General features: G+C 74.1%; 44 protein-coding genes and 2 pseudogenes (1 of these 46 cut by a window edge). 17 read left to right on the top strand and 29 right to left on the bottom strand.

Features of this window, described 5'->3' with window-relative positions; genetic code table 11:
- Positions 1-57, top strand: the 3' portion of a protein-coding gene (locus ACZ518_RS26050; RefSeq protein ID WP_469115396.1) for a hemerythrin domain-containing protein. The gene continues 444 nt to the left of window position 1, outside the view; the window shows 57 of its 501 coding nt (coding positions 445-501); the start codon falls outside the window, past its left edge; it ends in the stop codon at positions 55-57.
- A 4-nt stretch (positions 58-61) separates the two neighbouring features.
- Here the strand turns inward: ACZ518_RS26050 and ACZ518_RS26055 are convergent, their stop codons facing one another.
- The 8 genes from ACZ518_RS26055 to ACZ518_RS26090 are packed head-to-tail and all read right to left on the bottom strand — an operon-like array spanning position 62 to position 5,279.
- The gene (locus ACZ518_RS26055; protein ID WP_469115397.1) at positions 62-1,078 is read right to left on the bottom strand and encodes a glutathione S-transferase family protein; all 1,017 of its coding nucleotides are present in this window, start codon (positions 1,076-1,078) and stop codon (positions 62-64) included.
- Complete coding sequence (locus ACZ518_RS26060; RefSeq protein ID WP_469115398.1) at positions 1,075-1,644, bottom strand: hypothetical protein; 570 nt, start codon at positions 1,642-1,644, stop codon at positions 1,075-1,077. Before ACZ518_RS26060 ends, ACZ518_RS26055 begins: the two co-directional genes overlap by 4 nt.
- Positions 1,641-2,654 (bottom strand): iron-containing redox enzyme family protein, encoded by a 1,014-nt coding sequence (locus tag ACZ518_RS26065; protein WP_469115399.1) that lies wholly within the window; start codon positions 2,652-2,654, stop codon positions 1,641-1,643. Before ACZ518_RS26065 ends, ACZ518_RS26060 begins: the two co-directional genes overlap by 4 nt.
- Positions 2,651-2,902: a CDGSH iron-sulfur domain-containing protein gene (locus ACZ518_RS26070; protein WP_469115400.1), complete on the bottom strand. Its 252-nt coding sequence runs from the start codon at positions 2,900-2,902 to the stop codon at positions 2,651-2,653. The genes ACZ518_RS26065 and ACZ518_RS26070 overlap by 4 nt, the downstream gene beginning before the upstream one ends.
- The gene (locus ACZ518_RS26075) at positions 2,886-3,575 is read right to left on the bottom strand and encodes a HemK2/MTQ2 family protein methyltransferase (protein ID WP_469115401.1); all 690 of its coding nucleotides are present in this window, start codon (positions 3,573-3,575) and stop codon (positions 2,886-2,888) included. The genes ACZ518_RS26070 and ACZ518_RS26075 overlap by 17 nt, the downstream gene beginning before the upstream one ends.
- Complete coding sequence (locus tag ACZ518_RS26080; protein ID WP_469115402.1) at positions 3,572-4,354, bottom strand: metallophosphoesterase family protein; 783 nt, start codon at positions 4,352-4,354, stop codon at positions 3,572-3,574. Before ACZ518_RS26080 ends, ACZ518_RS26075 begins: the two co-directional genes overlap by 4 nt.
- Positions 4,351-4,605, bottom strand: a complete 255-nt coding sequence (locus ACZ518_RS26085) for a hypothetical protein (protein ID WP_469115403.1) — start codon at positions 4,603-4,605, stop codon at positions 4,351-4,353. Before ACZ518_RS26085 ends, ACZ518_RS26080 begins: the two co-directional genes overlap by 4 nt.
- A complete protein-coding gene (locus ACZ518_RS26090; RefSeq protein ID WP_469115404.1) occupies positions 4,602-5,279 on the bottom strand; it encodes a nucleotidyltransferase family protein in 678 nt (225 codons plus the stop codon). The genes ACZ518_RS26085 and ACZ518_RS26090 overlap by 4 nt, the downstream gene beginning before the upstream one ends.
- Positions 5,280-5,406: 127 nt before the next feature.
- Between ACZ518_RS26090 and ACZ518_RS26095 the strand changes: the two genes are divergently transcribed.
- The 5 genes from ACZ518_RS26095 (at position 5,407) to ACZ518_RS26115 (ending at position 9,438) form a co-directional block, all read left to right on the top strand.
- Positions 5,407-6,696, top strand: a complete 1,290-nt coding sequence (locus ACZ518_RS26095; RefSeq protein ID WP_469115405.1) for a cytochrome P450 — start codon at positions 5,407-5,409, stop codon at positions 6,694-6,696.
- Positions 6,668-6,991, top strand: coding sequence for a plasmid stabilization protein (locus ACZ518_RS26100; RefSeq protein WP_469115406.1), 324 nt, complete (start codon positions 6,668-6,670; stop codon positions 6,989-6,991). Before ACZ518_RS26095 ends, ACZ518_RS26100 begins: the two co-directional genes overlap by 29 nt.
- A 22-nt stretch (positions 6,992-7,013) precedes the next feature.
- Positions 7,014-7,721, top strand: coding sequence for an HAD family hydrolase (locus tag ACZ518_RS26105; RefSeq protein ID WP_469115407.1), 708 nt, complete (start codon positions 7,014-7,016; stop codon positions 7,719-7,721).
- Between the two features lie 5 nt (positions 7,722-7,726).
- The gene (locus ACZ518_RS26110; RefSeq protein WP_469115461.1) at positions 7,727-8,263 is read left to right on the top strand and encodes a cysteine hydrolase family protein; all 537 of its coding nucleotides are present in this window, start codon (positions 7,727-7,729) and stop codon (positions 8,261-8,263) included.
- A 62-nt stretch (positions 8,264-8,325) separates the two neighbouring features.
- A complete protein-coding gene (locus ACZ518_RS26115; protein ID WP_469115408.1) occupies positions 8,326-9,438 on the top strand; it encodes a carboxylate-amine ligase in 1,113 nt (370 codons plus the stop codon).
- Positions 9,439-9,520: 82 nt separating this feature from the next.
- Here ACZ518_RS26115 and ACZ518_RS26120 read toward each other — a convergent pair whose 3' ends face one another.
- The 5 genes from ACZ518_RS26120 to ACZ518_RS26140 all read right to left on the bottom strand — a co-directional run bounded on the left by ACZ518_RS26120 (position 9,521) and on the right by ACZ518_RS26140 (position 14,730).
- The gene (locus ACZ518_RS26120; RefSeq protein WP_469115409.1) at positions 9,521-10,990 is read right to left on the bottom strand and encodes an amino acid permease; all 1,470 of its coding nucleotides are present in this window, start codon (positions 10,988-10,990) and stop codon (positions 9,521-9,523) included.
- A 407-nt stretch (positions 10,991-11,397) separates the two neighbouring features.
- Positions 11,398-12,189, bottom strand: coding sequence for an ABC transporter permease (locus tag ACZ518_RS26125; protein WP_469115410.1), 792 nt, complete (start codon positions 12,187-12,189; stop codon positions 11,398-11,400).
- Entirely contained in the window at positions 12,186-13,196 is a 1,011-nt protein-coding gene (locus ACZ518_RS26130) for an ATP-binding cassette domain-containing protein (protein ID WP_469115411.1), read from the bottom strand. The genes ACZ518_RS26125 and ACZ518_RS26130 overlap by 4 nt, the downstream gene beginning before the upstream one ends.
- A gap of 91 nt (positions 13,197-13,287) precedes the next feature.
- A complete protein-coding gene (locus tag ACZ518_RS26135; protein ID WP_469115412.1) occupies positions 13,288-14,133 on the bottom strand; it encodes a DUF4097 family beta strand repeat-containing protein in 846 nt (281 codons plus the stop codon).
- Between the two features lie 78 nt (positions 14,134-14,211).
- Entirely contained in the window at positions 14,212-14,730 is a 519-nt protein-coding gene (locus tag ACZ518_RS26140; RefSeq protein WP_469115413.1) for a hypothetical protein, read from the bottom strand.
- 411 nt (positions 14,731-15,141) lie between these two features.
- Here ACZ518_RS26140 and ACZ518_RS26145 point away from each other — a divergent pair, with 411 nt between their 5' ends.
- Together ACZ518_RS26145 and ACZ518_RS26150 are read left to right on the top strand one after the other, a co-directional pair.
- Positions 15,142-15,507: an STAS domain-containing protein gene (locus ACZ518_RS26145; protein ID WP_469115414.1), complete on the top strand. Its 366-nt coding sequence runs from the start codon at positions 15,142-15,144 to the stop codon at positions 15,505-15,507.
- A gap of 14 nt (positions 15,508-15,521) precedes the next feature.
- Positions 15,522-15,977, top strand: a complete 456-nt coding sequence (locus tag ACZ518_RS26150; protein WP_469115415.1) for an ATP-binding protein — start codon at positions 15,522-15,524, stop codon at positions 15,975-15,977.
- On the opposite strand, the gene ACZ518_RS26155 is transcribed toward ACZ518_RS26150, so the two are convergent.
- Positions 15,949-16,536, bottom strand: a complete 588-nt coding sequence (locus ACZ518_RS26155; RefSeq protein ID WP_469115416.1) for a hydrolase — start codon at positions 16,534-16,536, stop codon at positions 15,949-15,951. The genes ACZ518_RS26150 and ACZ518_RS26155 overlap by 29 nt on opposite strands.
- An 84-nt stretch (positions 16,537-16,620) precedes the next feature.
- On the opposite strand from ACZ518_RS26155, the gene ACZ518_RS26160 reads away from it, so the two are divergent.
- The gene (locus ACZ518_RS26160) at positions 16,621-17,178 is read left to right on the top strand and encodes a DUF6434 domain-containing protein (RefSeq protein WP_469115417.1); all 558 of its coding nucleotides are present in this window, start codon (positions 16,621-16,623) and stop codon (positions 17,176-17,178) included.
- 154 nt (positions 17,179-17,332) lie between these two features.
- On the top strand, positions 17,333-18,397 hold the full coding sequence (locus ACZ518_RS26165) for an enoyl-CoA hydratase/isomerase family protein (protein WP_469115418.1): 1,065 nt from the start codon (positions 17,333-17,335) through the stop codon (positions 18,395-18,397).
- A gap of 66 nt (positions 18,398-18,463) precedes the next feature.
- Here ACZ518_RS26165 and ACZ518_RS26170 read toward each other — a convergent pair whose 3' ends face one another.
- The gene (locus tag ACZ518_RS26170; RefSeq protein WP_469115419.1) at positions 18,464-19,207 is read right to left on the bottom strand and encodes a TetR/AcrR family transcriptional regulator; all 744 of its coding nucleotides are present in this window, start codon (positions 19,205-19,207) and stop codon (positions 18,464-18,466) included.
- A gap of 273 nt (positions 19,208-19,480) precedes the next feature.
- On the opposite strand from ACZ518_RS26170, the gene ACZ518_RS26175 reads away from it, so the two are divergent.
- Positions 19,481-20,227 (top strand): class I SAM-dependent methyltransferase, encoded by a 747-nt coding sequence (locus ACZ518_RS26175; protein WP_469115420.1) that lies wholly within the window; start codon positions 19,481-19,483, stop codon positions 20,225-20,227.
- On the opposite strand, the gene ACZ518_RS26180 is transcribed toward ACZ518_RS26175, so the two are convergent.
- The gene (locus ACZ518_RS26180; protein WP_469115421.1) at positions 20,218-21,141 is read right to left on the bottom strand and encodes an SDR family oxidoreductase; all 924 of its coding nucleotides are present in this window, start codon (positions 21,139-21,141) and stop codon (positions 20,218-20,220) included. The genes ACZ518_RS26175 and ACZ518_RS26180 overlap by 10 nt on opposite strands.
- Before the next feature lie 136 nt (positions 21,142-21,277).
- On the opposite strand from ACZ518_RS26180, the gene ACZ518_RS26185 reads away from it, so the two are divergent.
- Positions 21,278-22,534, top strand: coding sequence for a cytochrome P450 family protein (locus tag ACZ518_RS26185; protein ID WP_469115422.1), 1,257 nt, complete (start codon positions 21,278-21,280; stop codon positions 22,532-22,534).
- A gap of 81 nt (positions 22,535-22,615) precedes the next feature.
- On the opposite strand, the gene ACZ518_RS26190 is transcribed toward ACZ518_RS26185, so the two are convergent.
- The 3 genes from ACZ518_RS26190 to ACZ518_RS26200 all read right to left on the bottom strand — a co-directional run bounded on the left by ACZ518_RS26190 (position 22,616) and on the right by ACZ518_RS26200 (position 26,289).
- Positions 22,616-24,193, bottom strand: a complete 1,578-nt coding sequence (locus ACZ518_RS26190) for a molybdopterin-dependent oxidoreductase (RefSeq protein WP_469115423.1) — start codon at positions 24,191-24,193, stop codon at positions 22,616-22,618.
- A gap of 40 nt (positions 24,194-24,233) precedes the next feature.
- A complete protein-coding gene (locus ACZ518_RS26195; RefSeq protein ID WP_469115424.1) occupies positions 24,234-24,407 on the bottom strand; it encodes a hypothetical protein in 174 nt (57 codons plus the stop codon).
- A 190-nt stretch (positions 24,408-24,597) separates the two neighbouring features.
- Positions 24,598-26,289 (bottom strand): ricin-type beta-trefoil lectin domain protein, encoded by a 1,692-nt coding sequence (locus tag ACZ518_RS26200; protein ID WP_469115425.1) that lies wholly within the window; start codon positions 26,287-26,289, stop codon positions 24,598-24,600.
- Between the two features lie 191 nt (positions 26,290-26,480).
- Here ACZ518_RS26200 and ACZ518_RS26205 point away from each other — a divergent pair, with 191 nt between their 5' ends.
- The 3 genes from ACZ518_RS26205 to ACZ518_RS26215 all read left to right on the top strand — a co-directional run bounded on the left by ACZ518_RS26205 (position 26,481) and on the right by ACZ518_RS26215 (position 28,561).
- On the top strand, positions 26,481-27,137 hold the full coding sequence (locus ACZ518_RS26205) for a TetR/AcrR family transcriptional regulator (protein ID WP_469115426.1): 657 nt from the start codon (positions 26,481-26,483) through the stop codon (positions 27,135-27,137).
- Between the two features lie 22 nt (positions 27,138-27,159).
- On the top strand, positions 27,160-28,080 hold the full coding sequence (locus tag ACZ518_RS26210) for a serine/threonine dehydratase (protein WP_469115427.1): 921 nt from the start codon (positions 27,160-27,162) through the stop codon (positions 28,078-28,080).
- 121 nt (positions 28,081-28,201) lie between these two features.
- The gene (locus tag ACZ518_RS26215; RefSeq protein ID WP_469115428.1) at positions 28,202-28,561 is read left to right on the top strand and encodes a hypothetical protein; all 360 of its coding nucleotides are present in this window, start codon (positions 28,202-28,204) and stop codon (positions 28,559-28,561) included.
- 31 nt (positions 28,562-28,592) lie between these two features.
- Here ACZ518_RS26215 and ACZ518_RS26220 read toward each other — a convergent pair whose 3' ends face one another.
- The 8 genes and pseudogenes from ACZ518_RS26220 to ACZ518_RS26255 form a co-directional block, all read right to left on the bottom strand.
- A complete protein-coding gene (locus ACZ518_RS26220) occupies positions 28,593-28,802 on the bottom strand; it encodes a hypothetical protein (RefSeq protein WP_125818322.1) in 210 nt (69 codons plus the stop codon).
- Positions 28,799-30,715, bottom strand: a complete 1,917-nt coding sequence (locus tag ACZ518_RS26225) for a peroxidase family protein (RefSeq protein WP_469115429.1) — start codon at positions 30,713-30,715, stop codon at positions 28,799-28,801. Before ACZ518_RS26225 ends, ACZ518_RS26220 begins: the two co-directional genes overlap by 4 nt.
- Before the next feature lie 9 nt (positions 30,716-30,724).
- Positions 30,725-32,089 (bottom strand): alpha/beta fold hydrolase, encoded by a 1,365-nt coding sequence (locus ACZ518_RS26230; protein WP_469115430.1) that lies wholly within the window; start codon positions 32,087-32,089, stop codon positions 30,725-30,727.
- Between the two features lie 13 nt (positions 32,090-32,102).
- Positions 32,103-33,455, bottom strand: a complete 1,353-nt coding sequence (locus ACZ518_RS26235; RefSeq protein ID WP_469115431.1) for a cytochrome P450 — start codon at positions 33,453-33,455, stop codon at positions 32,103-32,105.
- Positions 33,452-34,867 (bottom strand): FAD-binding oxidoreductase, encoded by a 1,416-nt coding sequence (locus ACZ518_RS26240; protein WP_469115432.1) that lies wholly within the window; start codon positions 34,865-34,867, stop codon positions 33,452-33,454. Before ACZ518_RS26240 ends, ACZ518_RS26235 begins: the two co-directional genes overlap by 4 nt.
- Positions 34,868-34,908: 41 nt before the next feature.
- Positions 34,909-36,519, bottom strand: a complete 1,611-nt coding sequence (gene mdlC / locus ACZ518_RS26245; protein ID WP_469115433.1) for a benzoylformate decarboxylase — start codon at positions 36,517-36,519, stop codon at positions 34,909-34,911.
- Between the two features lie 381 nt (positions 36,520-36,900).
- Positions 36,901-37,400: pseudogene (locus ACZ518_RS26250) on the bottom strand (transposase); the annotation flags it as partial.
- Positions 37,401-37,628: 228 nt separating this feature from the next.
- Positions 37,629-38,825 carry a Kelch repeat-containing protein gene (locus ACZ518_RS26255; RefSeq protein ID WP_469115434.1) on the bottom strand — a complete coding sequence of 399 codons (1,197 nt, stop codon included), beginning with the start codon at positions 38,823-38,825 and terminating at the stop codon, positions 37,629-37,631.
- A 434-nt stretch (positions 38,826-39,259) separates the two neighbouring features.
- Here ACZ518_RS26255 and ACZ518_RS26260 point away from each other — a divergent pair.
- Positions 39,260-39,463, top strand: a pseudogene (locus tag ACZ518_RS26260) (hypothetical protein); the annotation flags it as partial.
- Here the strand turns inward: ACZ518_RS26260 and ACZ518_RS26265 are convergent.
- Together ACZ518_RS26265 and ACZ518_RS26270 are read right to left on the bottom strand one after the other, a co-directional pair.
- Entirely contained in the window at positions 39,464-39,697 is a 234-nt protein-coding gene (locus ACZ518_RS26265; protein ID WP_469115435.1) for a hypothetical protein, read from the bottom strand.
- Positions 39,698-39,742: 45 nt separating this feature from the next.
- On the bottom strand, positions 39,743-40,231 hold the full coding sequence (locus ACZ518_RS26270; protein ID WP_469115436.1) for a MarR family winged helix-turn-helix transcriptional regulator: 489 nt from the start codon (positions 40,229-40,231) through the stop codon (positions 39,743-39,745).
- Positions 40,232-40,332: 101 nt separating this feature from the next.
- Between ACZ518_RS26270 and ACZ518_RS26275 the strand changes: the two genes are divergently transcribed.
- A partial coding sequence (locus ACZ518_RS26275) for an NAD(P)H-binding protein (protein ID WP_469115437.1) occupies positions 40,333-40,741 on the top strand: 409 nt, incomplete at its 3' end.

Below are 40,741 nucleotides of genomic sequence, written 5' to 3' on the forward strand. Positions count from 1 at the left end.
CAGCTGGAGTCGGACTGCGGCAGCATCGAGAACGTCCGGGCCGTCGCGAACCGGTGAGCCGCTATGCCGGGCCCTGGAGCGGGTTGTGGCCCGCCGGCACCCGTTCCGTGCTCGGCGGCGGTCCCGGCGGGGTGCCGTCGCCGAAGGGCCTGCCGCCCAGGCCGGCCCGGTCGTGCGGGGCGAGCCAGGTGTCCGCCTCGGGCCCGGCCGGCACGATGCCGGTGGGATTGATGTCGGAGTGCACCAGGTGGTAGTGCCGTTTGATGTGGTCGAAGTCGACGGTGTCGCCGAAACCGGGGGTCTGGAAGAGGTCCCGCGCGTACCCCCACAGCACCGGCATCTCCGTGAGCTTGTTCCGGTTGCACTTGAAGTGCCCGTGGTACACGGCGTCGAAGCGGACGAGCGTGGTGAACAGCCGTACGTCGGCCTCGGTGATGGTGTCGCCCACGAGGTAGCGGGAGCGCCCGAGCCGGTCGCAGAGCCAGTCGAGCCGGGCGAACAGCCGCTCGTACGCCTCGTCGTACGTCTCCTGGGAGCCGGCGAACCCGGCCCGGTAGACGCCGTTGTTCACGTCCCGGTAGACCACCTCGTTCACGGCGTCGATGTCCGGCCGCAGCTCGGGCGGGTACAGCTCGGGGGCGCCCGGGCGGTGGTGGGCCGTCCACTCCAGTGACATGTCCAGCGTGATCTGCGGGAAGTCGTTGGTCACCACCGCGCCGGTCGGGACGTCGACGATCGCGGGGACCGTGATGCCGCGGTCGTAGCCGGGCTCCCGCGCCAGGTAGGCCTCCTTGAGGCGCTCGATGCCCAGCACCGGGTCCCGGCCGCCCGGATCCAGGTCGAAGGTCCAGCTGTCGTCGTCGTGCACAGGGCCGGCGACAGCCATCGGCAGGGCGCGCTCCAGACCGAGCAGCCGCCGTACGACCACCGCCCGGCTCGCCCACGGACAGGCCCGGCTGACGACGAGGCGGTAGCGCCCCGGCTGCACGGGGAATCCCTCGCGCCCGTCGGCGGTGATCCGCGTCGCGATGTAGCGGCTGTCGCGCTCGTACCCCTTGCCGGGGTTCACGTAGCTCACACGGTGCGCCTACCCGCGGGATGCCGCGCCGAACGGCCCGCCGGGCTCCTCGCCGCCTCGGAGGCGAACACCTGCGCGGAGCGTTCCGCGCGCAGGGTCTCCAGGATCCGGATCTGCCGCTCGGCGCGCCGCAGCAGCTCGTGCAGGCGCGCGCCGTCGACCCGGGCGCCGGTGCCCTCCAGCGCCTGGAGCGCCCGCCACATGCACGCCTTGCCCTCCACGCCCAGGCGCATCGCCTCCAGCTCCAGGACGTCGCTGAGCGGCGAGCGGCTGAACAGGCGCCCGTTGAGCTTGAGCCGGCCGGCCTTCTCGGCGAGCCGGCCGAGAGCCGCGCGGCCCCGCGCCTCGGGGACGCCGAGGCCGGCCATGACGGTGCGCAGGCTGTCCCGGTCCTGGGCGATCTCCTCGGCCAGTGCCGCCAGCGGCGGCCCGAGGGCCGTGCCGCGCTGGACCCGGGCGGCACGGCGCACCAGCTCCGTGCCGGCGTTCGCCCCGGTGAGGTGGTCGTTGAGGTAGACGCCCAGCAGGTCGGGGGCCGCGCGGGTGGCGGCGGAGCGGCTGTTCATGACGGTTCCTCTCGGTCGGCGGGGGCCGAAGGGGCGCGCAGGGCGGAGCCGCCCCGGTCCCAGGCCGCCGTGATGTGCGCGCCGAGCCGCTCCTCCAGGAGCAGCGTGGCGGCGCAGCCGAAGGCGACGTCCGCCTCCAGCCCGGGTTCGTCGGCGAGCAGCCCGCCGATCACCTCGTGGCGCACGACCTGCTCGTGGACGGCGTCGGCCTCGACGTGTTCGGCGTAGAAGTGCTCGGCGGCCGGCCCGGCGCCGCACCGCCGCATGGCGTTGACGAGGCGGCGGGAGCCCGGGGACGAGGTCACCTCCACGCAGGCGAAGTGCCCGACGAGCGCCCCGCGCAGGGCCCGGTGCAGCCCGAACAGGGACATCAGGCTGACCGTGGCGAGCAGCGGCGCGGGGGCGCGGTCCAGGTAGGCGCCGTACGCGGTGTCCAGCCCGAGGTCGTCCATCAGGTCGGCGAAGAGCCGGGCGTGGACGCGGTCGGCGCGGCCGGCGCCGAACTCGTCGTACTCGACCGCCACCATGGCGGCCTTGGCGCGTCCGCGCAGCCGGGGCACCACCCACAGGTGCGGGTCGGCCTCCTTGAGGTGGTAGAGGGAGCGCAGCGCCGCGTACTCGCGCAACTGCCACAGCTCGCCGTGGAGTTCGAGGCGGCGGCTGACGCTCCCGGCCGGGTCGACGGGCTCGGTGAGCAGCGGGGCGAAGGCCTCCTCGGCCCCGCGGGGCGCGTCGCGCAGACCGGCCCGCAGACCGTCCAGGAAACGCGCCTCCAGGGACCGGCGCAGCCGCAGCAGGTCCGGGTCCCACTCCCGCTCGGCGTCGACCCCTTCGAAGCCGCGGTAGTGGAGCTCGTAGAGCAGGTACAGGGCGAGCTGGAGGTCCTCGCCGAAGGGATCGGCCCGCCGCGCGGCCCCGCCGGAAGCGGCGGGCGGCCCGCCGGTGCGCAGGGCGTCGACGACGGCCGCGGACAGTTCGCCGCGCTCCGGGACCAGGCGGGGACCGGTCACGGCGCACCGCCGTCCCCGGACCCCGCCTCCCCGCGACGGCGGGGCCGGTGACTGGTGTCGCACCAGGGGTAGGCGCGGCTGCGGCGGCAGGTGCAGACGGCGACGGTGAACCGGTCGGACCGGGCGACGGTGCCGTCGTCGAGGACGATCTCCACCGGGCCCTCGACGAGCACCGGGCCGCCCGGGACCACCGACACCCGGCGGGCGGCGGCGGGTCCGCGGCCGGCGCGGTCAGGGGAGTTCGGCACGGATGACCACCAGCTCTTCCCACACCTCGCCGCGGTCCGCGAGGCCCCGTTCCTCCAGCCAGGCCCGCCGCCCGCGCAGTACGGGCCCCCAGGGCACGCAGGCGCGTACCAGGACCCGCGCGCGCAGTCCCGCCCCGCGCAAGCGCTCCACGGTGGTCCGCGGGCCGCACAGCCCGGAGTGCACCATCAGCAGCACCCCGCCGGGGCGCAGCATCGCCCCGGCGCTCGCGCAGATCCGGTCGATGACCAGCCGCCCGCCCGGCCCGGCCTCCCAGGCCCGCCCGGGGCCCCGCGCGGGCGGCCGGGGGCGGGGCGAGGGCACGTAGGGCGGGTTGGCGAGGACCAGGTCGAAACGCCGTCCGCGGGAGCGGCGGGCGAAGTCCCCGTGGCGCACCCGCAGCGGCAGCCCCCGGCGCAGCGCGTTGACCCGGGCGGCGAGCACGGCCGGCCAGGCCACGTCGACCGCCGTGACGCGGGCCCCGCGCTCCGCCGCGCACAGCGCGAGCAGACCGCTGCCGGTGCCGATCTCCATCACCTCGGCGGCGGGCGCCAGCTCCTCCCGGGCGAGCGCCCGGGCCAGCAGCCGGGTGTCGGCCTGGGGCCGGTAGACGCCGGGCGGCACGAAGAGCCGGGACGGCGGCGTCCGCCCGGCGGCAGGTGCGGTGCGGGTCATGTGCTCGCCTCCTGGCGGGTGGCCGGGGCCCCGCGCGGCACGGCGCCGGGGGATCCGTTCGGGGAGAGGTGGTACACCGAGAACGCCTGCCCGATGACGGGCATGGCCACGTTGCGGACCTGGACCCCGCCCGCCGTCATGCCGTGTTCGGTGCCGAGGTGGGCGTGGCCGTGGACGGCGAGGTCGGCGCCCTCCTCGTCCACCGCCTCCGCGAGGAGGTAGCTGCCCAGGAAGGGGTAGATCTCCCGGGGCTCGCCCGCCAGGGTGTCCGGCACGGGCGAGTAGTGGGTGAGCGCGATGCGCAGCGCGCTGCCCGCCTCCCGCAGTTCGCGCAGGGCCTGCCCGAGCGCCTCCGCGCTGGCGCGCGTGCAGCGGATGAAGGACTTCATCTCCGGCTCGCCGAACTCGCTGCCGCTGCGCCCGGCGAAACCGCCGCAGAAGCCCTTGGTCCCGGCGATCCCGACGGGGGTGCCGCCGAGGTCGAGGAGGACGCCGTCGCCCTCCAGCACGTAGAGGCCCGCCGCGCGGAGCTCGTCCGCGACGGCCTCCTGCCGGTCGCTCTGGTAGTCGTGGTTGCCGAGCACCGCGACCACGGGCACCGGCAGCCCGGCTGCCTCGGCGGCCACCACCCGGGCCTCGTCCGGGGTGCCGTGCCGGGTCAGGTCGCCGGCGAGGAGCAGCAGGTCGGCGCAGCCGCCCAGGGTGTCGAAGGCGGGCCTCAGCAGCCCGGCGCTGCCCGGGCCGAGGTGGATGTCCCCGACGGCGGCGACGCGGATCACGACAGCTCCTCGGCATGGTCGGGCGGCCGGGCACGGCTCAGGGTGATGTCCTCGTACCAGTCGTGGCCGGCCAGTTCCTCGCCGGCGATCCGCAGTACGGCGGCCTTGCGCTCCTCGTCGCCGACGCAGCCGCGCACCACGGCGCGGGCGCCGCGCAGCTCGACGCGTACGCCCAGTTCGGCGAGCTCCTCACGGGCCAGCCGCTCGCGCAGGTGCTCGATGCGGTATTCGATGATGCCGCTGGAGTTCATGGTCCTTCTCCCGTCGCTCCTTCTCCCGTCCCTTCCGCGCGGTCGATGACGCGGAGCCGTTCGAGCAGGTGGAAGAACGCGTCGGGCAGCGGCCCCGCCCGGTGGTCGCGCTCCAGCCGGGCCCAGTCGATCTGCTCGCGCAGCATCCGGGCCATGGGCAGCAGGTCGCCGAAGTCGCAGTAGTGCTCGCACAGCGCCGCGAGGCGGCTGTCCATCAGGTCGGTCGGTGCGAGGACCGGCATCCACACCGAGTCCACCGCCTTGACGGTCGCCCGCTCCAGCAGCTGCGTGCTGACCGGACGCCGGGCCAGTTCGAAGATCAGGTCGATCTCCTCCCCGCCCGAGCGGCCCTTGACCAGCCAGTCCTCCGGCGCCCGGCGCATGGCGATGCCGCCGTCCTCCAGCGCCTTGACGGCCTGGTCGGCGTCCTCGGGCCGTACGCAGAAGTCCGTGTCGTGCTGGAAGCGGGCCGGCAGTCCGTGGGCGAAGGCGGCCACGCTGCCCGCGAGGGCGAAGGGCGGCCCCGACCGCTTGAGGAGGGCCGCCACGCGTTTGGTGGTCTCCAGGATCGCCTGGGTGTGGTCCTCGGGCAGCACACCCTCGGCCTGGGCGGCGGGGCTCAGGCCCTCCGTCGGGGCGACGCCCCCGGGGGCGGAAGAGGTCCGGGCGGACATGGGACGCCTCCCTGGATCCACCTGCACGGTGTCACTGTCGGGCATGGCCCCCGCCTTACCCGATCCGCCCCGTCGAAACCCCCGCGACGCGAGGAGTGCCCCGGGGCGCGGCGGGTAGGCGCGCGACATGCCCCCACTGATCGACAGCACGGTCCCCCTGCTGGTCCAGGGGTACGCCTGGGCCCCCGACCTGCGGCGCCGCCACGGCGACCCGCCCGCCGTCCGTACCCGGCTGATGGGCCGGCCCGCGCTGCTGCTGCACGGACCGGCCGCCGTGGAGTTCTTCTACGACGAGCGGCACGTGCTCCGGGACGGCGCGCTCCCCGGACCCGTACTCGACACCCTCTTCGGGCGGGGCGCGGTCCACACCCTGGACGGCGAGCGGCACCGGGTCCGCAAGGCCCTGTTCGTGTCCCTGCTGATGCGGGACGGCTCGGTGGACGCGCTCACCGCGCTCGTACGCCGCCACTGGGCGGCCGCCGTCGACGGGTGGCGGGGCCGCGGAGCCGTCCTGTTCGACGAGGCGGCGACGGTCCTCGCCCGGGCCGTCTGCGACTGGACGGGCCTGGCGGTACCCGAGGACGCCGCCCGCGAGATCTCCGAGGACTGCGTGGCCATGGTCGACGGCTTCGCGACCCCCGGCCCGCGCCACTGGCGGGCCCGCCGGGCCCGGGCCCGCCAGGAGGACTCCCTCGCGCGCACCGTCGAGGAGCTGCGCGGCGGAGTGACCCGGCTCCACCAGGCACTCCCGTCGGGCGGCGGGGACACCGCGCTGGAGGCGGTCGCCCGGCACCGCGACGCCGACGGCCGGCTCCTCGACCCCCGCACGGCGGCCGTGGAACTGCTCAACATCATCCGCCCCTGCGTCGCCGTCGCCTGGCCGGTGGCCTTCGCCGCGCACGCCCTGCACCGCAGGCCCCGGCTCGCCGACGCGCTGCGGGCGGACGACGGCGCGTACGCCAGGGCCTTCGCCCACGAGGTGCGCCGCTTCTACCCCTTCGTCCCCTTCGTCGGCGGTCTCGCCGCCCGCGACCTGCGCTTCGGTGGCGAGGCCGTCCCCGAGGGCACCCTCGTCCTCCTCGACGTGTACGGCCACCACCACGACCCCGCCCTGTGGCCCGACCCCTACCGCTTCGACCCGCTCCGCTTCCTCGGCCGGGAGCCCGGCCCCGGCGCACTCGTCCCCCAGGGCGGCGGTGACGCCCGCACCGGCCACCGCTGCCCCGGCGAGGACATCACCGTCGGCCTGCTCGCGGAGTTCGCCTCCGCCCTGGCCGGCCTGGACACCGACGTCCCCGAGCAGGACCTGCGGATCCCGCTCCACCGCATCCCGACACGGCCGCGCAGCGGGTTCACCGTGTCGGTCCCGTCCCGGCAGAGGAGTCACCATGCCCCGAGGTTCCAGTCCCAAGCGTGAACGGCAGTACGAACACATCAAGGAGAGCGCGGAAGAACGCGGCGAGAGCACCGAGCGGGCCAAGGAGATCGCGGCGCGCACCGTGAACAAGGAACGCGCCCGCGCGGGCGAGTCCAAGACCGCGAGCAAGAGCTCGCTCGACGACATCTCCTCCGCCCGGCGCGGCGGGCTGCACTCCCACAGCGGGTCGCGGGGCCCCACGTACGACCAGCTCTACGCCGAAGCCAAGCGCCGCAACCTGCACGGCCGTTCCTCCATGGACAAGGCCGAACTCGAACGCGAGCTGGGCTACTGAATCCGGACCCCGGGAGGCCGGCATGAACCGGGCCGCGCTGTTCGACGTCGACGGCACCCTCGCCGACACCAACCACCTGCACGTCACCTGCTGGTGGGAGGCGCTGCGGCAGGCGGGCCACGAGGTCGCGATGCACGACATCCACCGCGCGATCGGGCTCCCCGGCGAGGACCTCCTCGCGCACCTGCTCGGCGAGGACCGCGACACCGACGCGGACGGGCAGCTGTCCGCCGCGCACGCGACCCTCTACGCCACCTACTTCGACCGCCTGCCCGCGTTCGGCTCGGCGGCCCGCCTGCTGCGCGAACTGGACCGGCGGGGCTGGCGGGTGGTGCTCGTCTCCTCCGCCGAGGACGCCGAGCTGGAGGCCCTGCGGAGGGCCGTCGACGCCGACGACGCCATCACCGCCACGGCCGGCTCCGAGGACGTCGACGAGGGCAAGCCCGCACCCGACCCGGTGCACCACGCGCTCGGCCTCGCCGACGCCCCCGCACGCGGCTCCGTCCTCGTCGGCGACACCGTGTGGGACATGCGGGCCGGCACCCGGGCCGGCGTCGCCTGCGTCGGTCTGCTGTGCGGCGGCATCCCGCGCGCCGACCTGGAGGAGGCCGGGGCCCGCGCCGTGTACCGGCACCCGGCCGACCTGCTCGCCCGCCTCGACCGGAGTCCCTTCGCGGCGGCGGAGGAGGAGACCGGTGACCGGGAGGAGAGCCCGCCCCGAGGGAGGTGAGCGGAGTGCCGGGGACCGCGCTGACCGTCATCGACATGATCAACACCTATGAGCACGCCGACGCGGAACTGCTGCTGCCCTCGGTGCGCGAGGCTCTGCCCGGCATCGGGACCCTGCTCGCCGCCGCCCGCGAGCGGGAGGTCCCGGTCGTCTACGTCAACGACAATTTCGGATTGTGGCGCTCGCACCACGGCGAGATCCTGGAGGTGGCCCTCGCCGGTCCGCACGCCGACCTCGTCAGGCCGGTCCGGCCCGACGAGGAGTCCCTCTTCGTCGTCAAGGCGCGCCACTCCGTCTTCTACGAGACCCCGCTGGCCTACCTCCTCGGCCGGCTCGGCGTCGGCCGGCTGGTCCTGTGCGGCCAGGTGACCGAGCAGTGCGTCCTGTACTCCGCCCTCGACGCGCACGTCCGCCACCTGGACGTCACCGTCGCCCGCGACGCCGTGGCCCACATCCACCCGGACCTGGCGGCCGCGGCACTGCGCATGATGGAGGTGAACATGGCCGCGGAGGTCCGCGACGCCGCGGACGTGTCCTTCTGACCGTGCCCCGCATGGCGGCACGGCCGACGGGTAGGTGCCGGGCACTCGGCAAGGAGGACCCGATGGACGTTCTGACCATGGGGGTGGAGGAGGAGTTCCACCTCGTCGACCGCGACAGCAGGGCCCCGGTGAACCGGGCTCCGCAGGTGATCCGCGAGCTCGCGGCGGAGCTGGGCGGTCAGGTCCAGGCCGAGTTCTACAACACCCAGGTGGAGGTCTGCACCCTGCCCGCCGCCGAGCGCGAGGACCTGCGCCGGCAGCTGCTGCGGCTGCGGTGCTCCGTCGCGGAGGCCGCCGAGCGGGCCCGCTGCCTCGCGGTGGCCTCCGGGAGCCCCGTCGTCCCGCCGCGGGAGCCGCTCACCATCACCGACAACGCCCGCTACCGCCTGATGGCCAGCCGGTTCGCCGGTCTCCTGGGGCCCTACCGGCTCGTCTGCGGCTGCCACGTGCACGTGGGCTGCCTCGACCGGGGGCGGGCCCTGGCGCTGGCGAGCCAGATGAGGCCCTGGCTGCCGGTGCTCCAGTCGATCACCGTGAACTCCCCCTTCGTCTGCGGCCGCGACAGCGGCCTCGACAGCTGGCGCTCGGTCGCCTACTCCGGCTGGCCGACCGTGGGACCGCCGCCGGTGGTCGACGAGCGCCAGTACCTCGAATACGTGGACGGCCTGGTCAGCGCCGGGGTGCTGCTCGACCGCCGCATGGTCTACTGGCACGCCCGCCCCTCCGAGCACGTACCGACGCTGGAGATCCGCATCGCCGACGTCAACGCCGACCTCGACACCGTCGTCCTCATGGCCGTCCTCGTACGCGGCCTCGCCTCGGCCCTGCTCGAAGAGGTGGACGCGGGCGTACCGCCGCCCGAACCGCCCGACCGGGTGCTGCGCACCGCGCACCGGCTGGCCGCCCGGCACGGGATCGACGGACCCGGCCTGGACGTGTGGACCGGCGGGCGGGCGCCCGCCCGGCTGCTCGTCGACCGGCTGGTGGAGCGGGCGGCCCCGGGGCTGGAGCGGGCCGGCGACCTGGGCGCCGTGGAAGCCCTGTGGGCCGGGATGCGCCGACGGGGCACCGGTGCCCGCCGCCAGCGGGCGGTCTACGCGGCGACCGGGAGCCTGGCGGCGGTCGTCGACAGCCTGGACGCGGCCTCCGGCAGCCTGGCCGTCGAGGCCGCCTGACACCCGGGCCCGGGCACGCCGACGGGGGCGTACCGGCCGGGGGAGGGCCGGCACGCCCCCGTCGGGGGAGTGCGGTCAGCGGTCAGGACCGGGCCGCGGGCTCCAGTGCCTCGTCGGCGCCGCCCGCCGCACGCGCCGCCACCTCGGGGTTGCGCGACTTCAGCACGGCCCAGCCGACGGCCAGGCAGACCGCCCAGCCGGCGCCCACGTACAGGGAGACGCGGCTGTCGGGGTCGATGGCGATCATCACGGTGACCAGCAGCAGGAAGGCCACGGCGATCCAGCTGCAGATGGTGCCGCCCGGCGCCGGGAAGGAGGAGGCGGGCAGCTTGCCCGCGTCCACCGCGCGGCGGTAGCGGATGTGGCTGACCAGGATCATCAGCCAGGTCCAGATGCCGGCCGCCGTCGCGACCGAGGTGACGTACCCGAACGCCTTCTCCGGGACGACGTAGTTCAGGACCACGCCGATGCCCATGAGGGCGGTGGAGATCGTGATGGCCACGGCCGGGGTCTTGGTGGAGCTCAGCTTGCCCAGCAGCTTGGGGGCTTCGGAGTTCGCGGCCAGGTCGCGCAGCATGCGGCCGGTGGAGTACATGCCGGAGTTGCAGGACGACAGGGCCGCGGTCAGCACCACGAAGTTGACGATCGCCGCACCGGCCGGGATGCCGATCTTGGCGAAGGCCGCCACGAACGGGCTGACGCCGGGCTGGAACTCGGTCCACTTGACGACCATCAGGATCACGCTGAGCGCACCGACGTAGAAGACGATGATGCGCCAGGGCAGGGTGTTGATGGCCTTGGGGAGGGTCTTCTCCGGGTTCTCGGACTCGCCCGCCGTGACGCCGACGAGCTCGACGGCCAGGTAGGCGAACATGACGCCCTGGAGGGTCATCAGGCTGGAGCCGACGCCCTTGGGGAAGATGCCGTCGAAGGCCCAGAGGTTGGACACGGCGGCGGTGTCACCGGCCTGGCTGAAGCCGAAGGTGACCACGCCGATGCCGATCACGATCATGCCGATCAGGGCCGTGACCTTGACCATCGAGAACCAGAACTCGATCTCGCCGAAGATCTTCACCGAGATGAGGTTGGCGACGTACAGGACCACCAGGAAGACCAGGGCGGTCACCCACTGGGGGACGTCCGGGAACCAGAAGTGCACGTAGATGGCCGCGGCGGTCAGCTCGGCCATGCCGGTGACCACCCACATGAGCCAGTACGTCCAGCCCGTCACGAACCCGAAGAACGGGCTCAGGAACTCGCGGGCGTACTCCGCGAAGGAACCCGAGACGGGGCGGTACAGGAGCAGCTCGCCGAGTGCTCGCATGATGAAGAAGACGATGACGCCGGCGAGGGCGTACATGAGGATGAGGCTGGGTCCGGCCTTGGCGATGTTCGCCCCGGCTCCCAGGAAGAGGCCGACGCCGATGGCGCCGCCGATGGCGATCATCTGGACCTGGCGGCTGCCGAGGCCGCGCTCGTAGCCTTCCTCGGGCGTGGTGCCCGTGGTGGCGTTGTCGTCGCCGTGGTGCTGTTCGACCTGCGTCGAGGTCATGCTCTGGTGCGCCTTTCCGCTCCATGCCGATCCGCCGCCGTGCTCGGCCGCGGATCGGGTTCCGATCCCCCGGATGCTGATGGAGTTGCATGCCGGCGGTCGGCCGACTTCAGCGCCCCTGTCCGGACGTGGGTGGTCCGGCAGGCGGTCGAGAAGATGTACCACGGTGTCCGGCTCGCGGCCGTGGCGAACATCACCGGCAAATCGGCCATTCGCCCGTGACCAGGCCCAAAGACCCTTGCGCGGTGACGTCATCGTTATCCGGATCTGAGCCTCCGCTGAGCGAACGCACAATGACATCGAGGCAACGCGTGCCACCGCCGTCCCGCACGCAGGATCCGGTGCTCACGCAGCGTGAACGGCGAAGCCCCTCCGCGGGGCGGAGGGGCCGGAGGCGGTCGGGAGGGTCACCCGGCGTCGCGGTCGTACGCCGCCTTCGACCAGAGGTAGCCGAGGACGGTCAGGCCGAGGCACCAGAGCAGGGCGATCCACCAGTTGTTCCCGATCTCCGTGCCGAGCAGCAGCCCGCGCAGGGTCTCGATGGCCGGCGTGAAGGGCTGGTACTCGGCGACCGGCCGGAACCAGCCGGGCATCGCCTGGACCGGGACGAAGGCGCTGGAGATCAGCGGCAGGAAGATCAGAGGCAGGGCGTTGTTGCTCGCCGCCTCGGCGTTCGGGCTCACCATGCCCATCCCGACCGCGATCCAGGTCAGCGCCACGGCGAAGAGCGTGAGCAGCCCGAACGCCGCGAGCCACTCCAGGACCGTGGCGTCCGTCGAGCGGAACCCGATGGCCACGCCGACGGCGCCGACGAGCACCACGCTGACGACCGCCTGGAGCACGCTGCCGACGACGTGCCCGACGAGGACGGAACCCCGGTGGATCGCCATCGTGCGGAAGCGGGCGATGATGCCCTCGCTCATGTCGTTGGAGACGGACACCGCGGTGCCGATCGTGGTGCTGCCGATGGTCATCAGCAGCAGGCCCGGGACCAGGTACGCGATGTAGTCGGCGCGGTCGGCGCCGCCGCCCCCGATGCCCGCGCTCATGACGTCGCCGAACACGTAGACGAAGAGCAGCAGCAGGACGACCGGGGTCAGCAGCAGGTTCAGGGTCAGGGACGGGTAGCGGCGGGCGTGCAGCAGGTTGCGCCGCAGCATCGTGGACGAGTCGCGCAGGGCGGGGGAGAGGGAGCTCATCGGACGTCCTCCTCGGCATGAGTGGGCTGGGTCCCGGTGACGCGGCCGCCGGTCAGGGCGAAGAACACGTCGTCCAGGTCGGGCGTGTGCACGGTCAGCTCGTCGGCCTCGACGCCCGCGGCGTCCAGCCCGTCGAGCAGGGAGCGCAGCTCGCGCTGGCTGGCGTCGCTGGGGATCCGCAGCGACAGCGCCTCGTCGTCCCGCGCGGCCCCGCCCAGGACGGCGGCGGCCGCGCGGTGGGCCGCCGGGTCGGAGAACCGGAGCCGGACGTGCCCGCCGGGGACCAGCCGCTTCAGCTCCTCGGGGGTGCCCTCGGCGACGATCCTGCCGCCGTCGAGCACCGCGACGCGGTCGGCGAGCTGGTCGGCCTCCTCCAGGTACTGGGTGGTCAGGAGCACCGTGACCCCGCCGGCGACCAGCTCGCGGATGATCTGCCACATGTCGTGGCGCGAGCGCGGGTCGAGCCCGGTGGTCGGCTCGTCGAGGAAGATGATCCGCGGGTCGCCCACCAGGGTCATGGCGATGTCCAGGCGGCGCTTCATGCCGCCGGAGTAGGTGGAGGCGGGCTTCTTCGCCGCCGCCGTCAGGCCGAAGCGCTCCAGCAGCCCGGCGGCGACGCGCCGCCCCTCCCGCTTGGACAGGTGGTGCAGGTCCGCCATCAGGAGCATGTTCTCCTCGCCGGTGATCAGCCCGTCGACGGCGGAGAACTGCCCGGTGACTCCGATCGCGGCGCGCACCCCGTCCGGGGCGGCGGCGACGTCGTGGCCCGCCACGTGCGCCTGCCCGCCGTCGGCGGTGACGAGGGTCGAGAGGATCTTGACGGCGGTGGTCTTTCCGGCGCCGTTCGGCCCGAGCAGCGCGAACACGCACCCGGCGGGGATGTGCAGGTCGATCCCGTCGAGGACGGTCTTCTCGCCGTACGACTTGCGCAGGCCCGTGGCGTGGACCGCGGGCGGCCGCTCGTGCGCCGACGCAACTGTTGACGTGTGCATGACAGAAGAAGGCATGGAGCCCTCCGTTCGAAGAGTGGGGCGGCTGGGGGAGCGGGCGGGGCCGGACGGGGCCGGACGGGGTCGGCCGGGGCCGCGGCCGGCGGGGTCAGGCCTTGGCGCGCAGGACGTCGATGTTGCCGTGCCGGGTGCGGGCGTGGATCCTGACCGTGTCCTCGGTGTCCTCCGGGGCGCCGGTCGCGGTGAGCATGTTGCGTACCTGGCCGGAGCCCGAGTTGACGTCGAGCCAGGCGGCCGTGCCCTCGCGGACGCCGACCTCGATGGTTCCGTAGCCGGTCTCCAGGTGGACGGTGCCCCGCGCCACTTCGCCGACCCGCAGGGTGCCGTGGGCGGTGGTGGCGGTGACCGAGTCCTCGGCGCGCCGGACGTCGATGTCGCCGTGGGCGCCGCTCACCCGCAGCTCGCCGGTCGCGGCCCCGACGGTCGTGCTGCCGTGCGAGTTCTTGAGCACGCCGGGACCGTCCACGAGGCCGACGCGCATGCTGCCCGAGCTGGTGGTGATCTCGGCCGGGCCCGCCACGCGGTCCACGGTGATCGAGCCGTGCGACGCGGTCAGCCGCAGGGGGCCGGTCGTGTCGAGCCGGACGTCGCCCGCCGAGGTCTTCACCCGGACCTCGCCGAGCCGGCCCTCGCCGAGCACCTGGGTCCAGGCGCCGGTCATGTCGACGTCCGAGCCCGCGGGCAGCCCGACCGTCACGTCGACGGTGCCGGGGCGGCGCAGCGAGTTGCGCTGCCTGGGCGTCCTGACCGTCAGGGTGCCGTTGGCGAACGAGACCTCGGTCTGCTCGGCGGCCCGCACGTCCCGGTCCTTCTCCGGGGTGCGCGGCCGTACCTCGACGACCGTGTCGCGGCGGTCCGCGGCGGTGAAGTGGATGGAGCCGGCCTCGACGTGCGCCGTGACCGAGATCGGTTCGGGAGTCTCGAAAGAAGGCATGGCTGTCCCGTCCTCTTGGGTCTTGGGGTGGAATGGTGCGGGTGTGGTGAGGTGGTACGGGCGGGCCCCGGACAGGGCCTAGCGGGCCCATCCCGTGACGCTCTGGCCGATGGTCTGGATCCGCTCGGCCGGACGCGCCCGGGTGCCGCCGTCGACCGCCGCCGACACCGCCCGGACCAGCCAGGCGTTGACCGACGTCCCCTCGCGGTTCGCGGCCTCCTCGGCGCGGGCCTTGAGGTGGGCCGGCAGGCGCAGGTTGACGCGGGCCGTGCCGCCCTCGTCCCCCTCGGCCGGGCCCGGGGTGCCGAGCGGTCCGGCCGGCGCGCCCGGCTCCGCGGCGGAGGAGCCGCCGGCGGTCGGCAGCGTCACCACGAAGTCGGGGTCCAGCCCGCGCAGCCGTACGTCGACCGAGCCGGGGGCGAGCTCGCGCGTGATCTCGTCCATGGCGGCGGACAGTACGTTGAGCATGGTCAGCCGGGCCGCCGACTCCAGGGGAGCGGTGAGCCTCTCGGCCAGCTCGCGGGCGTCGTCCCCGCCGGCTTCGGCGGCCACCGCCAGTTCGCGGCGGAGGGTGTCGATAAACGGCGTGAGGTCCATAACGCCATCATGGCACCACCATGGCGCCATGCGCAAGAGTTGATGGCACCGCATGGCACCGCTGGCGGCGTCACCCGTTCTGAGCTGCGAAAACGCTGGCGGGCTGGACGGAGTGGCGTGGCCTGGGGGTGTGTCGGCCCGCTTCGGGTGGCGCCATGTGGCACCGCATGGCGCCATCTGGCATCACTTCAGGGTCATTCGGCGTCGTGCGGTGCCACGCGCCCCGGTCCCCGGCCGCCCCGACGCCCCGCCCCGACGCCCCCGGCGGGCGCCCCGGCCGCCGTCCGTGGACCGGGCCGCCCGGGGGAAAACCCGCGGGGTTCCGCGAGAGTCCCGAGGAGTGCGACGGCCCCGCATATAGCGTCGGGCCGGGGGAAGGCGCAGGGGGCAGCTGACGGAAGGTGATGCCGGATGGTCTCCGGAGCGGACGACAAGCGGTTCACCGTCGCGGTGCGGACGGTGGACGGGGCTGTGCTGCTCACCCTCGGTGGTGAGCTGGACCATGACACGGCGGGCCCCCTGAAGGAGGCCCTCGAGGAGGCCGCCCCGCGGGGCGGCCGACTGCTGGTCGACATGGCGGGACTGCGGTTCTGCGACTCCACGGGTCTGAACGCCCTGCTCCACGGCCGCCTCGCCGTCCAGGAGGCCGGCGGAAGCCTGGAGCTGGCCGGGCTCAGCGGGCCGGTCGCCCGGATGTTCCGCATCACCGGCGCGGACGGGGTCTTCCCGGTCCACGCCGATGTCGCGCAGGCGCTGGGTTCGAACCAGAGCCGATGAAAGGGGCGAGGGCCGTGGAGGAGCGTGGCCCGGCCGGACGCAACCGGCTCCTGGTCCTCGAAGGGACGGCCGACCCGGTCCTGCGCAGCCGCGACTTCACCCGGCGGGCGCTGACCGCCTGGCACTGGCTGCCGGCCCGGACCTGCGCGGCCCGGGACACGGCGGAGGACGTCCTGCTGCTGGTGTCGGAGGTCGTGGCCAACGCCTGTCTGCACGGCGGCGGGCCCGGATCCCTGGTCCTGGACTGTACGGACGAGCGGCTGCGGATCGAGGTCACCGACTCCAGCCCGGTGCCGCCGGCCCTGGCGGTGGGCAGGGGTGATCCCCGGCAGCCGGGCGGGCACGGGCTGGTGATCGTGGACCGGCTGGCCCGGGCCTGGGGCTCGCGGCCCGGGGCGGCCGGCAAGTGCGTCTGGCTGGAGGTGGCGTGCCCGGCCGCCCTCAGCGGAGTGCGTCCAGAGCCGCGATGATCTCGCGGGTGGAGCTGACCCGGCCGATGCGGGGGAAGATCTTGCCGAAGCTGTGGGCGTGCGAGTCGGCGTCCAGATCGGCGGTCGCGTCCTCGGCGAAGACCAGGCCGTAGCTGTGCTCCCAGGCGGCGCGTGCGGTGGACTCGACGCCGATGCTCGTCGAGATGCCGGCCAGGACGATCCGGTGGATCCCGCGCCGGCGCAGCTGGAGGTCCAGCTCGGTACCGGTGAAGGCGCCCCAGTGGCGTTTGGTGACCGTCACGTCCCCCAGGGCGGCCAGCTCGGCCGGGATCTCCGAGAAGGCCGCCGGCGGGGCGGTGGCCGGGCCGGGGCGGTCGACATCGGTGGTGGGCAGGTCGCAGCCGTCGGGCGACCAGGCGACGTTCACCAGGACGACCGGCAGCTTGTGCGCGCGGAAGGCCTCGGCGAGTGCGATGCCGTTGCGCAGGATCTCGTCACTGGGCCGGGCGGTGGGCAGGGCGAGGATGCCCTGCTGGAGGTCGATGAGCACGAGCGCGGTGCCGGTGTCGAGGGCCGGCGCGGAGGCGGGGGAGGTCATGGGGACGACCGTAGGAAACGCCGGGCGCGGATGCACGCGTGTCCGGCGGCGGGCGGGCCGTGTCGCCACCCCTAAGATGGGAACATGGGTGCGAATTACATGGGGGAGAGTCGGCCCGAGCCGGCCCCGGAGCTGTCCGGGGCCGAGCTGCTGCGCTGGTACTGGACGCTGGAGGAGCTGACCGGACTCGCCCGGCGCACGGGCGTCCCCGCGGGCGGCGGCAAGGCCGCCCTCACGGAGCGGCTCGCCGCCGCGCTGGACGGGCGTGCCGCCCCGGACCCGGCCCCGGCCGCCCGGCGCGGGGGGCGGCAGCTGAAGGCGCCCGTCGACGGGGCCAGCGTGATCCCCGAGGGGCAGCGGTGCAGCCAGGTGCTCCGGGAGTTCTTCCGCCGGGAGATCGGGCCGGGCTTCCACTTCGACGCCTTCATGCGGGAGTACGTCGGCCAGGGCGCGGGCCGCACCCTCGCCGAGGCCGTCGCCCACTGGCACGCCACCCGGCAGCGGGCCGCCGAACCCCAGGAGGTCGGCGCCCAGTTCGAGTTCAACCGGTTCCTGCGCGACTGGCACGCCCGCCACCCGGACGGCACCCGCGACCGGGCCCTCGCCGCCTGGCGCGAACACCGGGCCCGCCCCCGCGGCTGACGCCCGCCCGGGCGGCCCCCCCCCGGCCACGCCCCGCGTCCGGCGGCATCCGCAGGTGTGCGATACAGCCCCGGCCCACCCCGAATCCGGTCAGACTTGACAAGATCACCAGAAACGATCTTCGTATGGCGGCGGAAGCGACATACTGACGGACGTGACCGACGACACCGTTCTGATCGAGACCGACGGCTGTACGGGGCTGATCACCCTCAACCGTCCCCAGGCCCTCAACGCCCTCACCCACTCCATGGTGCTGAGGATCGGGGAGGCCCTGACGGCCTGGGAGCACGATCCCGCCGTGAGCCAGGTCCTCCTGCGCGGCGCCGGGGAGCGCGGCCTGTGCGCGGGCGGGGACATCCGGGCCATCCACGCCGACGCGAAGGCCGGCACCACCGGCTCCCTCGACTTCTGGCGGGACGAGTACCGGCTCAACGCCCGCATCGCCCGCTACCCCAAGCCGTACGTGGCCCTCATGGACGGGATCGTGATGGGCGGCGGCGTCGGGCTCTCGGCCCACGGCGGCGTCCGCATCGTCACCGAGCGGTCCAGGGTCGCCATGCCCGAGACCGGCATCGGCTTCGTCCCCGACGTCGGCGGCACCTACCTGCTCTCCCGCGCCCCCGGCGAACTCGGCACCCACCTCGCCCTCACCGGTACGGCCGTCGGCGCCGGAGACGCCCTGCTGTGCGGGCTCGCCGACCACTACCTGCCCTCCGACTGGCTGGAGGAGTTCACCCGGGAGCTCACCATGGCGCCCGTCGCCGAAGTGCTGCCCAAGTTCCACGGCGCCACCACCCCCCGGTCCACGCTCGCCGCCGAACGGGAGTGGATCGACCACTGCTACGCCGCCGACACCGTGGAGGAGATCCACAAGCGGCTGCTGGGGTCGGGCCCGGCGGCCGCGCGGGAGGCCTCCCGGCTCCTGCACGCCAAGTCGCCGACCTCCCTCAAGGTCACCCTCGCCGCGCTGCGCCGCGCCCGCGAACTGGATTCGCTGGAGCGGGTGCTGGAGCAGGAGTACCGGGTCTCCGCGGCCGCGCTGTCCACGCCCGACCTGGTGGAGGGGATCCGGGCCCAGGTGATCGACAAGGACCGCCGCCCGCGCTGGTCGCCGGCCGCCCTCTTCCAGGTCCGCCAGGCTTCGGTGGACCGGCACTTCGCCCCGCTCGGCGAGGACCGCGAGCTGACCTTCCCGCCGTCCGGCGCCGGCCGCGGCTGATCCGGGTCGCCGGGCGTCCGGGGCCGCTGCACGCGGCCCGCGGCCCGGGACACCCGGCCTCCCGTGTCAGTCCCGGCCGAGCCGGACCGCGAGGCCGTCGAGGACCCGCTGGAGCCCGTAGTCGAAGTTCTCGTCCCGCAGTCGCGCCGGGTCCTGGCCGTGCCGGGAGTACGCGTGGTCCTTCACCACGGGATGGTCCTCCAGGGCCGCCTCGGCGGCGGGCAGCAGCGACTCCAGCCACTCCGTCTCGCTCTTCCCGCTGCGGGCGAGGAGCGAGAGGTAGGAGGCCTCGCTGGTCGTGGCGCCGATGACGTAGGAGATGACGGCCTTCACCGCGAGGTCCGCCTCGCCCGCCGGGAACCCCGCCGACACGGACAGCCCCAGCAGCCGGTCCGACATCCGGATCAGGTTCGGGCCCAGGTACGCCAGCCCGACCTGGCCGAGGACCGAGGCCACCCAGGGGTGGCGCAGCACCATCGCGCGCAGGCTGTGCCCGCACTGCGCCAGGGCCTCGCGCCATCCGTCCGGGCTGCCGGCCTCGGGGAGTTCGAGTTCGCCGTAGACCTCGTCGACGACCAGCTCGATCAGCTCGTCCTTGTTGGCCACGTGCCGGTAGAGGGAGGTGGCGGCGGTGCCCATCTCCGCGCCGAGCTTGCGCATGCTGAGCGCCTCGATGCCCTCGGCGTCCAGGAGCCGCACCGCGGCCGCGACGATCTGCTCCTGGCTGAGCGCGGGCTGTTCCTTCTGTCGCCGCGGCCGGGTCCAGACGGAGGGCACCGGCGCGAGGGTCTGCTGCTCTGAAGAGGACATGTCCTCACCCTAACCCGTTGCGAACAGTGTACGCATCATGCGTACACCCGTACGTGGAATCCGTTCGGAAAGCGGGCCCGGCACGCCCCGGAACGACCCCGCGGCGGCCCCCAGGGGGCCCTCGGGCGGCCGCGCGCCCCCGCCGGGGCGGGGCGGCCCCGGCGCCCTCCGGCAGGCCTCCACGGACCCGTCCGTAACCTTCCCGCACCGCCTCCGACCTGGGGTCATGTGAGCCCGCCGGGCTATGATCTCCCCCTGGACGAAGGGGAGTTGATGGACCGCACCATACGCTCGGCGGAGGACGTACTGGACCTCCTGGACGGGCTGTTCGCGCAGGACGCCGACCGCTGGACGGACGGCGGTGCCTCCTGGTGGGACGGCTTCTACGCCGACCGCTCCAAGCCCGTGCCGTTCTTCGTCGCGAAGCCGGACGAGAACCTCGTCTCCTACGCGGAGAGGGGGCTGATCCGCCCCGGCCGCGCCCTCGACCTGGGCTGCGGGCCCGGACGCAACGCCCTCCACCTCGCCTCCCTCGGCTTCGAGGTGGACGCCGTCGACCTCTCGCCGACGGCCGTCGCCTGGGCCGAGGAACGCGCCCGCGAGACCGGCGCCACCGGCGTCCGCTTCCACCGGGGCGACGCCTTCCGGCTCACCGCCGCCGAGCTGGGCGGCCCCTACGACCTGGTCTACGACTCCGGCTGCTTCCACCACCTGCCGCCCCACCGCCGCGTCAGCTACCTGGCGCTCCTGGACCGCGTCCTCGCCCCCGGCGGCCACTTCGCCCTCACCTGCTTCGCCTCCGGCGCCATGGGCTGCGAACTCCCCGACGCCGAGCTCTACCGGCAGGGCGGCCTCGGCGGCGGCCTCGCCTACACCCCCGAGTCGCTGCGCCTGATCTTCTCCGGCCTGGAGGAGGCCGAACTGCGCCGGATGCGCGACGAGGACGCCGAGTCACCGCTCTTCGGCGAACCCTTCCTCTGGACGGCCCTGTTCCGGCGTCCGGAGCCGGCTCAGCGGTAACCGGTGGTGTCCGCCGGCCGGCCCGGGTCCTGGACCTCCACCATGTACCGCCAGGCGTCCGGCCGGCTCCCGTCGAGGTCCGTGAACCCGTAGACACCCGCGAGCTGCCCGCTGGAAAGGGACCGCCCGTTCCAGCGGGACACCTCCGGGTCGGCGGCCAGCGCCGCGACCGCGCGCCCCACGTACGAGGGGGTCTCGGAGATCGCGAAGTGCGGGACCTTCTCCAGCGCGTCCCGCCAGTTGTCCTCCGTCACCCCGAACGCCTCCAGCATCATCTCCGAACGCAGCCAGCCCGGCGTCAGCGCCACCGCCGTCGCCCCGCGCGGACCCAGCTCGTGCCCGAGGGAGAAGGCCATCCGCAGCACCGCCGACTTGGCCAGGTCGTAGAAGAACGAGTTCCGGTAGCGGGTCGCGTTGTAGTCGGCCGTCCCGTCGGTCATCTCCACCACCAGGCCGCCCGGTTCGCGCAGCATCAGCGGCAGCGCGAAATGGCTCGTCACCGCGTGCGTGTCGATGGCCAGCCGGAGCAGCCGCAGTCCCCGGTCCAGGTCGTGCTCCCAGACCGGGCTCTCCCACTCGAAGAGGTGCTCCCCGCCCCAGATGTCGTTCACCAGCACGTCGAGCCGGCCCTGTTCGGCGTCGATCCGCCCCACCAGCGCCTCCACCTGCGCGGGCTCCAGATGGTCCGCCACCACCGCGACCCCCCGGCCCCCGGCCGCCGTGACCAGCTCGGCCGTCTCCTCGACCGTCTCCGGCCGGTCGTACTCGGAACGCCGCCCGGCGGTGCTGCGCCCCGACACGTAGACCGTCGCGCCCCGCGCCCCCAGCTGCACCGCGATGCCCCGCCCCGCACCCCGGGTCGCCCCAGCCACCAGGGCCACCCTGCCTTCCAGATCCCGCGCTTCCACCGGCATGCCCCGACCCTACGGCCACGGCGGCCCCGGCGCGGTCCGGAGGCCGGAACACGCCCCGTCGGGGCTTGTACAACACCCCCGTCAGGCCGCACTGTTGGCCGGATCCGTCCATCCGGCCGACCTCAGGAGAGCCCGCTTGTCACCCGACCGCGCGCACGCGCACCCCCAGGCCCACGTCATCGACCCCGCCGGCGGCTGCCCCCACGCCCTCAACGCCCGGCTGCGCGCCCGGGGCGCGGTGGCCGACGTGGTCCTCCCCGGAGGCATACCCGGCGCGGTCGTGCTCGGGCACGAGGAGCTGAAGGAGTTCCTCGCCCACCCCGACGTCGCCAAGGACGCCCGCCACTTCCCCGGCCTGCACGACGGCACGGTGCCCGCCGACTGGCCGCTGCGGGTCTTCGCCAACGCCCAGGGCATGCACACCGCCGACGGCGCCGACCACCGCCGCCTGCGCTCCCTCGTCGGCAACGCCTTCACCGCCCGCCAGGTGGAGCGCCTGCGCCCGCGCGTGGAGGAGCTGGCCGACGGCCTCCTCGACGGCCTCGCCCGCGCCGCCGGGGACTCCGCCGACGGGACCGCCGACCTGCGCACCCACTTCGCGCTGCCGCTGCCGATGAGCGTCATCTGCGAACTGCTCGGCGTGGACCCCGGGCACCGGGGCAGGCTGCACCACCTCTCCAACACCGTGATCATCTCCACGGACGTCCCGCCCGCCGAGGTCATGGCGGCCGTCAAGGAGCTCGTCGAGCTGATCGCCACCATCGCCGCCGCCCGCCGCGCCGAACCCGGCGAGGACCTCACCAGCGCCCTGATCGCGGCCCGCGACGACGACGGCGACCGGCTCAGCGAGGCCGAACTCATCGGCACCATGCGGCTGATGCTCGTCGCCGGCCACGAGACCACCCTCAATCTGATCAGCAACGCCGTCCGCGCCCTGTGCACCCATCGTGACCAGCTCGCCCTGGTCCTCGACGGCAAGGCGAGCTGGTCGGACGTGGTCGACGAGACCCTGCGCTGGGACGGGCCGGTCAGCTGGTTCCCCTTCCGCTACCCCGTCCGCGACCTGACCCTCGGCGGCACCGTGATCCCCCGGGGCACCCCCGTCCTGGCCGGCTACACGGCGGCGGGACGCGACGCGGCCGTTCACGGTCCCGACGCGGACCGGTTCGACGTCACCCGCCCCGGCGCCGGCCGCAACCTCTCCTTCGGGCACGGCGCCCACTACTGCGTCGGCGCCCCGCTCGCCAGGCTGGAGGCCACCATCGCCCTGGAGCGGCTCTTCACCCGCTTCCCCGGCCTCGACCTCGCCGTCCCCGAGGGGGAACTCCCGCACCAGCGCAGCTTCATCGGCAACAGCGTCGAGTCCCTGCCCGTCCGCCTGACCGCGGGCTGAGCACCGCCCAGGGGGGTGTCCGCAGCTGCCGCGGCGGGCTGCCCCCGTCCTGTGCGGAGGCGGCCGCCCGGTCCCGTCCCGCTACGCGCGCACGTCCACCGTGACGGAGTGCCGGCCCGTCGCCCCGTCGGGCAGGGTGCCCGTACGCCGCTCCGGCTGGACCTCGCCCCGGCCGTCGGTCGCCCGGACCTCCAGGGTGTGCCGCCCGGGCAGCGCCTCCCACGGCCACACCCACTGCCGCCAGGTGTCCACCCCGTCCGCCGCCCCGAGCCGGGCGTCCCGCCAGGGCCCTCCGTCGGCCCGAACCTCCACCCGGGCGATCCCCCGGTGCTGCGCCCACGCGACCCCGGCCACCGCGACCGGGCCGGCCGGGCGCTGGGAGAACGGGCGCGGGGTGTCGATCCGCGACTGCGTCTTGACCGGCGCCTCCCGCGCCCACGACCTGCGCACCCAGTACGCGTCGTACGCGTCGAAGGTCGTCAGCCGCAGCTCGCGCAGCCACTTGCAGGCGGAGACGTACCCGTAGAGGCCGGGGACGACCATCCGCACGGGGAAACCGTGCGCGAACGGGAGCGGCGCCCCGTTCATCCCGACGGCCAGCAGCGCCTCCCGGCCGTCCATGACGGCCTCGACGGGGGTGCCGATCGTCATCCCGTCCACCGAGCGGGCCACCAGCTGGTCGGCGGGCCCACCCCGCGACGGCGGCCGTACCCCGGCCTCGCGCAGCAGGTCCGCGAGGCGCACGCCGAGCCAGCGGGCGTTGCCGACGTAGGGGCCGCCGACCTCGTTGGAGACGCAGCACAGGGTGATGTCGTGCTCGACGAGCGGCCGGGCGAGCAGCTCCGGCAGGGTCAGGGTGAGGGGCCTGGTCACGCCCTCCCCGCGGACGTCCAGCCGCCAGGCGTCCGCGTCGACGCGGGGCACCACCAGGGCGGTGTCCACGCGGTAGAAGTCCCGGGCCGGGGTGAGGAACGGCCCCAGGCCCGGCACGCGCAGGTCCGCCCCGGCGGGTACCGGCGGCGCGGGGACGGCGGGGGGCGGCAGGACCAGGTCCGCCCGGGAGGCGGTGGCCCCCGCCGCGCCGTGGGCGCCGAGGCGCCGGCCCGCGTACCCGGCCGCCGCCGAGGCGGCCACGGTGGCCGCCAGCAGCCGGCCGAAGGCGCGCCGGTCCAGCGGCCAGGTCCCGCCGGAGCGGCCCGCGGCCGGGCGGGGCCGGCGCAGGGCCGCCGCCAGTACGTACAGCACCCCGGCCGCCACCGCACCGCCCGCCAGCGAGGGCAGCGCGTCCCGCCAGTCCGCCCCCGGCCGGCCGAGGGCGGCCACCGCCCCGAGGACCCCCACCGACGCGGCGAGCGCGCAGCCCGCGCGGGGCCGTCGCGGCGCGAGGATCCCGGCCGTCACGGCGAGCACGGCCAGCAGCACCACCGTCCCCAGGGTCAGCACCAGCTTGTCGGAGGTGCCGAAGGCCCGTACGGCCCACTCCTTGACGGCCGCCGGAGTACGGTCCACCACGGCCCCGCCGACCGCCGTGAGCGGGGCCGCCTCGGGGCGTACGAACGCCGCCGCCAGTTCCGCGACGGCCAGCCCGGCGAACGCCGCGGCCAGGCCGGCGACGGCGCCCGCCCGGCGCGTTCCTCGGTCCCCCCGGGTTCGGGTCATCCGGAGCCACCTCCGTCCTGTCACGGTAGCCCCGGAGCGGTCACGGGCGCGCCGCTCCCGGCGGCTGCGCCCGCACCGCCTCGCAGCCGCAGCCCGCGGCACGCCCCTCGGGGGCGGGACCGGCCGGGCGGCGTTTGCGCAGCTCCACGACGCCGTCGGTGATGCCGGCGGCGGGCGCGGGGGTCTGGGTGCGCTCGTGCGCGGTCTCGGACATGTCGGTGCACTCCTGTCGCCTCGTGGCCCGCATCGGGGAGGGGCGGCTGCCGGAACGATTCGGCGGCCGCCCCTCCCCGATGCGGGCCAGTGAACCCGGCACCCCCGCCGGGCGGGGTCCGCCCGGCGGTGATTCCCCCGGAAGTGTGGTGCCGGGCGCCGCGACCCGGTGGACCTTTCCGGGCACGGCACTAGACCGGCAGGGACCAGGCCTGGTCCACCTGGTGGTCGCCGCAGGCCGCCAGCCGCAGCCGTTCGGCCGGGGCGTCGGGGGTCGCGGGCGCCGCCGGGGCGGTCAGGCACTGCCCGCTCGTCTCCTCGACCAGTGCCCCGTCGCGGCGGTGGCTCCAGCTCTGGCCCGCCTGCCGGCCCGGGGCGCAGTCCGCCAGCTCCACCAGGCCGCCCGGGCGGGCCGTGAGGCACTCGCCGGCCAGCTTCAGCCGCCCGCCGCCGCCCAAGGTCCAGCGCTGGTCGGCCCCTGCGGTGCAGGTCCCCAGGACCACCGAGCCGACCCCGCTGGTGCTGGTCCCGTCGGCGCACTTCGCGCCGAGCCCGTTGATCTGCCCGGTGGGCACCGCCTCGGCGCAGCCGCGCGGGGTGAGCCGCCACACGGCCGTGTCGTGCGCGCCGAGCCGGCCGGTCAGCGCGTTCACCACCTCGGCGCGGCGCCCGGTCCACAGGTCCTCGGCGTCCGCCACGCACGCGGCGGGCAGTCCGACGTCGGCCAGCGGTACCAAGACGTCCCGGGTGCTCGCGGAGCGGTTCAGCACGGCCACCGCGCGGTCGCCGTTGGCCAGCGGGCGGGCCAGCACCTCGAAGGTGGCGTTGGAGGAGACCACCGCGCCCTGTCGGCCCAGCGGGTCCTGGTCCAGTTCGATCAGGCGGGTGTTGCCGAGCGCCGCGCGCCCGCCCGGGGTGAGGGCGGACACGTCGGAGGACAGGATGAAGGGGGCCGCCATCATCGCCCACAGCCCGACCTGGCTGCGGCTCTCCGCGTCCGTGAGGCCGGGGGCTCCCGCGATCAGGAAGTCGGGGTCGTTCCAGTTGCCGGGGGACGCGTACCGGCCGAGCCAGCGGTTGTAGCCGTAGTTGCCGAGCACCGAGCTCCAGCGGGAGGTGGCGGGGGCGTTCGGGGCGTACACCTTGATGTCCCGGCCCTCGCGCCACAACTGGCCCGTCTCGCCGACCCAGTCGAGCACCTTGTGCCAGTCGGAGCCGCCCCACTCGCCCTGCTGGAAGTAGGCGGGCGCGGAGGCGGACAGCACCATCGGGCGGCCGCTGTCGCGCAGCGCCCGGGCCACGGAGTTGTAGGCGTCCCGGTAGGCCTGCTCCTTCGTCTTCCCGGGCGGCACCCACAGGTTGCAGCCGTCCATCTTGACGTAGTCCACCTTCCACGACGCGAACTGCCGCGCGTCGCGGGCGTAGTGGTCCGGGCCGCCGCCGTCGGGGGAGCCGCTCCCCGGGTAGCGCTCGCAGGTGAGGGAGCCGGCGTCCTCGTAGATGCCGAACTTCAGTCCCTTGGCGTGCAGGTACTCGCCGAGCCAGGCCATGCCGTGCGGGAACTTGACGGGGTCGGTGACCAGGTTCCCCCGTGCGTCGCGCTCCTTGAGCATCCAGCAGTCGTCCACGGTCACCGTGTCGTAGCCCTTGGCGGCGAGACCGCCGGCGACCAGGGCGTCGGCGTTGGCGACCACCTTGGCCTCGTCGATGTCGCACATGTAGTGCGCCCAGTTGTTCCACCCCATGGGCGGGGTGAGGGCGAGCGGGGTGTCCGAGGTCGCGGTCGGCTCGGCCGCCGCGGGGGCGGGGGCGGGGACGAGCACGAGGGCGAGCAGGGCGGCCGCGGTGAGACAGGGGAGCGAGGCGCGCGGGCGAGGCGGCACGGGGTCTCCTTGGCGTGGGGGAGTACCGGCGGACATTCGTGCCTCAGTGCAGCGGTGCGACTACCCGCTGTCAACATAAGTCGATGGTTATGGCTCAATGACCAGCAATATGGCCGCAGTCGATGTCACACGTCCGTGGCGGGCGAGGTGGAGAGCCGCCGTATGTTACGACGGCTGATACGCTGTATCTCATGCCGAGGAAATCACCCGCCCTGGACCGCGCCACCCCGGAGGCCATCGCCCTCACCGCCCTGCGCATCCTCGACGAGGAAGGGCCCGGGGCCCTCAGCTTCCGCGCCCTCGCCGAACGGCTCGACGTCTCCCACGCCACCGTCCAGCGCCGCTGCACCGACCTCGCCGGCCTGCTGGACCTGTGCACCGACCACCTCGCCGGACAACTCCCCGAAGTCCCCGCCGGAACCACCTGGGCCGAGGCCTGCGAACAGCGCTTCGGCGCCCTCTACCGGCTGCTCACCGCCCACCCCGGACTGCTCGCCCTGCGCGGCGGCCGCCCCTGGCTCGGCCGGCAGCTGCTGGCCCGCCTCGTCGAACCCGCCCTCGCCGACGGCGTCGCCGCCGGGATGACCCCGGCCGAGGCCATGACCGCCTACCGGCGGATGTACCTGCTCACCCTGGGCAGCGCCGCCTTCGTCGACCACCGCGACCCGGCCGGGGCCACCGCCGCCTCCCGGGCCGCCATCGCCGCCCTCGACCCCGCCGGGTTCCCCGTCCTCACCGGCGCACTGGGCGACGTACTGCCCCCGCTGACCGACCACGAGGTGTACTACGGCGCCCTGCGCCAGCTCATCGAGGCAGCCCGGCCCGCCGGCCGGCCGGCCGCGTCCTGACACCGCGAAAGGCAGACCGACCATGGAACAGCAGCTCGACTACGCCGCCGTCCGCGCCGCGGCCGCCCGTACCGCCGGCGCCGTCCGGCCCGCCGCGGTGGTACCCGCGTCCGAAGGCGTCTGGTACGCCCTGGAATACCTCCAGCACACCGGCTCCTTCAAGGCGCGCGGCGCGCACAACTTCCTCGCCGCGCACCGCGAGGCCGGGCACCTCCCGGCAGCCGGAGTCACCATCGCCTCCGGCGGCAACGCCGGCCTGGCCTGCGCCTGGGCGGCCCGCGCACAGGGGATCCCCGCCACCGTCTTCCTCCCCGGCAACGCCCCGCGCGTCAAGGTCGACCGGCTGCGCGGCTACGGGGCCGACGTACGGCTCGTCGGCGACCGCTACGCCGAAGCCCTCGCGGCCTGCCGGGAGTTCGCCGCCGACAGCGGCGCCCTGAGCAGCCACGCCTACGACCACCCGCTCGTCGCCGCCGGCGCCGGGACCCTGCTCGACGAGGTACGGGCCGCCCTGCCGGGCCTGGACACCGTCGTCGTCGCGGTCGGCGGCGGCGGGCTGTTCGCCGGCGTCGCCACCGCCGCCCGCGAGCACGGCGTACGCGTGGTCGCCGCCGAGCCCGAGCACTGCCGGGCCCTGAACGCCGCCCTGGAGGCCGGCGAGCCCGTCGACGTCCCGGTGGCCTCCGTCGCCGCCGACTCCCTCGGTGCCACCCGGGTCTCGGCCGACGCCCTCGCCGCCGCCCGGCACGGGAACGCGGTGTCGGTGCTCGTCACGGACGAGGCGATCGGCGTCGCCCGCAGGGCGCTCTGGGACGAGCACCGGATCGTCGTCGAGGCCGGCGCCGCCACCGCCCTGGCGGCCCTGCGCACCGCGCCGGAGCCGCTGGGCGAGCGGGTCGCCGTGGTCCTGTGCGGGGCCAACACCGACCCCGGGGACCTCTGAGCGACGATCGTCGCCCCGGCCCGCGACTTTCGAGTACGGCACCGGCCCCCGCGCGCCTGCGAGGCTCCGGCACGACGGTGCGGAGGGCGCCGGAACGTCGAGGGCACGGAGGAACGGGGCCATGGCTCAGCGCAAGGGTTGTCTCATCGGGTGCGGTATCGCGCTGGTGCTGGGGGTGGGGCTCCTCGTGGCGCTGTTCTTCGGGGCGGCCAAGGTCCTCGACATAGCCGACAAGACCCTGCTCGACCCGAAGGTCTACGAGGAGGTGAAGGTCGGCGACGCCGAGAGCCAGGTCCGCGCCAAGCTGCCCTCGGGCGACACCTTCGTCAAGGACGCCCTCAAGGAGGGCGGCCCCGCCGAGCCCGCCGGCAGCGTCTGCGCCTGGTACCTCTCCGCCGCCGACGGTCAGACCGAGGACGTGCTCCGCTTCTGCTTCAAGGACGGAAAGCTCGCGGAGAAGGCCCAGTACCGCATGAAGTAGCCGTGCGGCCGGGCCTTCCCGCTCCCCGGTCCTACCCCCGGCCGTCCAGCCGGGCGGCCGAGCGCGACAGCCCGTCCGCGGCCGTGGCGCACCGCCGGGCCAGCTCCTCGACCCGGGCCCGGAAGGCGTCGGCCTGCGGGCCCCTCCAGTCCAGGCCGTCACAGGCGCCGCGCAGCCGGTCCGCCCGCTCCCGCAGGGCGGCGGCGTGGCTGCGCAGGCCGTCGGCGGGGTGCCCGCTCACGACAGCTCCTTCCAGGGGGCGAAGGCGTTGGTCACGCCGGCCAGCGCCGGGGCCAGCTCGGGGTGGTGCCGCAGCAGCACCGTCACCATCGAGTTCCGGTCGATCCAGCGCAGCCCCTCGGCCGTGTACACCTCCGGCCGGTAGTCCGTGGTGAAGAACCGGTCGCTCTTGATGCGGCGGGTGGCCATCAGCGCGAACACCCGGAAGAGGGTGTCGCTGAACCCGAAGCCCGCCGGCCTCGGCTCGGCGAGGTTCCCGACCAGGGTGTCGACCCGGTCGAGCCGCCCGTCGTAGAGCTCCCGCAGCAGCGGGGTGTCGCCCGGGTGCCCGCCGGTCAGCTCCTCGAAGGAGGTGACGGGCCGCTTGCGCAGCATCCGCCGCTGGGCGTTGTAGCGGGGGATGCCCCGCTCGCGGTCGCGCAGGATGTCCACGGTCCCGAGGTCGATGTGCTCGCCGGACAGCCGCTTCAGGTTCCGCAGCGCGTCCGGGTGGTTGTGCAGGACCAGCGCCCCGGGGTTCGAGACGCCGAAGGTGTAGAACAGGTCGCTCATCCCGAACGCGTCGACCGCGCTGCGCGTGGTCGCGCCCTGCATGTCGTCGAAGCCGACGACCTCGCGCCGCGCCCCGCGCCGGTGGTCGCGGACGGTGATCTCGTCCGGGATCAGCGGGTGCAGCCGGTACGCCGAGACGAACTCCTCCGTCATGGAGAAGGGGGCGGCGTGGTGGTCGGTACCCGATCCCCGGGAACCGCTGAAGACCTCGCCGCCGACCCGGCCGAAGGTCTTGGTGACCCAGCGGGGCAGCAGCCCGTACCAGTTGGCGCGCATCGCCTGGTGCACCACGGGGTGGTCGAGGATGCCCGGGGTCCACTCCACGGTGTGGATCTTCGCCATGAGGGCGGTGTTGACCAGCCGCGCCGTGTGGAAGATCCGCTCGTCGTCCCAGGTGGGGTGGTGCGAACGGACGAGGTCGCAGATGGAGTTGTGCTCCTTGGCGAAGAGCGTGTGCAGCAGCGACAGGCCGGTCCAGTAGTCGCTGTTCATGCCCGTGGCGTCGAGGCAGTCCATCCCGGGCCGCGGATCGGCGGGCAGCCGCCCGTCGGCGACGATCAGCCGGCCGTGCTCCCCGGTGCGCAGCGAACGGCAGCGGGCCTCGTCCGACCCGTAGACCTGAGAGCCGTCCCACCAGTGGCTGACGGTGTTCTCGTACGTCGGCGGGACGTCCGGGGTGGTGTGCGCGACCGGGTCGGGGCGGGTGCGGTTCACCCGCATCGGGCAGCCGCCGCCCTGCTCGGCCCAGTCGTCGTCGGCGGCGAGCGGGACGGTGAACGGCTCGGCCTCCTCGTTGTCCCCGTGGTTGGCCCAGCCGTGGTTCTGGAACTGGATCCACGCGGCGGCCAGCAGGTTCAGGGTGGGCGCGGGGGTGAAGCCGCGCCGGGCCAGCAGCTGACGGCTGACCTCCCGGGGACTGGGCGTCATCAGCGCCTCGTCCTCGTCCGGATAGGCCATGTGCAAAGGGGTGTTGCGGTCCAGCCGGGTGCCCACCCGGCCCATGTCCTCGTCGTAGGGGTCGTAGCCCGACCCGTCGTACGAGCGGTACGGCGCCAGGTGCTTCGTGGGCCGGCGGTCGCGCTCGCCGCCCGCGCCGAAGGTGTCGTGCAGGTTGTGGCGGCGCAGGTCCTCGCGGATCACGGCCAGGTTCAGCAGGCCGAGCGGGGCGGGCAGTTCGTACCACTCGCGGGTGCGGTTGAGCCGGGCGAAGGCCGCCGACTCCAGCCGCTCCAGCAGTCCGGGCGGGCCGTACGGCTGCGGCGGCGCGGGCGGCGGCTGGTGCCGGTGGGAGGTCTGGGCCGGCAGCTCCGGCGGGGCCGGCGCCGTATCCGTCGGGGGAGTGTGCGAGTCGGTGTCGGTCATGCGGGGTCCTCAGCGGTCGTGGAGGGTGAAGAGGTGCGTGCCGGTGACCCGGCCGCGGAAGGCGGCGAGCTCGGAGTCGACGTGCGTGCGCGCGTGCGGGACGTCGTGTTCCAGGTTGTGCGCGTACCGCTCCGCGGCATGGCACAGCGGGAAGGCGTGGGTGTCGTCGGTCCAGGTGAACTCCGTGAACTGCTTGGGCAGTTCGTACGGGGACACCGAGGAGCGGCCCTCCAGGCTCGGCACGATGTCGTGCTCGTTGACGAGCGAGACCACCCGGGTGCGCGGATCGGCGGCCCGCTTCTGGTCGATGGGCGAACCGATCGCGACCACGTGCGTCACCGTGTACAGCGCGTTGAAGTCCCGGCTCGCCGCCAGGTTCATCGCGGTGATCCCGCCCTGGCTGTGGCCGACCAGGGCGACCTGCGACCCGGAGGGGACGAGCCGGCGCATCGCCCGGACCACCGCACGGGTGTAGGTGGTGTCGATGGAGCCCACCGCGTCGATGCCGCCCAGCAGGTCCTGCGGGCTCTCCTGGTTGAAACTCGGCCCCATTCCGGCCAGTTGCACGACGTAGCGCCGCTCCTCGTCCGGTCCGTCGACCTGCTGGACGAGCAGCAGGCCGCGCGTGCCGATCCGGCCGATGTTGCGGACGTAGCCGACGATCGTGCCCGAGGTGTCGATGCTGCCCAGCAGGGCGGCAGAGGGGGTGTGCGGTTCGGCGCGTCCCTTCCCCCGGTTGAGGAACGCCCACACCGAGGTGCTCACCCCGACGAAGTAGTCGGAGGTGAGCGGCCGGCCGGTGGCGATCTGCCAGCCGGCGGTGTCGTTGAAGGGGTTCTCGTCGGTCAGCGCGTTCCAGGCCATGATGTCCGTGAAGGACGGTGCCAGCAGGGCGAGGGCGTACTCCGCGCCCTTCTCCGTCAGCAGGCCCCGGAACAGCCGTACCGCCTCCGCCTGGCGGTCCTCGTCGATGGCGCGCAGCACCCGCGAGGTGGTCGGGTTGTCGAGCAGCTCCGGGTGGCGCACGGCGGCCGCCCGGATCCGGGCCTTCAGGCCGGTGACGGCGAGGCTTACCGCCAGGCTCTCCCGGCTGGTCAGCACCCCGGCCAGCCAGAGCGCCCCGGCGAGCGGGGCACCGCCCTGCGGGGCCCAGCCCAGGCCCTTCGGGTCCATCAGGGTCCGCAGCAGCCCGCGCTGCGCGGCGCGGGCGCGGCGCGGGCCGGCCGCCGCCAGCGGCAGCCGGGAGCCGAGGGCGACCCGGGAGGCGTAGCGCGCTGCGTCGCGGACGGTGTCGGCGGCTTCGGCGAGCTCGCGGCATACGTGGTGCAGGGAGGCGATGTCCGGCTGGGTGACGGACGCTTCGGCTTCGGTCATGGCGGGACTCCTCCTACAGCCGGCCGAGGCGCAGCCGGATGCCGGCCGTGTCGAGGATCCCCGGCAGCGGACGCCCCGGGTCGAGCACCGGACGGGCCCCGGTGAGGCGGTGGCCGCGCAGCACCTCGGCGCAGACCAGGGAGGTGAGCAGCAGGGCGACGTACTCACCCGGGCAGCGGGCGCCGCCGTGGCTGAACGGGGCCACCCGGGTGTCCCGGTGCACGTCCGGGGCCAGCCAGCGGCCCGGCGCGAACAGGTTCCCGCCGTCGACCCGCTCGGGGTCGCGCTGGTGGAACCCCATCGGCACCAGCACGTTGGTGCCGGCCGGGTAGCGCACCCCGCCCCATTCGGTCTCGGTACGGGTGACCCGTACGAGGTCGGGCACGATCGGGTACAGCCGTACCGACTCCTCCAGGCAGGCCCGCAGCCTCGGCAGCCCGGCGACGCGGTCGGCCGCCTCGGCGTGGGCGGCCTCCTGCTCGGCCGGGTGGTGGGCGAGCAGCAGCAGGGTGCGGGCGACGACGGGCGCGGCCAGATCGATGCCGAGCAGCCAGTGGTGGGTCTGGCCGAGCGGGTCGGTGCCCTCCGGGGAGGGCACGGCCAGCGCGCGGGCGGCCAGGGTGTGGGCGGGGGCGTCGGCCGCGTACCGGGTGATCCGGGCCTCGATCTTGGAGTAGAGCGCCTTGGCGGCCTCCGGCTTGCTGCGGCCCATCCAGTTGGCCTGGCCGCGCAGGGTGGCGAGCCAGTCGGACAGCTCCTGGTCGTCGGATGCCTGGTCGCCGAGGACCACCCGCCGGGAGATGCGGGTCAGCGTCTTCCACAGCAGCGGGAAGTCGACGACGGAACGGGAGGTGAGCCGCCGGCACTCCTCCTCGACGACGGTCCGGTACTCCGCGCAGGAGGGGTGCACCGGCTGGTCGGCGGCGAGCGCGTCGTCGTTGACCCGGCGCCGGTCCTCGCGCACCTGCCCGTGCGAGCAGATCACACCGGTGGGTTCGAAGACGGAAAGGCTGGCGTACTTGTCGTCGGCGTCCATGGCGAGGTCCGAGACCGGCTCCTCGAAGAACCGCCGGATGTCGGCCTGGTCGAACAGGACCAGCATCTCGCCGGAGAGCGCGCGCACCATCACGGGCGCGCCCCGGTGCCGGGTCCGCATCGCGCGCAGCGTGGCGTTCGACCAGGCGGGCTGGTTGACGCGGGAGTACAGCGCCATGACCGGGAAGCGGGGGCTGGCGACGCCGCGTACGAAGACCGGCAGGGTGTGGGTGGCGACGAAGCGGACGGTTTCCGCTAGGCCGGCCCGGACGGGCGGCAGCCCGGGGGCCCCGCCCCGCGTGGTGTCCGGGGCCTCGGTGGACTGGGTCATGCGGTGACCACCTTGCCGGGGTTGAGGAGGTTCTTGGGGTCGAAGAGCCGCTTGAGGCCGCGCTGGAGCTCCAGCGAGACCGGCCCCAGCTCGCGCTCCAGCCACTCCCGCTTCAGGGTGCCGATGCCGTGCTCGCCGGTGGTGGTGCCGCCCAGTTCGAGGCCGGCGGCCATGATGGCGTCGTACGCCTCCCGGGCGCGGCGCAACTCGTCCGCGTCGGACTCGTCGAAGACGACCGTGGGGTGCAGGTTGCCGTCCCCGGCGTGGCCCAGCGTGAAGATCTTCAGGTCGTAGCGCCGGGCGATCTCCTCGATCTGCCCGATCAGCGTGGGGAGCGCGGTCCTCGGCACGGCGACGTCCTCGATGAACGCGGTGAGCCCGCCGCCCCGGGAGGCCATGTAGGCGGCGAGGGCCGGGCTGACCAGCCTGCGCGCCTCGATGATCTCGTACGCCTCCTCGCTGGTGGCGGACGTGGCGATGTGCTGGGCGCCGGCCTCCTTGCAGAGGATCTCCATGGCGGACAGCTCGGAGGAGGGGTCGGCGGAGTCGCTCTCGACGATCAGGGTGGCGGCGCTGCCGGGGCGCAGCAGCGGGTGGGTGCCGAGGTCCACGACGGCCTGGGTCGTGGCCCGGTCCAGGAGTTCGAGCGCGGACGGGGTGTGCCCGGCGGCGGTGATCGCGGCGACGGCGTCCCCGGCGGCGGTGAGGGTCGGGAACTGGGCCAGCAGCGACAGGGCCGGGGGCCGGGCGGGCCGCAGCGCGAGGGTGGCGCCGACGACCACCGCCAGGGTGCCCTCGGATCCGACGATCAGGCGCGTCAGGTCGTACCCGGCGACGCCCTTGGCGGTGTCCCGGCCGGTGCGCATCCGCCGCCCGTCGGGCAGGACGAGGTCCAGCCCGAGGACGTAGTCGGCGGTGACCCCGTACTTCACGCAGCAGATGCCGCCCGCGCCGGTGGCGATGTTCCCGCCGATGGTGCAGCGGTCCCAGGAGGCCGGGTCCGGCGGGTACGTCAGCCCGTGCTCGGCCACGGTCTGCGCGAGGCGCCGGGTGGTGACCCCGGGCTCGCAGCGGACCAGGCGGTTGGCCGGGTCGACGGAGAGGATCCGGTCCATCGCGGCGGTGGACAGCACCACGCAGCCGTCGACGGCGTTGGCGGCGCCGGCCAGGCCGGTGCGGGCGCCCTGCGGGACGACGGGGACGTCCAGTCCGTAGGCGGTGCGCATGACGTGCTCGACCTGCTCGGCCGTGCGGGGGACGGCGACCACGGCGGGGGTGCCGCACTCGGAGAAGGGGGCGGAGTCCCGGGAGTGGGCGGCGAGTTCCGCCGGGTCGGTGAGCAGGGCCTCCGCGGGGAGCGCGGAGCTGAGCCGTTCGAGCAGCAGGGTGGTGGTGTCGTTGGTGAGGGGCATGCCGGCCTTCCGGGGGCGGTGCGGTGGAACGACTGGGGTGGCTACAGGGTGGGGAGTTCGGTGGTGACGGGTACGTCGATGAGCACCGGGCCGTCCTGCTGGAGGGCCGATTCCCGGACCAGCTTGGTCAGTTCGCCGAAGCCGGTCGCCTGGTGGGCGCGGACCCCGTAGCCGGTGGCGATGGCCGCGATGTCCAGGCCCGGGATGTCGAGTCCGGGGGCGCCCTGGGCGCGCTCCACCTGGGCGAACCACTGGAGGATCGCGTAGCTCTGGTTGCTCAGGACGACGAAGGTGACGGGGACCTTGTACGCGGCCGCGGTCCACAGCGCCTGTACGGCGTAGTGGGTGGAGCCGTCGCCGATGACGCAGACCACGGGCCGGTCGGGGGCGCCGAGCTGGGCACCCACGGCCGCGGCGAGACCGAAGCCGAGGCCGCCGCCCGCCGTGAACAGGAACGAGCCGGGGGTGTCGATCCGGGTGGCGTCGTGGAACTGGCCCAGGTTGGACGGGGATTCGTTGACCCAGAGGGTGTTCGCGGGGGCTCCCTGGGCGATGGCCGTCATCGCGGCGAGCGGGGTGAGCACCCCGTCCACCTCGGCCGTGGACTCGGCCCGCGCGATCCGCGCGGCCGGGGCGGCGGCCTCCCGTACGGGCAGCTCCGTGAGCAGGGCCCGTACCGTCAGGGCGAGGTCGGCGACGAGCGCGTCCCCGACGGGGGCGCGGGCCGCCTCGTCCGCGTCCCGGGTCAGGTGCACCAGCTCGGTGCCCTCGGGCAGGTAGGCGCCGGGGACGTAGGGGTAGTAGCAGAACACCGGGGCGCCGATCACGAGGACCAGGTCGTGCCCCTCCAGGCAGCGGGACAGCGGTGCGATGGCCGGGGGCAGCATCCCCCGGTACTGCGGGTGGGACTTGGGGAAGGCGACCCGGCCCTCGGTGGGCGCCGACCAGACGGGCAGGCCGGTGCGCTCGGCCAGTTCCACGACGGCGTCCCAGGCCCCGGAGGCGTCCACGTCGTTGCCGGCGACGAGGACGGCGTTGCGGGCGCCGGCCAGGCGGGCGGCGAGCTGCCGGACCACCTCGGCCGAGGGCGCGGCGGCGTGCGTCACGGTGCGGGCCGCGGTCCGCCGGGCGGCCCGGTCCTCGTCCTCGCCGAGGACCACGTCGAAGTCGTCCATCGGCAGCGAGACGAACACCGGCCCCTGCGGCGGGGTTTCGGCCACCTGTACGGCCCGGGCCAGCGCGGGGGCGACGTCCGCCGCGCGCGGGGGCTCGTACGCCCACTTCACGGCGGGCTGCGGCAGCAGGGTGGACTGCGGGTTGGCGAGCAGGGCCTCCATGGTGAGCATGGCGCGTACCTGCTGGCCGGCGGTGACCACCATGGGGGTGCGGTTGGCGCGGGCGTTGAGGATGGCGCCCATCGCGTTGCCCGTGCCCGGGCCGGTGTGCAGGTTGACCAGGCCGGTGGTGCCGGAGGCGAGGGCGAAGCCGTCGGCCATGCCGACGACCACGGCCTCCTGGAGGCCCAGCACGTAGCGGAAGTCGTCGGGGAACTGCTTGAGCATGGGCAGTTCGGTGGAGCCGGGATTGCCGAAGACCGTGGTCATCCCGCGGGCTCGCAGGACGTCGAGGGCCGACTCGCGGACCGTGCGCATGGGGGTTCCTTCGCGGAGCGGGCGGAAGCAGTGGGTGATCAATCCATCACATTGCGTTCATCAAGGCAAAATCCATGATCCGTTCGGGTCGGACGCCGGAGAAGCCCTGGCGACCGCCCGCTGCGCGTGTTATCGGCCCGTCCGGCGGCCCGGAGGACGTCCCGGCCGGCCTCCTCCGCCGGCACCAGGGCCGGCGCCATGATGAACGGGCCCGGGACGCGCGGGAAGGCGGACGCGTCGGCCACCCGGACGGAGAGGCGCCTCGTGTCCCGCACCGCCGGCTCGTCGAACTCCGGTACGTGGCCCGTGAAGTTGCCCGGCGCGCGGAAGACGGACATCTCCGGGATCTCCGGGTCGCGGGCGGCCCTCAGGTTCTGGCGCGGCGGCTTTGAGGAGGTCGTCGATCCAGATCATTGAGGCGCGGAGGCGGAGGCCTGCGAGGTAGCTCTCCGGCGCCTTGTCGTAGCGAGTGGCGATCCCTCGCCAGGCCTTCAGCTTGTTCTTTCAGGCGGATCCTGCGTCTGCAGCGGACCCGTCGACGCGCGGCATGTCCGTTCTGTTCCTCCGGGCCGCCCCTTTTTGCCGTGCCTCCTCCTGCTCCTGCACAGCCTCTTCCAGGGCCTCCAAGAGGTGACCAGCGACAAAACCGCTCTCCCCGAACGGGCCGCCCCGGCGATCAGGCCTTCTGGGAGAGCGGAGAAGACGCCGACGTCCCGCCAGACCCTAAAGCGCCCGTAGACGGTGGCCCAGGGCCCGAACTCGGAGGGCATCTCCCGCCACTGGCCGCTGGAGCGGAACCGCCAGATCACCCCCTCGAACTGTTCCCGCAGCCGTTCGGGGTACGGGCCGTACCTGCCGATCGGCAGGTACGGCTCGATCAACTACCATTGAGCATCGGTGAGTTGCCTCCGTGTCACGGTCAATTCCTACTGGGCTCCACCCCACGAAGAGGGCGGAACCCAGCAACTGATCACGACATCACGCAGGCCCTGGGCGTGCCCCTGCGTCGGCGGACCTGCGGCCTCTGGTCGAGCGTCGTCGCGATCGATACCGTCAACGGCTGCCCTTGCCTCCCGCTTCCCGGGGCTCCGGGCCCCCTCGCACGCCGGTTAGCTGCGGGCGGTGCGGCGGTCACTGTCGATGGCGAATGCCTCCGCGGTGTTCAGCGCGGTGGTGTCGATCTCGCCGCCGAGGGCGTACACACAGGTGTTCTTGGCGTACCGGCGGTCGCTGTCGAGGTCCTTGGGGCAGGGCGCCGCTGCCGCAGCCAGGAAGTCGCGGGGCGTCGGCAGCGAAGGGAGGGTCGCCCACCTGTTCGTGACTGGGCTGTACTCCTCCACCGTGCCCAGGACCTCCGTAAAGTTGCGGCCGCCGATGGCGTACACGCAGGTGTCCTTCGGCGCCTCGGTGCACGGTGCCGCTGTCCCCGCCAGGAAGCCGCGGGGAACCGACAGCGAGGGGAGGGCCACCCACCGGTTGGCGGCGGGGCTGTATGCCTCGACCGTGTCCAGGACCGCGACTCCGTTGAACCCGCCGGCGGCGTACACGCACGTACCGCGCAGGCCCTCGACGCCCTTCGGGCACGGCGCGGCCGCCCCGGCCAGGGTGCCGCGGGGCGTCGGCAGCGAGGGGAGGGTCGCCCACCGGTTGGTGGCAGGGCTGTATGCCTCGACCGCGCCCGTGGAGCCGGCTTCGCTCAGGCCGCCGATGGCGTACACGCAGATGCCGCGCAGGCCCTCGACGTCCTTCGGGCACGGCGCGGCCGCCGCCGCCAGGCTCCGGCGGGGCGTCGGCAGCGAGGGCAGGGACTCCCACGCGTCGACGGCCGGACGGTACACCTCCACCGTGTCCAGGAAGCCGGACTCCAGGTTGGACCCGCCGATGGCGTACACGCAGCCGCCCTTGGAGGGTCCGCGGTCGCCGTCGCGCTCCTCGGGGCAGGGCGCCGCCACGCCGGCCAGCCGGTCGCGGGCGGTGGGCAGCGGGGACAGGGTCTGCCATTCGTTCAAGGCCGGGCGGTACGCCTCCACCGTGTTGAGGACGGTGAGATTGGGTGAGTGCGTACTCCCGCCGAAGGTGTACACGCAGGTCTCCTGCGCGTGCGCCCGGGTGTCGTCCGACTCATCGGGACAGGGCGCGCTGGCCCCCGCCAGAGCCGCACGGGCGGTCGGTACCGGGGGCAGGGTGAGCCACGCGTCCTGAGCGTTGGCGGCAGTGGCCGTCAGGGCGAGCAGCGGCGCGAGCGCGGTGACGGCGAGCCGCCGGCACAGCGAGCGCCGGCGTGACGGTTTTCGGCTGCCCGTCATCGAGTCCGGCCCCGGACCGGCCGGGACGCCGCGACAACGTCGCAGCAGAACCTCCGCGGCGCTCTTGCGCCGGCCGGGCTGGTTACTGCTTCCCATCGGATACCTCTTTCGCGGCACGCCGCAGCGGTGCGCCGCGGGGTGAAATCGGAGCTTTGTGCCCATCTATATCCGGACCTTGGTGAGTACCCGTCACCGACGCCGCCGAACGGTGCAGACCACACCCACGCGCAGTAGCGGCATCCCCTGCCCGCCCGTGACACGCGCACCCCGCAGGTCACGCGGCTCGTCGACCAGCACGGTCAGCGGCGCGTCCTGACCGACACCTTCCAGACGACGGTGCTGCGAGACCGCCGGGTCATCCGCCGGGCGGAGCCGGCCGAGGCCCTGTCCGCTCTGCGGCGGCGCCCGGGATGCACGCAGTGCCCACAAGAAGAGAGGGCGCGAGAGGCGGCCGGCCCGTCAGCCACGACGCCGATCTTTACAAGGAACGGAACACCGTCGAACGCCTGATCAACAAGCTGAAGGCCTGGCGAGGGATCGCCACTCGCTACGACAAGGCGCCGGAGAGCTACCTCGCAGGCCTCCACCTCCGCGCCTCGATGATCTGGATCGATGACCTCCTGAGGGCCGCCGACTGATCACCACCTCACACAGGGCCTAGGCCGGCGGGAGGGGGGGGCGTCCCAGCGCTGCCAGGCGGCTCCCGCGCAGTTGCGGACCTCCACGTTGTCGCCATTGGAGGTCAGACAGCGGCCGTCCAGGTCGGTGTGGATCTCGAAGAAGTCGGCTGCCCCGGCCGGCGATGCCATGCCCGGAGCGACCGCGCCCGCCAGGACGAGCATCACGGCGGTGGCGGCGAGTCGAATGCGCATACGCGTGGTTCGGCCGGAGGCCGCGCTCCCGACCTTCGCGCCGGCTCAGCGCTCGCGCTGGCGGAGGGATTCCTGGGATGCGACGTACTTCAGCATCAGGCGGGCGAAGTCGAGGCGTTCGCGCTCGCTCCAGTCGGCGGTGATGTACTCGAAGGCCGAGCGCTGGTGCTTGCGAAAGCGGTCCATCAGCTCCTGGCCGCCGGGGCTGAGGTGCAGGATCGTGCGGCGGCCGTCCTGCTGGGAGGCGGCGCGGACCAGGTAGCCGGCGGAGATGCAGTCGGACACCATGCGGCTGGCCACCGAGGGGTCGACGCCCAGGTGGTCGCCCACGGCGCCGACGGTGACCTCGCGGGCGCCGTCCTGCCCGATCTCCAGGACGACGTTGAGGACCAGGGTCCGGCCGAGGTCCTTCTGGGAGATCGGGTTCTCGACCTCCAGGAGCGAGGAGCGTCGCAGTTTTCCGAAGGCCGGACCGACGGCGTCCAGCAGCTCGTCGTCCGCCGCCGCCGCGTCCGCCGCCTCGTGCTTCGTCATGGCCCCCATCGTACATACGTGACCCTTCGAAGGCATGTGTTGACATGAAAACGTGTGCATGCCAGCATGCATATGTCAGCAGCCAACGAATGGAGCACCTCATGACCACCCTCATCACCGGCGCCCGCGGCAAGGTCGGCCAGGCCGTCATCGCCCGCCTGCACTCCGCCGGTCTCCCCGTCCGCGCCGCCAGCGCCGAGCCCGCCGCGCTCACCGTCCCGGCCGGCGTCGAGTCCTGCGAGCTCGCCCTCGACCGCCCCGAGACCTTCGCCGCCGCACTGGACGGCGTACGCCAGGTCTTCCTCTACCCCGAGCCCGCCGGCATCCACGAGCTGATCGCCGCCGCCGAAGCCGCCGGCGTCGAGCACGTCGTCCTGCTGTCCTCCTCCTCCGTCCTGGCCCCCGGCGCCGAGGGCGACCCGCTCGCGAGCCACAGCCTCAAGGTCGAGCGCGCCCTCGCCGCCTCCACCCTGACCTGCACCTTCCTGCGCCCGGACGCCTTCGCCAGCA

It is taken from the genome of Streptomyces sp. NPDC033966 (assembly GCF_055575955.1).

What these genes read in the sequence shown, in the direction of transcription:
- ACZ518_RS26255 (WP_469115434.1), bottom strand. Translation starts at nt 38,825, where the DNA reads ATGACGGGCAGCCGAAAACCGTCACGCCGGCGCTCGCTGTGCCGGCGG.
- ACZ518_RS26265 (WP_469115435.1), bottom strand. Translation starts at nt 39,697, where the DNA reads ATGCGCATTCGACTCGCCGCCACCGCCGTGATGCTCGTCCTGGCGGGC.
- ACZ518_RS26125 (WP_469115410.1), bottom strand. Translation starts at nt 12,189, where the DNA reads ATGAGCTCCCTCTCCCCCGCCCTGCGCGACTCGTCCACGATGCTGCGG.
- ACZ518_RS26145 (WP_469115414.1), top strand. Translation starts at nt 15,142, where the DNA reads ATGGTCTCCGGAGCGGACGACAAGCGGTTCACCGTCGCGGTGCGGACG.
- ACZ518_RS26230 (WP_469115430.1), bottom strand. Translation starts at nt 32,089, where the DNA reads ATGACCGAAGCCGAAGCGTCCGTCACCCAGCCGGACATCGCCTCCCTG.
- ACZ518_RS26085 (WP_469115403.1), bottom strand. Translation starts at nt 4,605, where the DNA reads ATGAACTCCAGCGGCATCATCGAATACCGCATCGAGCACCTGCGCGAG.
- ACZ518_RS26190 (WP_469115423.1), bottom strand. Translation starts at nt 24,193, where the DNA reads ATGACCCGAACCCGGGGGGACCGAGGAACGCGCCGGGCGGGCGCCGTC.
- ACZ518_RS26195 (WP_469115424.1), bottom strand. Translation starts at nt 24,407, where the DNA reads ATGTCCGAGACCGCGCACGAGCGCACCCAGACCCCCGCGCCCGCCGCC.
- ACZ518_RS26270 (WP_469115436.1), bottom strand. Translation starts at nt 40,231, where the DNA reads ATGACGAAGCACGAGGCGGCGGACGCGGCGGCGGCGGACGACGAGCTG.
- ACZ518_RS26155 (WP_469115416.1), bottom strand. Translation starts at nt 16,536, where the DNA reads ATGACCTCCCCCGCCTCCGCGCCGGCCCTCGACACCGGCACCGCGCTC.
- ACZ518_RS26225 (WP_469115429.1), bottom strand. Translation starts at nt 30,715, where the DNA reads ATGACCGACACCGACTCGCACACTCCCCCGACGGATACGGCGCCGGCC.
- ACZ518_RS26075 (WP_469115401.1), bottom strand. Translation starts at nt 3,575, where the DNA reads ATGACCCGCACCGCACCTGCCGCCGGGCGGACGCCGCCGTCCCGGCTC.
- ACZ518_RS26180 (WP_469115421.1), bottom strand. Translation starts at nt 21,141, where the DNA reads ATGCCGGTGGAAGCGCGGGATCTGGAAGGCAGGGTGGCCCTGGTGGCT.
- ACZ518_RS26115 (WP_469115408.1), top strand. Translation starts at nt 8,326, where the DNA reads ATGGACGTTCTGACCATGGGGGTGGAGGAGGAGTTCCACCTCGTCGAC.
- ACZ518_RS26135 (WP_469115412.1), bottom strand. Translation starts at nt 14,133, where the DNA reads ATGCCTTCTTTCGAGACTCCCGAACCGATCTCGGTCACGGCGCACGTC.
- ACZ518_RS26120 (WP_469115409.1), bottom strand. Translation starts at nt 10,990, where the DNA reads ATGACCTCGACGCAGGTCGAACAGCACCACGGCGACGACAACGCCACC.
- ACZ518_RS26090 (WP_469115404.1), bottom strand. Translation starts at nt 5,279, where the DNA reads ATGTCCGCCCGGACCTCTTCCGCCCCCGGGGGCGTCGCCCCGACGGAG.
- ACZ518_RS26130 (WP_469115411.1), bottom strand. Translation starts at nt 13,196, where the DNA reads ATGCCTTCTTCTGTCATGCACACGTCAACAGTTGCGTCGGCGCACGAG.
- ACZ518_RS26210 (WP_469115427.1), top strand. Translation starts at nt 27,160, where the DNA reads ATGGAACAGCAGCTCGACTACGCCGCCGTCCGCGCCGCGGCCGCCCGT.
- ACZ518_RS26235 (WP_469115431.1), bottom strand. Translation starts at nt 33,455, where the DNA reads ATGACCCAGTCCACCGAGGCCCCGGACACCACGCGGGGCGGGGCCCCC.
- ACZ518_RS26205 (WP_469115426.1), top strand. Translation starts at nt 26,481, where the DNA reads ATGCCGAGGAAATCACCCGCCCTGGACCGCGCCACCCCGGAGGCCATC.
- ACZ518_RS26160 (WP_469115417.1), top strand. Translation starts at nt 16,621, where the DNA reads ATGGGTGCGAATTACATGGGGGAGAGTCGGCCCGAGCCGGCCCCGGAG.
- ACZ518_RS26060 (WP_469115398.1), bottom strand. Translation starts at nt 1,644, where the DNA reads ATGAACAGCCGCTCCGCCGCCACCCGCGCGGCCCCCGACCTGCTGGGC.
- ACZ518_RS26175 (WP_469115420.1), top strand. Translation starts at nt 19,481, where the DNA reads ATGGACCGCACCATACGCTCGGCGGAGGACGTACTGGACCTCCTGGAC.
- mdlC (WP_469115433.1), bottom strand. Translation starts at nt 36,519, where the DNA reads ATGCGCACGGTCCGCGAGTCGGCCCTCGACGTCCTGCGAGCCCGCGGG.
- ACZ518_RS26215 (WP_469115428.1), top strand. Translation starts at nt 28,202, where the DNA reads ATGGCTCAGCGCAAGGGTTGTCTCATCGGGTGCGGTATCGCGCTGGTG.
- ACZ518_RS26240 (WP_469115432.1), bottom strand. Translation starts at nt 34,867, where the DNA reads ATGCCCCTCACCAACGACACCACCACCCTGCTGCTCGAACGGCTCAGC.
- ACZ518_RS26170 (WP_469115419.1), bottom strand. Translation starts at nt 19,207, where the DNA reads ATGTCCTCTTCAGAGCAGCAGACCCTCGCGCCGGTGCCCTCCGTCTGG.
- ACZ518_RS26100 (WP_469115406.1), top strand. Translation starts at nt 6,668, where the DNA reads ATGCCCCGAGGTTCCAGTCCCAAGCGTGAACGGCAGTACGAACACATC.
- ACZ518_RS26140 (WP_469115413.1), bottom strand. Translation starts at nt 14,730, where the DNA reads ATGGACCTCACGCCGTTTATCGACACCCTCCGCCGCGAACTGGCGGTG.
- ACZ518_RS26095 (WP_469115405.1), top strand. Translation starts at nt 5,407, where the DNA reads ATGCCCCCACTGATCGACAGCACGGTCCCCCTGCTGGTCCAGGGGTAC.
- ACZ518_RS26105 (WP_469115407.1), top strand. Translation starts at nt 7,014, where the DNA reads ATGAACCGGGCCGCGCTGTTCGACGTCGACGGCACCCTCGCCGACACC.